General features: G+C 68.4%; 54 protein-coding genes and 1 pseudogene (2 of these 55 cut by a window edge). 38 read left to right on the top strand and 17 right to left on the bottom strand.

All coding sequences use genetic code 11. The features are described 5' to 3' along the window. Positions 1-97, top strand: the 3' end of a protein-coding gene (locus F0U63_RS24585) for a DUF5953 family protein (protein WP_395832939.1). The gene continues 662 nt to the left of window position 1, outside the view; only the last 97 of its 759 coding nucleotides appear in the window; its start codon lies beyond the left edge, outside the window; its stop codon occupies positions 95-97. 211 nt (positions 98-308) lie between these two features. After that, positions 309-1,382 (top strand): annotated as a pseudogene (gene istA / locus F0U63_RS24580) (IS21 family transposase); the annotation flags it as partial. Between the two features lie 135 nt (positions 1,383-1,517). Here the strand turns inward: istA (F0U63_RS24580) and F0U63_RS24575 are convergent. From F0U63_RS24575 to F0U63_RS24550, 6 genes are all read right to left on the bottom strand, one after another. Further along, positions 1,518-2,414: a hypothetical protein gene (locus F0U63_RS24575; protein ID WP_395832937.1), complete on the bottom strand. Its 897-nt coding sequence runs from the start codon at positions 2,412-2,414 to the stop codon at positions 1,518-1,520. Positions 2,415-2,863: 449 nt separating this feature from the next. Continuing rightward, the gene (gene istB / locus F0U63_RS24570) at positions 2,864-3,778 is read right to left on the bottom strand and encodes an IS21-like element helper ATPase IstB (RefSeq protein ID WP_395832935.1); all 915 of its coding nucleotides are present in this window, start codon (positions 3,776-3,778) and stop codon (positions 2,864-2,866) included. Continuing rightward, on the bottom strand, positions 3,775-5,019 hold the full coding sequence (gene istA / locus F0U63_RS24565) for an IS21 family transposase (RefSeq protein WP_395832933.1): 1,245 nt from the start codon (positions 5,017-5,019) through the stop codon (positions 3,775-3,777). The genes istB and istA (F0U63_RS24565) overlap by 4 nt, the downstream gene beginning before the upstream one ends. A 338-nt stretch (positions 5,020-5,357) precedes the next feature. Then, positions 5,358-6,107 carry an SDR family NAD(P)-dependent oxidoreductase gene (locus F0U63_RS24560; RefSeq protein WP_395832931.1) on the bottom strand — a complete coding sequence of 250 codons (750 nt, stop codon included), beginning with the start codon at positions 6,105-6,107 and terminating at the stop codon, positions 5,358-5,360. 129 nt (positions 6,108-6,236) lie between these two features. Next, entirely contained in the window at positions 6,237-7,142 is a 906-nt protein-coding gene (locus F0U63_RS24555; RefSeq protein WP_395832929.1) for a LysR family transcriptional regulator, read from the bottom strand. Positions 7,143-7,171: 29 nt separating this feature from the next. Then, complete coding sequence (locus F0U63_RS24550; protein ID WP_395832927.1) at positions 7,172-8,110, bottom strand: LysR substrate-binding domain-containing protein; 939 nt, start codon at positions 8,108-8,110, stop codon at positions 7,172-7,174. Between the two features lie 104 nt (positions 8,111-8,214). On the opposite strand from F0U63_RS24550, the gene F0U63_RS24545 reads away from it, so the two are divergent. From F0U63_RS24545 to F0U63_RS24535, 3 genes are all read left to right on the top strand, one after another. After that, positions 8,215-8,805: a malonic semialdehyde reductase gene (locus F0U63_RS24545; RefSeq protein WP_095987580.1), complete on the top strand. Its 591-nt coding sequence runs from the start codon at positions 8,215-8,217 to the stop codon at positions 8,803-8,805. 1,073 nt (positions 8,806-9,878) lie between these two features. Next, positions 9,879-11,162, top strand: coding sequence for a serine hydrolase domain-containing protein (locus tag F0U63_RS24540; protein ID WP_395832925.1), 1,284 nt, complete (start codon positions 9,879-9,881; stop codon positions 11,160-11,162). Positions 11,163-11,445: 283 nt separating this feature from the next. Then, entirely contained in the window at positions 11,446-12,309 is an 864-nt protein-coding gene (locus F0U63_RS24535) for an ATP-grasp domain-containing protein (protein ID WP_395832923.1), read from the top strand. A 47-nt stretch (positions 12,310-12,356) separates the two neighbouring features. On the opposite strand, the gene F0U63_RS24530 is transcribed toward F0U63_RS24535, so the two are convergent. From F0U63_RS24530 to F0U63_RS24510, 5 genes are all read right to left on the bottom strand, one after another. Then, positions 12,357-13,151 carry a DUSAM domain-containing protein gene (locus F0U63_RS24530; protein WP_395832921.1) on the bottom strand — a complete coding sequence of 265 codons (795 nt, stop codon included), beginning with the start codon at positions 13,149-13,151 and terminating at the stop codon, positions 12,357-12,359. 636 nt (positions 13,152-13,787) lie between these two features. Then, positions 13,788-14,477 (bottom strand): hypothetical protein, encoded by a 690-nt coding sequence (locus F0U63_RS24525; RefSeq protein ID WP_395832919.1) that lies wholly within the window; start codon positions 14,475-14,477, stop codon positions 13,788-13,790. A gap of 34 nt (positions 14,478-14,511) precedes the next feature. Beyond that, entirely contained in the window at positions 14,512-15,294 is a 783-nt protein-coding gene (locus F0U63_RS24520; protein WP_395832917.1) for a c-type cytochrome, read from the bottom strand. An 11-nt stretch (positions 15,295-15,305) separates the two neighbouring features. Next, positions 15,306-16,424 carry a metallophosphoesterase family protein gene (locus F0U63_RS24515; protein ID WP_395832915.1) on the bottom strand — a complete coding sequence of 373 codons (1,119 nt, stop codon included), beginning with the start codon at positions 16,422-16,424 and terminating at the stop codon, positions 15,306-15,308. A gap of 3 nt (positions 16,425-16,427) precedes the next feature. Next, a complete protein-coding gene (locus tag F0U63_RS24510; protein ID WP_395832913.1) occupies positions 16,428-17,699 on the bottom strand; it encodes a cytochrome-c peroxidase in 1,272 nt (423 codons plus the stop codon). A 368-nt stretch (positions 17,700-18,067) separates the two neighbouring features. Here F0U63_RS24510 and F0U63_RS24505 point away from each other — a divergent pair, with 368 nt between their 5' ends. From F0U63_RS24505 to F0U63_RS24495, 3 genes are all read left to right on the top strand, one after another. Then, complete coding sequence (locus tag F0U63_RS24505) at positions 18,068-18,214, top strand: hypothetical protein (RefSeq protein WP_002632388.1); 147 nt, start codon at positions 18,068-18,070, stop codon at positions 18,212-18,214. A gap of 70 nt (positions 18,215-18,284) precedes the next feature. Beyond that, entirely contained in the window at positions 18,285-19,541 is a 1,257-nt protein-coding gene (locus tag F0U63_RS24500) for a hypothetical protein (RefSeq protein WP_395832911.1), read from the top strand. Between the two features lie 11 nt (positions 19,542-19,552). Beyond that, entirely contained in the window at positions 19,553-20,332 is a 780-nt protein-coding gene (locus tag F0U63_RS24495; protein WP_395832909.1) for a hypothetical protein, read from the top strand. An 11-nt stretch (positions 20,333-20,343) separates the two neighbouring features. Here F0U63_RS24495 and F0U63_RS24490 read toward each other — a convergent pair whose 3' ends face one another. Continuing rightward, positions 20,344-20,796: a hypothetical protein gene (locus F0U63_RS24490; protein ID WP_395832907.1), complete on the bottom strand. Its 453-nt coding sequence runs from the start codon at positions 20,794-20,796 to the stop codon at positions 20,344-20,346. Positions 20,797-20,924: 128 nt separating this feature from the next. Between F0U63_RS24490 and F0U63_RS24485 the strand changes: the two genes are divergently transcribed. Together F0U63_RS24485 and F0U63_RS24480 are read left to right on the top strand one after the other, a co-directional pair. Next, entirely contained in the window at positions 20,925-21,632 is a 708-nt protein-coding gene (locus F0U63_RS24485) for a glutamine amidotransferase (protein WP_395832905.1), read from the top strand. Between the two features lie 100 nt (positions 21,633-21,732). After that, entirely contained in the window at positions 21,733-22,689 is a 957-nt protein-coding gene (locus F0U63_RS24480; protein ID WP_395832903.1) for an aldo/keto reductase, read from the top strand. 13 nt (positions 22,690-22,702) lie between these two features. Here the strand turns inward: F0U63_RS24480 and nth are convergent, their stop codons facing one another. Both nth and F0U63_RS24470 read right to left on the bottom strand, forming a co-directional pair. Beyond that, positions 22,703-23,365, bottom strand: coding sequence for an endonuclease III (gene nth / locus F0U63_RS24475; protein WP_395832901.1), 663 nt, complete (start codon positions 23,363-23,365; stop codon positions 22,703-22,705). 8 nt (positions 23,366-23,373) lie between these two features. Beyond that, a complete protein-coding gene (locus tag F0U63_RS24470) occupies positions 23,374-24,813 on the bottom strand; it encodes a GuaB1 family IMP dehydrogenase-related protein (RefSeq protein ID WP_395832899.1) in 1,440 nt (479 codons plus the stop codon). 90 nt (positions 24,814-24,903) lie between these two features. Between F0U63_RS24470 and F0U63_RS24465 the strand changes: the two genes are divergently transcribed. Next, the gene (locus tag F0U63_RS24465; protein WP_395832897.1) at positions 24,904-25,677 is read left to right on the top strand and encodes an ABC transporter ATP-binding protein; all 774 of its coding nucleotides are present in this window, start codon (positions 24,904-24,906) and stop codon (positions 25,675-25,677) included. Then, positions 25,674-27,404: a putative ABC exporter domain-containing protein gene (locus F0U63_RS24460; RefSeq protein WP_395832895.1), complete on the top strand. Its 1,731-nt coding sequence runs from the start codon at positions 25,674-25,676 to the stop codon at positions 27,402-27,404. The genes F0U63_RS24465 and F0U63_RS24460 overlap by 4 nt, the downstream gene beginning before the upstream one ends. Position 27,405: 1 nt before the next feature. On the opposite strand, the gene F0U63_RS24455 is transcribed toward F0U63_RS24460, so the two are convergent. After that, positions 27,406-27,714 (bottom strand): hypothetical protein, encoded by a 309-nt coding sequence (locus F0U63_RS24455; RefSeq protein WP_395832893.1) that lies wholly within the window; start codon positions 27,712-27,714, stop codon positions 27,406-27,408. A gap of 20 nt (positions 27,715-27,734) precedes the next feature. After that, positions 27,735-28,091 (bottom strand): hypothetical protein, encoded by a 357-nt coding sequence (locus tag F0U63_RS24450; RefSeq protein ID WP_395832891.1) that lies wholly within the window; start codon positions 28,089-28,091, stop codon positions 27,735-27,737. 81 nt (positions 28,092-28,172) lie between these two features. On the opposite strand from F0U63_RS24450, the gene sppA reads away from it, so the two are divergent. The 18 genes from sppA (at position 28,173) to F0U63_RS24360 (ending at position 45,481) form a co-directional block, all read left to right on the top strand. Next, positions 28,173-29,888 carry a signal peptide peptidase SppA gene (gene sppA, locus F0U63_RS24445; protein WP_395832889.1) on the top strand — a complete coding sequence of 572 codons (1,716 nt, stop codon included), beginning with the start codon at positions 28,173-28,175 and terminating at the stop codon, positions 29,886-29,888. 13 nt (positions 29,889-29,901) lie between these two features. Then, positions 29,902-30,432, top strand: a complete 531-nt coding sequence (locus F0U63_RS24440; RefSeq protein WP_395832887.1) for a zf-TFIIB domain-containing protein — start codon at positions 29,902-29,904, stop codon at positions 30,430-30,432. Between the two features lie 281 nt (positions 30,433-30,713). Beyond that, entirely contained in the window at positions 30,714-31,691 is a 978-nt protein-coding gene (locus tag F0U63_RS24435; protein ID WP_002632375.1) for an ABC transporter permease, read from the top strand. Positions 31,692-31,716: 25 nt separating this feature from the next. Beyond that, on the top strand, positions 31,717-32,706 hold the full coding sequence (locus tag F0U63_RS24430; protein ID WP_395832884.1) for an ABC transporter permease: 990 nt from the start codon (positions 31,717-31,719) through the stop codon (positions 32,704-32,706). Next, positions 32,696-33,685, top strand: a complete 990-nt coding sequence (locus F0U63_RS24425; RefSeq protein WP_395832882.1) for an ABC transporter ATP-binding protein — start codon at positions 32,696-32,698, stop codon at positions 33,683-33,685. Before F0U63_RS24430 ends, F0U63_RS24425 begins: the two co-directional genes overlap by 11 nt. Continuing rightward, complete coding sequence (locus tag F0U63_RS24420) at positions 33,682-34,707, top strand: ABC transporter ATP-binding protein (protein ID WP_395832881.1); 1,026 nt, start codon at positions 33,682-33,684, stop codon at positions 34,705-34,707. The genes F0U63_RS24425 and F0U63_RS24420 overlap by 4 nt, the downstream gene beginning before the upstream one ends. A gap of 103 nt (positions 34,708-34,810) precedes the next feature. After that, complete coding sequence (locus F0U63_RS24415; RefSeq protein WP_395832879.1) at positions 34,811-36,184, top strand: GH1 family beta-glucosidase; 1,374 nt, start codon at positions 34,811-34,813, stop codon at positions 36,182-36,184. A 122-nt stretch (positions 36,185-36,306) separates the two neighbouring features. After that, complete coding sequence (locus F0U63_RS24410; protein WP_395832877.1) at positions 36,307-36,879, top strand: hypothetical protein; 573 nt, start codon at positions 36,307-36,309, stop codon at positions 36,877-36,879. A 127-nt stretch (positions 36,880-37,006) separates the two neighbouring features. Further along, entirely contained in the window at positions 37,007-38,095 is a 1,089-nt protein-coding gene (locus tag F0U63_RS24405) for an Mrp/NBP35 family ATP-binding protein (protein ID WP_095987607.1), read from the top strand. Positions 38,096-38,125: 30 nt separating this feature from the next. Further along, positions 38,126-38,593, top strand: a complete 468-nt coding sequence (locus tag F0U63_RS24400; RefSeq protein WP_395832875.1) for a hypothetical protein — start codon at positions 38,126-38,128, stop codon at positions 38,591-38,593. A 5-nt stretch (positions 38,594-38,598) separates the two neighbouring features. Beyond that, the gene (locus F0U63_RS24395; protein WP_395832873.1) at positions 38,599-39,006 is read left to right on the top strand and encodes a hypothetical protein; all 408 of its coding nucleotides are present in this window, start codon (positions 38,599-38,601) and stop codon (positions 39,004-39,006) included. A gap of 65 nt (positions 39,007-39,071) precedes the next feature. After that, positions 39,072-39,920 carry a 3-hydroxyacyl-CoA dehydrogenase family protein gene (locus F0U63_RS24390; protein WP_395832871.1) on the top strand — a complete coding sequence of 283 codons (849 nt, stop codon included), beginning with the start codon at positions 39,072-39,074 and terminating at the stop codon, positions 39,918-39,920. A gap of 15 nt (positions 39,921-39,935) precedes the next feature. Next, entirely contained in the window at positions 39,936-40,712 is a 777-nt protein-coding gene (locus F0U63_RS24385) for an enoyl-CoA hydratase-related protein (protein ID WP_395832869.1), read from the top strand. Positions 40,713-40,813: 101 nt separating this feature from the next. Further along, entirely contained in the window at positions 40,814-41,956 is a 1,143-nt protein-coding gene (locus F0U63_RS24380; RefSeq protein ID WP_395832867.1) for an acyl-CoA dehydrogenase, read from the top strand. Between the two features lie 14 nt (positions 41,957-41,970). After that, the gene (locus F0U63_RS24375) at positions 41,971-42,462 is read left to right on the top strand and encodes an AgmX/PglI C-terminal domain-containing protein (protein ID WP_395832865.1); all 492 of its coding nucleotides are present in this window, start codon (positions 41,971-41,973) and stop codon (positions 42,460-42,462) included. A gap of 10 nt (positions 42,463-42,472) precedes the next feature. Continuing rightward, entirely contained in the window at positions 42,473-43,618 is a 1,146-nt protein-coding gene (locus F0U63_RS24370) for an acyl-CoA dehydrogenase family protein (protein WP_395832863.1), read from the top strand. 37 nt (positions 43,619-43,655) lie between these two features. Continuing rightward, positions 43,656-44,918, top strand: a complete 1,263-nt coding sequence (locus tag F0U63_RS24365) for an AAA family ATPase (protein WP_395832861.1) — start codon at positions 43,656-43,658, stop codon at positions 44,916-44,918. Beyond that, positions 44,915-45,481, top strand: coding sequence for a hypothetical protein (locus F0U63_RS24360; protein ID WP_395832858.1), 567 nt, complete (start codon positions 44,915-44,917; stop codon positions 45,479-45,481). Before F0U63_RS24365 ends, F0U63_RS24360 begins: the two co-directional genes overlap by 4 nt. 11 nt (positions 45,482-45,492) lie before the next feature. Here the strand turns inward: F0U63_RS24360 and F0U63_RS24355 are convergent, their stop codons facing one another. Continuing rightward, positions 45,493-46,179, bottom strand: coding sequence for a TetR/AcrR family transcriptional regulator (locus tag F0U63_RS24355; protein ID WP_395832856.1), 687 nt, complete (start codon positions 46,177-46,179; stop codon positions 45,493-45,495). Positions 46,180-46,613: 434 nt separating this feature from the next. On the opposite strand from F0U63_RS24355, the gene F0U63_RS24350 reads away from it, so the two are divergent. The 8 genes from F0U63_RS24350 to F0U63_RS24315 all read left to right on the top strand — a co-directional run. Continuing rightward, positions 46,614-48,323 carry a 30S ribosomal protein S1 gene (locus tag F0U63_RS24350; RefSeq protein WP_002621058.1) on the top strand — a complete coding sequence of 570 codons (1,710 nt, stop codon included), beginning with the start codon at positions 46,614-46,616 and terminating at the stop codon, positions 48,321-48,323. Positions 48,324-48,548: 225 nt separating this feature from the next. After that, positions 48,549-49,727 carry a thiolase family protein gene (locus F0U63_RS24345; protein ID WP_395832853.1) on the top strand — a complete coding sequence of 393 codons (1,179 nt, stop codon included), beginning with the start codon at positions 48,549-48,551 and terminating at the stop codon, positions 49,725-49,727. 94 nt (positions 49,728-49,821) lie between these two features. Further along, positions 49,822-50,520 carry a CoA transferase subunit A gene (locus tag F0U63_RS24340; protein WP_395848300.1) on the top strand — a complete coding sequence of 233 codons (699 nt, stop codon included), beginning with the start codon at positions 49,822-49,824 and terminating at the stop codon, positions 50,518-50,520. Positions 50,521-50,529: 9 nt separating this feature from the next. After that, positions 50,530-51,186 carry a CoA transferase subunit B gene (locus tag F0U63_RS24335; protein ID WP_395848299.1) on the top strand — a complete coding sequence of 219 codons (657 nt, stop codon included), beginning with the start codon at positions 50,530-50,532 and terminating at the stop codon, positions 51,184-51,186. 17 nt (positions 51,187-51,203) lie between these two features. Continuing rightward, positions 51,204-52,493: a class I SAM-dependent RNA methyltransferase gene (locus tag F0U63_RS24330; RefSeq protein ID WP_395848298.1), complete on the top strand. Its 1,290-nt coding sequence runs from the start codon at positions 51,204-51,206 to the stop codon at positions 52,491-52,493. Positions 52,494-52,548: 55 nt separating this feature from the next. Next, positions 52,549-53,637, top strand: coding sequence for a DUF2855 family protein (locus F0U63_RS24325; RefSeq protein ID WP_395848297.1), 1,089 nt, complete (start codon positions 52,549-52,551; stop codon positions 53,635-53,637). 105 nt (positions 53,638-53,742) lie between these two features. Beyond that, positions 53,743-54,537, top strand: a complete 795-nt coding sequence (locus tag F0U63_RS24320; RefSeq protein ID WP_395848296.1) for a DUF3050 domain-containing protein — start codon at positions 53,743-53,745, stop codon at positions 54,535-54,537. A gap of 56 nt (positions 54,538-54,593) precedes the next feature. Beyond that, a protein-coding gene (locus F0U63_RS24315) for a VWA domain-containing protein (RefSeq protein WP_395848295.1) crosses the window boundary here: on the top strand, positions 54,594-55,827 show its 5' portion. 164 nt of this gene lie beyond the right edge of the window; the window shows 1,234 of its 1,398 coding nt (coding positions 1-1,234); the start codon lies at positions 54,594-54,596; the stop codon falls past the right edge of the window.

The raw sequence follows: 55,827 nt of genomic DNA, 5'->3' as shown, positions 1-55,827 counted from the left end.
CGATACGCCGCTCGACCTGGACAACCCCGCCCACCTGGACGCGCTCAAGCGGGCCTACGAGCGCTTCCCGGAGATTGGCGGGCGCTCCACCCCTTGAGGCTCGGCACGGCTCGCAGTGGCCGTGCTCAAGGCTGCATGCGAGAGCGCGTGGTTCCGACATCTGTTCCCAGAGACAGATGTAGAGCGACAGCAAAATTGACCCCCTGGCGACACTAAAACTGACCCCCTCCCGGGGCCTCCAGACCAAGGAGGTCAGCTCGATGGGAGAGACGGCGGAAGTTGTGGCACCCCGCGCGGCGGAGGTGCCGATGGTGGAGCAGGAAGTGGTGCGGCGCATCCGCGTGCTGGCGGAGGCGGGCTGGGGCCACAAGCGGATAGCGGGTGAGGTGGGGGTGGCGCGCAACACGGTGCGGCGCTACCTGCGCGCTGGCAGCGCAGCCGACAAGCAGGTGAGGCCCAAGGCGAGGCGGCTCACCGAGGAAGAGCAGCAGCGCGCGGTGGAGTTGTGGAATGGAGCGGCGGAGGGCAACGCCGTCGTCGTCAAGAGGCTGCTGGCCCAAGAGGGAGTGGAGGCCAGCGTGCGCACCGTGCAGCGAGCGGTGGAGGAGAGGCGGCGGCAGGTGCATGCGGTGCAGGTGGCCACGGTGCGCTTCGAGACGAAGCCAGGGCAACAGATGCAAGTGGACTTCGGCGAGAAGAAGGTGCGGCTGGGCGGGCAGGTGGTGAAGGTGTTCCTGCTGGTGGCCGTGCTGAGCTTCTCGCGGCGGCTGTTCGTGCGAGCCTTCCTCAATCAGCGCGGAGAGGACTGGAGAGAGGGCGTGGCCGCAGCCTTCGTGCACTTCGGAGGAGTGCCATTGGAGGTGCTCGGAGACAATGCCCGGCCCCTGGTGGACGAGCACGACAGGAAGGCGGGCACCGTGCGCTTCCACCCGGCCTGGGTGGAGTTCTGCAAGGACTGGGACGTGACGCCCAAGGCGTGCGGGCCGTACCGCGCACGCACCAAGGGCAAGACGGAGTCAGGCGTCAAGTACGTCAAGCGCAACGCGCTGGCCGGCAGGGACTTCGAGTCCTTCGCCGCGCTGGAGAAGCATCTGGTGGAGTGGATGGCCGAGGCGGATGCACGCGTGCACGGCACTACGCACGAGCGGCCCCTGGACAGGTTCGCGCGAGAGGAGAAGGCCGCGCTGCGCCCGTTGCCCTCGCGTGCGCTGCCGCGCCGACAGCAACGGCTCAAGCGCAAGGTGGCCAACGACGCACTCGTGGACGTGGACACGGTGCGCTACAGCGTGCCGCACCGGCTGGTGCGCGAGAGCGTCGATGTGCAGGTGGCAGAGGCCCAGGTGCGCATCTTCCACGCGGGCAAGCTGGTGGCAACGCACGCGCTGCTCATCCAGGGCGACAGCTACCGGTTGAGGGATTGTCTCCCTCAGCATGGGCCGCGCGAGTGTCCGTGCCGCAGCAGTGTGGGCTCAAGTAGGCCGCGCGACTCTTGCCTGAAAACGGGCCGAGTTGAATACCTATTTTATGTTCATTGGACGTGGAACTACCGCGAACTCTCCACGGCGGGCCTTCGTCCTAAACTCACGTTCGGCCTTTTTAACGCGGGTTTGCATCCGCGCAAGAAGCTCCTTGGTGGGCCTGAACATGGTTGGCCGTCCGCCTGAGTGCACCCCTAGGTGATCAAGAATGAGAAAATATCCGCGTGTTCTGAAAAAGAGCGGGTTGAAGTGCTTACGGACAGCGTCGGAAAACTCGTTGAGTCGATAGGTGAAGCGGCAGAGGAGCCAGAACCCCTTTTTGGCCCACAAGTCTTCTTTCGAAGCGTCTTCATCGTAATTTGGATTCCAGCCACTGCTCTTCCACGAAGTGTCTGGCCCAAGGTAGCCATCAGGCCTTAACTGGCAGTGCAGCCCAAAGTGAGTCACATAGTCATCAAAGCCATTGATGACTTCCTTGATGGCGTTGCGGAGTTCCACCTTCCGCCTTGGCCACACAGCACTCAGCAGCTTTGCATTGAGTGTACCTCGAGCATCATAGATGCTGTGATGGATCAGTTCCCTCACTGCTCCATCGACAAACCAGTTCCAGCTACCAAGCTGCAGAGATGTTGATATTGTATCGATGAGATCCGAATAGACCAATGTATCGGGGTCAGGCTTGGATGAGGCAAGGGATTCTTCCACCCAGAGTTCATGGTCGGATTTTATTTTATGCAGAGTTTCCACCGAGTATTTTTTCACATCGGTGTCGATGATGTTGTGATGGTGATTGCAGAGAAGGATCAGGTTTGAATAGGAGTTTCTTTCTTGAAGGGTGAGATTGCTGTGTCCTCGCGGCCCCTTGGTGCTTTCGCCCACTATGTGACACATCGACCCAAGCGTCGCTGAGCCTCCAGCTGACTTGTCGAGCGTCAAGCGCGCTCGACATTCGCTCATGGAGCATCTGCCTACGCTACGAGACCAGAGGATCTTCTGGTCTCGCTCTGTAATGGTGGGAGTTGATGAGCTCTTGGATTTACGGGGGGCAGTTCGATGAATCCCGGATCTGGTTTGTGCCATGATGCAGAGTGTACTGGAGGCGACGTGCCGGGGCATCACTGTCTTTGGGTCGGAGCACAGCGATATTTCAGTCGAATCGGAGCAGGGGCACACCGTGTACGCCACCGCTATTGGGCGACGCCTGCTCTCGTACGCGAATGAGGGCACTGAACCCCTTCCGGGGGCACTGCACACGCCGCCTGCTCCGGCAGCCTCGATCAGGAACGCCGGTCCGTCATGGTCGGCGCTCGACCAGGACCTTCGCGCGCGGTTCCGGGACCCCCAACATGAGCAGGCTCGTCATCGTCGCCGCGGCGGCGCCGAGCTCACGGCTGGGCAGGTCGTTGTCTGCGATCGCGAACACGGCGGACCAGGCCACCTGGCTGAGCACGTCGGCGGGCAGGTGCCGCCCGAACACCCCACCGACCTGGCCGCGCTCGCTCGGGTTCAGCTGCGCTGCTGGTGGCCTGTGACACGCCCCGGCTCAGCAGCCCCGCCTTCTTCTTCTGCCGCAGCCGGTAGCTGTCGCCCTGAATGAGCAGCGTGTGGCTGTGGTGCAGCAGCCGGTCGAGGATGGCCGCGGCCAGCACGTCATCGCCGAAGACGCCGCCCCACTGGCCCACCATCTGGTTGGTGGTCAGCAGCATGCTGCCCTTCTCGTAGCGACGCGCCACCAGTTGGAAGAAGAGGTGAGCACTGCGCTTCTCGAAGGGCAGGTAGCCCAGCTCGTCCACCACCAGCAGCTTCGGCTTGGCGAAGTAGTTGAGCTTGTCCTTGAGGACGCCCTCGCTCTCGGCCTTGGCCAGTGCCGCCAGCAGCGCCGTGGCGCTGGTGAAGAGCACGGAGTGCCCGGTCTCCACCGCCGCACGGCCCAGCCCAATCGCCAGGTGCGTCTTGCCCACCCCCGGCGGGCCGAAGAGCAGCACGTTTTCCGCCTGGGCGATGAAGCGCCCCGTGGCCAGTTCCCGCACCAGCTTCTGGTCCACCGAGGACTGCGCCTTGAAGTCGAAGTCCTCCAGCGTCTTCACCGCGGGGAAGTGCGCGATGGTGATTCCCATGCTCACGCGCTTGCGCTGCTTGGCCCCCATCTCCTCGCGCAGCAGCGCGTCCAGGAAGTCCAGGTACGTGGGCTCGCCGCGCGCGGCCTCCGCCAGCAGCGCGTCCAACCGCTCGGCCAGGTGCCCCAGACGCAGCCGCTCCAGGTGCTCGAGCACGCGCGCGTGGACCAGTTCGTGGCTCATGCCGCACCTCGCTTCGCGTCCTGCTCCACCACGGCGGCGTAGTCCTCCAGCGAGCGCCCGTGCACGGCCAGCTTGGAGCCGTCCTCGACGGGCTCCACCGCGCGTGCTCGCCACAGCCCTTCCCAGTGCGCCGGGTCGACGACGCGCCCGTGCGGCTCCTTGCCGCGTGCGTGGGTGGCCACCAGCTTGCCCGCGTGGAAGATGCGCACCTGGGCCTCTGCCACCTGCACATCGACGCTCTCGCGCACCAGCCGGTGCGGCACGCTGTAGCGCACCGTGTCCACGTCCACGAGTGCGTCGTTGGCCACCTTGCGCTTGAGCCGTTGCTGTCGGCGCGGCAGCGCACGCGAGGGCAACGGGCGCAGCGCGGCCTTCTCCTCTCGCGCGAACCTGTCCAGGGGCCGCTCGTGCGTAGTGCCGTGCACGCGTGCATCCGCCTCGGCCATCCACTCCACCAGATGCTTCTCCAGCGCGGCGAAGGACTCGAAGTCCCTGCCGGCCAGCGCGTTGCGCTTGACGTACTTGACGCCTGACTCCGTCTTGCCCTTGGTGCGTGCGCGGTACGGCCCGCACGCCTTGGGCGTCACGTCCCAGTCCTTGCAGAACTCCACCCAGGCCGGGTGGAAGCGCACGGTGCCCGCCTTCCTGTCGTGCTCGTCCACCAGGGGCCGGGCATTGTCTCCGAGCACCTCCAATGGCACTCCTCCGAAGTGCACGAAGGCTGCGGCCACGCCCTCTCTCCAGTCCTCTCCGCGCTGATTGAGGAAGGCTCGCACGAACAGCCGCCGCGAGAAGCTCAGCACGGCCACCAGCAGGAACACCTTCACCACCTGCCCGCCCAGCCGCACCTTCTTCTCGCCGAAGTCCACTTGCATCTGTTGCCCTGGCTTCGTCTCGAAGCGCACCGTGGCCACCTGCACCGCATGCACCTGCCGCCGCCTCTCCTCCACCGCTCGCTGCACGGTGCGCACGCTGGCCTCCACTCCCTCTTGGGCCAGCAGCCTCTTGACGACGACGGCGTTGCCCTCCGCCGCTCCATTCCACAACTCCACCGCGCGCTGCTGCTCTTCCTCGGTGAGCCGCCTCGCCTTGGGCCTCACCTGCTTGTCGGCTGCGCTGCCAGCGCGCAGGTAGCGCCGCACCGTGTTGCGCGCCACCCCCACCTCACCCGCTATCCGCTTGTGGCCCCAGCCCGCCTCCGCCAGCACGCGGATGCGCCGCACCACTTCCTGCTCCACCATCGGCACCTCCGCCGCGCGGGTGCCACAACTTCCGCCGTCTCTCCCATCGAGCTGACCTCCTTGGTCTGGAGGCCCGGGAGGGGGTCAGTTTTAGTGTCGCCAGGGGGTCAATTTTGCTGTCGCTCTACACCCATACCGGTGACCTTCGCCTGCATGGGCAGATCGATGGTGAAGGTGGCCCCGAGCCCCGGCCCGTCGCTCTCGCGCGAGAGTGTGCCCGCCATCTCGATCGCCGCCAGGGGGCTGATGTGCAGCCCGAAGCCGTGCCTCTTTTTCTTCGTGGTGAATCACCGATACGGCTTCTGGACGCGCCCCTCAAGAGCGCCGTCCCCTGCCGTTCACAGTTCCGCGTGGCCGCCGTCGACGCGCAGTTCCATGCCCGTGCAGAAACTGCTCTCGTCGGAGGCGAGGAAGAGCGCGCCGGATGCGACCTCGTCGGGCCGCCCCATCCGCTTCATCGGGACCTCGTTCGCCGCGTACTCGCGGAACGCCGCGGCAGCCTCCGGCGTCGGCGAGTTGGTGTCGACGATGGGGGTGTCGACCGGGCCCGGGCTGAGGGTGTTGACGCGGATGCCGCGGGACAACAACTCGTTCGCGAAGGTCTTCACCAGGGAGCGCACGGCGGCCTTGGACGCGTTGTAGACGCTCATCCCCGAGTCGCTTCGGTTGTTGAGCGACGACGACACCATGATGACCGAACCCTGGGCGGTCATCAGGGGCAGCCCCTTCTGCACGGTGAAGAACGCGGCCCGGACGTTGAGATTGAAGATCTTGTCGAACAGGTCGGCATCCACCTCCCCGAGCTTCCCCGACTCCGCGCGGCCGGCATTCGCGACCACGACATCCAGCTTGCGGCCATCGGCGACGATCCGCGCATAGACCGCGTCGAGCTCCTCCATCTTCGTGATGTCGGCCCGGATCGCCGTGACGCTCGACCCGATTTCGGCGACGGTCTCCGCCAGGTCCACCTCGCGGCGGCCGACGATATAGACATGGGCCCCCTCCGCGACGAACCGTTTGGCGATGGCGCGACCGATCCCGCTGTTTCCGCCCGTGACGACCGCGACCTTGTCTTGCAGCTTTCCCATCTCATCCAACCTCTTGCTGACGGAGCGCACGGCGCGCACCGCATGGTTGGCAATATCGGTCAGCCCGAATGTCCCAGGAAGACAGCCAACGGCGATGGCACCCATTCCCGGGGGGAATAGGGCCGCCCCTCAGCGGATACGAAGCAGGGGCTCCGCCGCGCAGATGGCCGCGAGAAAGTCGATGAAGAGCGCGGTTCGCCGGGAGAGCGCACGGTCGCCGGACCAGACCGCGTGGATCGGAACCTGGAGGCACTCATGCGCGCTCAGCAGCTGGCGCACCGCTCCCGAGGCAAGCTCTTCCTTGAAGAGCCAGCTGGCCGCGTAACCGATGCCCAGTCCGGCCTTCACGGCGGCTCGGGTCAGTTCGGTGTTGTCGGACTGGATCGACCCCTTCGGATCGATCAGGACGCGCTCGGCCCCATGGTCGAACCGCCACGGCCGCGCCCTGCCGTCACGCATCGACGCGATGCAGTCATGGCGCTTGAGATCGGCGGGGCGGGTCGGCTCGCCATGCGCCCGCAGGTAACCCGGCGACGCGACGACGATCGCCGTGGTGGTGCCCACCTGGCGTGCACGCAGATCGCTGCTCTCGAGGTCTCCCACCCGGACGGCGACATCGACGCGCTCCTCGATCAGGTTGACGAGGCGTTGCGAGACGGCGAAGTCGATCGACAGCCCTGGGTAGCGCGCGAGGAAGGACCCCAGCGCGGGCAGCAGGTAGTCAGCGGCGAAGCCCGGGGGAGAGCTCACGCGCACCAGTCCGGCGGGAGCGTGCTCGCGCTCGCGCACCCCATCGTCGAGCGCCTCGAACTCGCCGATCAGCCGCAGTGCCTGGTCGTAATAGTGCTGTCCGGCATCGGTCAGGGTGAGACCGCGAGACGTGCGTCGCAGGAGCTGCGCGCCTAGCCGCTTTTCCAGGAGCGCGATCTGCTTGCTCGCGGTGGACTGCGCCATCCGCATCTGCCGGGCCGCCTTGGAGAAGCTTCCCGTCTCGACCACCCGAAGCAGGAGCTTCATCACGTCCAACTTGTCCATGATTCGAATCTAGTCCATGGCCACCCGCGTCACTCCGAGGGGAGCCTTCCCCTCCGCTCGGGCCGCGGGGTGAGCAGCGCTCGCAGCCGCCGCTCCAGGATGGGAAGCATCTGCTGGATCTTCGGCGACGCGAAGCGATGGCGGAGATAGACGAGGTGGACGGGCGCGCGCGCCGTGGACCATTCGGGAAGGACCCGGAGCAGCGCGCCCTCCTCGAGTTCGTCCTGTATCAAGTTCTCCGGAAGAAGCGCGATGCCCTCGCCGGCCTTTGCCAAAGCGATGAGCAGCGCGAACGACGTCGAGGTGTTCGTGAGCTCCGGCTTCACGCGGGCTGTCTTGCCCTCGGCGGTCTGGAGCACCCACAGCGGCTCCGCGCCATTCCTCGGACTCGGCAGGAAGCCGATGCGCGGGTGCCGGGAGAGCTCTCTCGGAGCGTCGAGCGCGGGAGCACCGCGCAGGTAGGCCGGACTCGCCACCAGCACCTGGCATCCCGCGCCGACTCGCTTCGCGATGAGGCTCGAGTCGTCGAGGTGGCCGCCGCGAATCGCGATGTCGAACCCCTCCGCGATCAAGTCGACAGCGCGATTGCTGAAATGGGTCTCGACCCGGACGCCCGGAAATCTCGCGCGGTATTCGGCGATCGACTCCGCAATCTCCCGGGTCGCGAAATCATTCGGTCCCGTCATTCTCAAGACGCCGGTCGGGCTCTTCTGCGCCTGGGAGGCCTCCTCGCCCGCGCGGAGAAGTGCATTCACCGCGGCTTCGGCCTTCGTGAAGAACTCGCGCCCCACGTCGGTCAACTTGAGGGTGCGCGTCGTCCGCGTGAGCAGGCTGCTGCCGAAGGAGGCCTCGAGCGCGGCGACTCGGTCGCTCACGGTGGAGACGGGAATGCCGAGCGCGCGCGCGGCGCCCGTGAAGCTGCCACTGTTCACGACGTGCACGAAGACAAGCGCCGCATTGAGGTCCATGCCCATTGTCCGCCCGGCCGGAGAATCTGTCCGGATTCACCGGCCTTATCAAGACCGGCGTCCCGAGGGCATCTTCGCGGTGAGCCTGTTCGAAGGAGCACGACATGCGCCCGCCCATCTCGCCCGAGTCCGTGAAACAACTCTTCACCCACGCCAGATCGTACCACCACTGGACGAACCAACCCGTCACCCAGGACACGCTGGAGGCCATCTACGAGCTGATGAAATGGGGACCGACCTCGGTCAACTCGATGCCTGCCCGGCTGCTGTTCGTGCGGAGCGAGGCGGAGAAGGAAAAACTCGTTCCGTGCGTCATGGGCTCCAACATCGAGCAGATCCGGACCGCCCCGGTGACCGTGATCGTCGCCTTCGACGAGCGCTTCTTCGATCACTCGAAGAGGCTCTTCCCCGCCTACGACGCCACGGCGCTCTTCGCCAATGACGCTCGCTTGAGCGAGGCGACGGCCTTCCGGAACAGCTCGCTGCAAGGGGCGTACATGATGTTCGCGGCCCGCGCGCTGGGGCTCGACGTGTGCCCCATGTCGGGCTTCGACAACACCTTGGTGGACCAGCGCTTCTTCCAGGGGACGACCTGGAAGTCGAACTTCATCTGCACGCTGGGGTATGGCGATGAGTCGAAGCTCCACCCGCGCGGACCGCGGCTGAGCTTCGAGGAGTCCTGCCGGATCATCTGACTCGACTTTCGCCATTTTGGACCTCGGCTCAGGCCGCAATAGTTCACGGACAGGAGATCCAACTGGAGGAAGTGGGTGCTCTTGCCCGGGGGCTGCACGACCCCAGGGCCCGTCGAGATGAGGGCCTTCGCCAGGCTGGGTGTCCTCTGGGGTTGCCACGAGCCATACGCCTTCGACTCCACCCACGTCACCTTGTTGGTGGTGCTCACCTTGAATTGCCAGTTCTGGGGTGAGACCTGCGCGAGCACGGGTCCAGCGGCAAGGCAGCTGGCGATGAGCAGCAACATGGGTCCCCGCGTCGCGGCCCGCGTCCAATCGTTCTTCATGGGTCCTCTTCTTGTCGGAGGTCAGCGCCCCTGGGTGCCCCGGACGGGGTGCAGGTGGACGCCGACCCTGTTCTCGGGGAGGGTGGTAACACACCTTCGGAGCCACCCCAGCGGGCGTGGTGCTGAACCTGGCGCAGCCGCTGTCCACACGCCCCAACTTCCCTGCCTCTCTCCTCAAGCGAGGGCGGCCTGGGCAGGGGTGTGCCCCACGGGGTTGCACCGTCCCGTGTACTGGCGCGGCGCGCGGCCTTGCTAGCCCCGGCAGCGGCCCTTCTCGGCCTCTCCGCTCCAGCCCTCACCCTCCACATGGCTTCTCTCCCGCCTATACGCCCCCCCACGGCATCGACGAAGCCATCGACCTTCTTTCTCGCGGAGGATGGCTCAACGGGTGGGAGTAGCACCGGCCCCTCCGGGCGATCAGGCACGGGACCGTGCCGAGCAGGAGAAGAGCAGGGTGGGGTCGTGGTTCGCGAAGGGAAACACCCACGCGGACCGTCCCGCCTCGGGTACAGGCTGGGCGCGGTGATGCCCATCGCCTCCGTGAGGTCCGCGATGGACGTGCCCTCGTCCCCCCGCGTCCAGAACACTGTCATCGCCCGATCCAGGGCCTCGCTTCTGTCGAACTCGCGGGGCCGACCCAGCCCCGACTCTCGCTGGGATTAGCCTTTTTCATATCGATCGCTCTGTAATTCCCGTCGCGTCTCCGGTATTTCCATATCGGTCGCTACGAAAAAACGGAGGACGTCGATGCGCACGAGAATGGGACATGGGCTGAGTGCGGTCATGCTGGGACTGTTGCTGGGGGGACAGGCCCTGGCGGACACGCCGGTGAAGGCACCGGTGGAAGCGCCGGCAAAGACGCCGGAGAAGGCGCCGAAGGTGGCCGCGCGGCTGGACGCGGTCATCGACAAGGCCCTGGCCGACAAGCGCCTGGTGGGCATGGTGGTGCTGGTGGCGCGGGACGGGAAGGTAATCTACCACCGGGCCGCCGGAGACGCCGACCGCGAGGCGCACGTGCCCATGCGCGAGGACGCCGTGTTCCGGCTGGCGTCGGTGAGCAAGCCCCTGGTCACCGCGGCGGCGATGGCGCTCGTGGACCAGGGCAAGCTGGGGCTCGAGGATCCGGTGACGAAGTGGCTGCCCACGTTCCGGCCGAAGCTCGCCGACGGCCGCGAGCCCGTCATCACCGTGCGGCAGCTCATCACCCACACGGCGGGACTCGACTATGGCTTCTTCCAGCCGGCGGACGGCCCCTACGCGCGCGCCCGGGTGTCGGACGGGATCGATGAGGTGCCCGGGCTGAGCCTGGAGGAGAACCTGCGCCGCCTCGCCTCGGTGCCGCTCGGGTTCGAGCCGGGGACGCGCTGGAACTACTCCCTGTCCATCGACGTGCTGGGCGCGGTGGTGGCGAGCGCGGGTGGCGCGCCCTTGCCCCAGGTCTTCGAGCGGCTCATCGCCCGGCCCCTGGGCCTGCGTGACACGGGCTTCGTGGCCAAGGCGCCCAAGCGGCTCGCCACGCCCTACGCGGACGGCAAGCCCGAGCCGGTGCGCATGGGGGCTCAGTATGTGATGAACCTGGGCACCAATCGGATGTTCTTCGCCCCGGGCCGGGCGCTCGACGCCCACGCGTACCCCTCCGGGGGCGCCGGCATGGTGGGCAGCGCGGGCGACTTCCTGAAGTTCCTGGAGGCGGTGCGCACCGGCGGCGCGCCCCTCTTCCAGCAGCCCGCGACGGCCACCTCGATGCTCACGCCCCAGACCGGCGCGCTGGAGATCACCAACGAGCCGGGATGGGCCTTTGGCTTCGGCGGCGCCGTGCTCCAGGACGCCGCGAAGGCCGCCACGCCCCAGACCCCGGGAACCTGGAAGTGGGCCGGCGCGTACGGACACTCCTGGTTCGTCGATCCGAGCCGCCGCCTGAGCGTGGTGGCGTTCACGAACACGACCATTGAGGGCATGTGGGGCGCGTTCCCGCGCGAGCTCCGCGACGCCCTCTACGCCGCGCTCCCGGACGAGGCCCCCGCGCGGTAGGGGCGCCCGGCTCAGCCACACGCGCTCGGGCGGGAGGATGGAGACGGGCGCTTCCGCTCCTCGATGTGACGGCCCCCGCTGGGGTGCGCTCGATATTGGAGCACCTGGGCGGCGCGCGGCCTTGCTAGCCCCGGCAGCGGCCCTTCTCGGCCTCTCCGCTCCAGCCCTCACCCTCCACATGGCTTCTCTCCCGCCTATACGCAGGGCACAGCAGGGGAGGCTTCGGGTCGTGAGCACGGCCCGGCAGCCTGGCGCCAACCAGAGCGGATAGACTCGTGCGCCCATGCCCCGCCCCGACGAAGACCTGTTGCTCCTGGAGGACACGCTCTGGCTGCTGGTCACCCCGACCGGCCAGGGCATCTACGACTTCCCCTTCGACCGGCTCTTCGCCTGCCGGCGGCCCTACCAGCTGCCGGAGCGGCTGGTGGCGGTGGCGCGCGCGGGCGCCTGGAGCGACTACGACGCGCGCTACCAGGAGCTGGCGGCCGAGGGCATCCACCTGGTGCACTCGCCCGAGCAGCACCGGCTGGCCACGGAGCTGCCGCACTGGTACCCGCGGCTGGAGGGGCTCACGCCGCGCAGCCTCTGGTTCGACACGCCCCCGGACGCGGACAGCGTGGGACGGGAGCTGGGCTGGCCGGTGTTCGCCAAGGGCGAGCGGCAGACGAGCCGTCACCGCAAGTCGTTGTCCATCCTCGAGAGCCCCGACGACTTCCGCCGGGCGATGGCGGAGTACGCGAATGATCCCATCCTGCGCTGGCAGCGGGTGGTGTGCCGGGAGTTCCGCCCCCTGCGCCGGGTGGAGGAGGGCGCCCCGGACCGCATCCCCAGCTCGTTCGAGTTCCGCACCTTCTGGTGGCGCGGAGAGCTGGTGGGGTGGGGGCCCTACTGGTGGCAGGGCTCGGGCTATGCCGCGAGCGAGGAGGAGCAGCGGGCGGCGCTCGTTCCGGCGCGCGAGGTGGTGGAGCGGCTCGGCGTGCCCTTCCTGGTGGTCGACGTGGCGCAGGAGACGTCGGGCCGCTGGATCGTGATCGAGTGCAACGACGGACAGGAGAGTGGCTACGCGGGCATCTCGCCCTTCACCCTGTGGCGCAATGTCCTGGACGTGGAGCGGGAGAAGGGGCCGCTCACGGGTTCAGGCGGGTGAAGACCTTCCACTGCCCTCGGGCCGCGGGGAGAGCAGGGCTCGCAAGGTCACGACGCCGAGGGCAGTTCGTCCAGGCTCCTCAGGTTCTCCTCGGCCATGCGGCGGTACTGCGGGACAATCTCCACGGCCAGCACCGCTCGCAGTTGATGACGTGCCCCTTCGAGATCTCCTGCTTCCTGACAACGGATCATCCGGTGAAGAGCTTGTGAAAGCCGCTGCTTTCCGTCGTCCATGCGCTTCAACATCATCGCCAGGAGTGCCTCGGTGCCCCCCACGGTCCTGAGAGACTCTTCGGTTTCGGTTTCACTGATGGCCACGGTAGGCGCGGTTCGCCGCAGGAAGTCGCGCAGGTCATCGCGGAGTTCCAGCGATTGGCCCTGTTGAACCCGGAGAGCCAGGGCTCGGATTTGCCCCCATGGGTGAAAGTCCTGTTCGACCTGCCCGGTCAGGAAGATCGTCTCGAATGTCGCCAGATAGTCGAGTCGGATCTCGAGCTGCTCCCGGTAGTGAGAAACGACCTCGGCTGCGAGGGCATCTTCGATCACCTTCCGCGCGTCAGCGAAGTCGCCCTTGTCGCGCAGGGCATCGACTTGGGAATCCACCTTCCCCAAGCGTAGGGAGCCGTCCCGGATACGACGACCGATCTCCCGCAGGAGGGTGGTCGCTGTCGAGACACCGCGCAGGGCGTCTTCGATGTCCCCGGTGCTGATCGTCACGAGTCGGGCGCCTCCACTCAGCAGGGCGCGGGTTTCGTCACTCAGCTCGAGCGCCTCTCCCTGCGCCAGTACTCGCTGCTCCAGTTGCTCGAATCGTCGCCAGACAAGCCGTTCCTCGTCGGTCATGGCTTCTTCTACCGCCTACGCGTAGGTTTGGGCGCGCTGCACAAATCTTGAGGCCATTTTCCTCGTTGCCCCTTGCAACGGTCGAGACAGTTGGAACAATTGCCTGTCCAACTGAGGTCGACGCATCGGGTGTATTGCTCCACGCAGTACTCCCTCCAATCTGGACGTTCTTCTCCGTCGTCGCGCTCCTCCCCACGCTCGGGTACATCAACCCCCTTCAAGGTAGTGGCCTTCGAGGCTTCCTGGAGCACTTCAGCCGCGGTGAGGACCTTCGCGATATCCGCCGCCGATGCCCCACAGCTTTGCTCTGCGGTCGTAGGGAACTTCTTGATGCAGCACTCCATGGAGTTCTTGCAGTCCACGAAGACGGTTTGAGACGGATGCGGTGGCGGGCTCGACTCACACGGAATGCTCGCGAGGAGCGAACACAACCAGAAAACAAACACACCGTCAGCCGATTTCATGGATTCCATGGTACAGCCGTTGGTGGAGATGAGAAGCCACGTCGACCGTGCCCGTCACCCCGCGAACGGACAGATCGGTCGCAAGTACGAGATTCTCTCCGGAACGGCGTCGAACATTGAGCAGTTCGACTGCATCGTCCACTGACTGGGCTATGAGGATCTTGGTTTCCTCTCACGATGCAATTGATTGCAACAGAGCCCGGGCGCGGACGACATCCTCGGCCCGGCGCAGTGGCGCCCCGTGCGAGGGCACGAGGATGGGCTCGCCCTCCAAGGCCTCCAGCAGGGTCCGCGCGATCCGTCCGGGCTCGGTGCACAACACCGTCTTGAAGATGCGATTGATGCGCAACCCCGGAGCGCTGCCGCTCACCCAGAAGGCGAACTTCCAGAAGGGGTGGGGTGGAGGCGCGGCCTGGTTGCCCAACAACTCGTCGATATAGAGCACGGGCCGCGCCCCCCGCAGCACGCGCACCAGGGTGCCACCGTTCTTGGAGCCGAGCAGCTCGCGGAAGACGACCTCGGGAGGGGTGAGCAGCCCGGACAGGTCCGTGAAGGACTTCAGGCCGGGCCGGGTCAGGGCGGCGAGCGCCGCCGAGGGCGCGTAGGAGCGGGCCTCGGGGTAACGGGCCTGCCACGCCGGCAGGCCCAGGTCATGTCCGGAGTGGGGGGCGACGATCGCCGTGACCCGGCCGTGGGCCCCGAGCGCGGCATGGTCCGCGTCCGACAGAACCGGCGGCGGGCTGACCACCGCGAGTTCTCCCGGGTGGAGCTGGACGGCGAACGCGTTGGTGGGCCCGAAGTGACGGACCTCATACGCGTGCACCCACACCCCCGAGCCTTCCAGCACCTCGTTCCAAGCCATGGTCACCCCCCGATGCGGCGGCACTCCCCGCCGCTCAGTGCTTGCCGTACTCCAGCTTCACACCCTTGCGCTGGGCGAAGATATAGGCCTCCATGGCCTTCATCCTCGGGTCATCCTCGGCGAGCGGCTTGCCGCGCACGGGGTTCTCGATGCACCAGTTCACCATGTCGCGCAGCAGCGCCACGCGGCCGAGCTGCACCTGGTACTTCGGATAGGTCTCCGGGTGCGTGTTCGCCCCGTCCGGGTGGCACATGTCACAGGAGATGGCCACGGTGCTGCCCAGCTCCTTGGAGTCATGGAACACCCGGTGGCCTTCCTTCACCATCTGCTCGGCCGAGGCCTTCCACAGCGCTTCGTCCCGGGCGCTGAAGGCTCCATACGTATGGCCCGTCTGCTCGCCGCCTTTCTGCTTCGCGACCCCGGCCGCGTCCGAGGAGGCACTCTCCCCCTGCTTCTTCACGTCCGCTTTGGCGGCCGGGGGAGGCGTGGGCGGCTGGGCCAGCGCCACGCGAGGGGGCACCGGATCCCAGTTCGCCTGGGGGTTCTTGCGATACCACTCCGCCATGAGCTGGTCGGAGATGGCCTGGGCCTGCTTCTTGTCGATTTGCGCGGGGTCCTTCACGCCCTTGACCTCGAGCGTCGTCTCGCCGTCGCACAAGGCGATCACCACGTTGCCCTCCGCCGAGCGGGGAACCTGATGCGTCGCGGGAGCGGGGGAGGTGCCCGGAGTGGACGCGTCCTTCGCGGACGCGGCCCCGAGCGACAGCAGACCGAGGGCGCCGAGCGCCGCGATGCCGGATGTCTTGCGTGCGTTCATGGTGTGGGCTCCTAGTAGGACGGCAGTTTCGTCGCGGCCGGGCGGTCCTTCTTGCCCTTGGACGCGAGGTAGCTGGAGCGGACCGTGACGGGATCCCGGTCCCAGAGGTTGTAGAGCTTGTCCGCCAGCCCCTCGGCGGTCACGTCGAAGCGGCCGTCGCCGCAGCCGTCGAAGTTGCTGAAGGGATCCGCGCGGTTCATCTGCACCGTGAGCGAGGGCAGCCCCTCGGGGGCGTAGGGCCACGGCCACGCGGTGGACAGCATCCCGTGGAACTGGATGTTGCCGATCTGGTTGCTGAGCATCTGGTGCGTGTGGCCGTGGATGACCGTCACGTTCTCGAAGGGCTTGAGCAGTGCCTGGATCTCGTCCGCGTCCTCGGTCCAGAAGTTCCACGGCCGGTAGTATTTGTAGAGCGGCGAGTGGCTGAAGATGATGAGCGGCGTCTTCTTGTCGACCTTGGCCAGATCCTGCTTGAGCCACTCGCGGCCCGCCGCGCCCACCTCGAAGCGCGACTGCACGCCGTTGTCGAGCCCCGCCACCGTCTGCATGCGCTCCTCGGGCGTCATGCCACGCTCGGTCCAGAAGTCCTTCTCGTTCACGCTCATGAGCGTGACGAAGTGCACGCCCTTGTGATCGAACGAGTACTGGGGCTCGCCGAAGTTGGTGCGCCAGTGCTCGCCCATGTCGAGGAACCAGTCGTGCTCGCCCACCATCATGCGCACGGGCGCTTTGACGGCCTTGAGGATCTCCCGGCCCAGGTCGAGCTCCTCCTTCTTGCCCAGCTGCGCCAGGTCACCGCCGAAGAGGACGAAGTCCGGCTGGGGATCCAACCGGTTCACGTCATCCACCGCGCGCAGGATGGAGCGCACGAAGCGATCGTTGAGCTCCTTCTTGTACAGGTGCGTGTCGGAGATGTACGCGAAGGTGAAGCGGGGGCGGGCCGAGGGAGCGGCATCGGCCACGCTGACGAGCTGGAAGCTGTGCGGGGTGATGAGGCTCTTGGCGGCCACGATGCCCGCGGACAGACCGGCCAGCTTCATGAAGCCGCGGCGATCCAACCGGCGCAGGCCCTCGAAGAAGGCGTCGCGCTCCTCGTGGTGTTTCGTCTCGATGCTCTTGATGTGCTTCATGGGTCACTTCTCCGAGGACGGGCCCACGGGCCCATAGAAGCCGCGATCGGCGGGGTTGGAGATGGAGAGATCCGGGCTGACCCCGATGTCGCCGAGGTTGCCCTTCTTGCCCAGGGCGACGGCGGTATCGCGCTCGGGGCGTTTGTTCTTCCGGGCGCGCTGGCTCGCCAGCTCCTTCTTCTCCAGCGCCGCCAGGTCCTCCGACGTGAGCGCGAAGAGGAAGGCCACCAGGTCGTCGATCTCCGGCTCGGTGAGGCCCAGCCGCTGCATGCCCCCGTCGAGGAAGGGGTTGGGGATGCCGCCCTTGTTGTAGTGGTCCATCACGTCCCACAGGGTGGCGAGCGAGCCGTCGTGCATGTAGGGGCCGGTGACGCCCACGTTGCGCAGGGTGGGCGTCTTGAAGCTACCGATGTCGTTCTCGTTCTTGGTGACGAGGAAGCGGCCCATCTCCGACAGGTTGGTCTGGATGGCCAGCTCGTCGATCTGCTTGGCGTCGCCGGTGCGCACCACGCGCAGGGCCTCGGCGGCCAGCTTGGTGAAGTCGTTCTGGTGCGCGGCGATGCCGATGTTGTGGAACTTCTGATCGGAGAACAGGGGGGACACGGCGTTGCCCGCGTGGCAGCTGTTGCAGCGTGCCTTGCCGTTGAAGAGCGCCCACCCGCGCTTCTCCGCCGCGCTGAGCGCCTTGGAGTCACCCGAGAGGAAGCGATCGAAGCGGGCGTTGCCGGAGAACTGCGTGCGCTCGAACGCGGCGATGGCCGTGGCGAGATCCTCGGCGGTGGGCTCGCGGCCGAACACCTTCTGGAACTCGGGGGGGTACTCGGGCAGCCCCTTCACCTTGGCCACCACGGCCTCCACGTCGGGCATGCCCATCTCGATGGGGTTGATGATGGGCAGCAGCGCCTGCTCCTCGAGCGTCCCCGCGCGCCCGTCCCAGAACTGGGTGGCGTTGAAGAGGGCGTTGAGCACCGTGGGGCTGTTGCGCTGGCCCCGCTGCTTCTTGATTCCCTCGGACCGGGGGAGCCCATCCGTGAAGGCGCGCTTGGGATCATGACACGTCGCGCAACTCACCGAATCATCCGCCGACAGGCGTTTGTCATTGAAGAGTTTTTCGCCCAGGGCGATCTGCGCCGCGGTGGGCCGCCGCTCCGGGGGCACGGAGAGCTCGTACAGCACCGGGGAGACCCCCGGGGGAAAGGGTTTCTGGGGCGGCGCGGGCTGCGCCAGGACGGTGCCGCCCAGCGCGAGCACCGCCACACACGTGAGTGCTTTCATGAACACCTCGCTCGGAATGAATCGGATCGCGTGCGTCGTTCGGAGAGGGGAGGGGGCACCCCTCGTTTCAGGGTCCGTGTCACTAACGGGCGCTTTTATTTCCGCATGAACTCGAATCCGGCCTCGGCCTCACGGACAATTGATTGTCTTCAAGAGGTCAGTTCACCCGGCCCGGGTTTTCGCCAGACAACAGAGCCAGGGGGCCGCGAGGAGGGGGCGCCATCGGTCCCCGCGCGGTGCACGCGATGTCGCAGCCCGCCGGGACTTCGCGTGACGCCGCGCCCGTACTGGCATTTTTCCGACAGCCCACCGGTTTGCCTGGGTAGAGTGGGAAAAGCAGTGAAACCCTCCACTCCAGGAGCTTCCACATGAAGCGCATCATCGCTCTCGCCGCCGCCGTGCTCGCCTTGGGAATGGGACTTGCCTCCACGTCCGTGCAGGCCGTGGATTGTCAGCCGCCGTGCTGGAAGGATCCGATCACCGGGAAGATCATCTGCGGAACGCCCTGCCCGTAGGGCGGGCATAGGGCTTCGTTTCCCCGACAAGAGGGGTGACGAAGCCCTCGCGGCAGGGCACGCTTCCTTCATGGCGAGTCCCCTGCCGGAGATCTCCCCCGCCGCTCATCCCGTCGCCTACCTCACGGATGTGGAGGGGCTCTGGGAGAAGCTGGCCAGTTTCTGCCGGGACAACCCCCACGTGTCGCTCGAGCACGGAGGGCGGCTCGTCGTCCGGCCGGGCGCCACCTTCGTCTATGGCGGGGACGCGCTCGACCGGGGCCCCGACGGGCGCCGGGTGGTGCGCACGCTGCTCAACGCCTGGCGCGAGTTCCCCACGCAGGTGGTGCTGCTGGCGGGCAACCGGGACATCAACAAGCTGCGTCTGGTGCGCGAGTTGAACGGGCACCCCCTGGCGCGCACGCCCGAGGAGATGCGCCGCGCGCCCCGGCCCGTGCTCCTGCGGTGGATCTTCGCCAACACCATGGGGGCGCGCGGGGCCTTCGAGTTCCGCCACGCCGAGCTGGCTCGAGAAGACAGCGCCGTGAGCGAGGAGGACGTGGTGGACAGCTTCCTCGAGGACCTGGCTCCCGGGGGCGTGCTGCGCGACTACCTCACCGCGTGCCAGTTGGCCCACCGCATCGGCAACACCCTGTTCGTGCACGGCGGCGTGCGCGAGGAGAGTCTCGGCTTCGTGCCCTCGCGGGGCCGGGTGGAGGGGGTGGATGCGTGGCGGGAGGCGCTCAATGGCTGGTATGCCGGGCAGCTCGCGGCGTTCGCCGAGGGCCGGCTGGAGGGCGGTGTTCCGGACTGGGAGCCACTCATCGCCTACCAGGCCCCCATTCCGGGCCAGCGCGTCAACCCCGCGAGCGTGGTGTACGGGCGCATGGCCGACGCGAACAACCATCCCGGGCTGCCGTCCGCCGGCCTCATCGCGGCGCTCGCCGACGCGGGCATCCACCGGCTCGTGGTGGGGCATACCCCGAGCGGGGATTGTCCCTCGGTGCTGCGCGAGGGGCGGTTCGAGCTCATCCTCGCGGACAACTCCTATGGCCGGGTGGAGGGGGCCTCGCGGGTGTTCCTGCGCGACGACAGCGTGTGCGTGGAGGGCGGCGTGGTGCTGGAGGATGGGCGGCACGAGCAGGTGCGCTTCCAGCTCTCGCTCGAGGACTCCTCCACGCCCATTGGCCGGCAGGTGCTCGACACCGGGCACCTGGTGAAGGGGCCGCTCGCGGGCAGCGGGGACTGGTTGCTGTTCCGCGCCCTGCCCGGGTTCCAGGTCGAGCAGCTCTCCCTGCCCCCGAGCGCGCTCGCGGGCCGTCCCCTGGGGCCCGCTCGGGCCGTATGATGCCCGGCCGCATGCGCCTCCTGATCCTCGTCGTCGTGTGGCTGTTGTCCCCGCTCGCGGCGGCCCAGCCCGAGCTCCCGCCCATCGGTTCGCTCGGGGAGCGCACGCTGCTGGTGTGGGGTGGGGGCCGCACACGCGAGGAGGCGGAGTCCGTCCTGTCGTCCTACCAGGAGCGCGCGGAGAACTGGGCGCGCGTGGTGGAGCTCGGGCCCGGCTTCCCCCGGATCATCGAGGGCACGGAAGTCCCCGGCTTGCGGCCCGGCACCTATGTCGTGGCGCTGGGCGTGTGTGACCGGGCGTCGGGCGCGGAGATGGCGAAGGTGTTCAAGGCACTGGAGCCGCTGGCGACCACGCGCTGGGTGATGTGGGAGGAGGGGGAGCCGCGCGCGTGTCCATCGATGGCGCCGGGCTGGTCGCTGGGCGGGAACGCCCGGGTGTGGGCCAAGGGTGGCAGCCTCGCGGCGACCCTCTTCCGCTCCATCGAAGGGGAGGGCGCGGGGGCACGGCACGGCTGGCTGCTGGTGCTCGGGCTGCTGGGCAAGGAGGACGTCACGACGACGGTCGTCGAGCCCCCGGAAGAGGGCGTCTCGTCGGAGGCGAAGCACCTGAAGGGCGGCCGCAACGCGGTGGTGCTGGAGGAGTGGCTGAAGGATCCGACGTGCGACACGGGGCCGCGCGAGGAGGTGCACGCCCGCACCTGGACCTTCTCCGCGCCCAAGGGCGAGCTGGTGACGAAGCAGGTGAAGAAGCCGCTGCGTCACGAGGACTGCACGCGGGAGCCGGGCGACTGAAGCCGGGGCGGTCAGCCCACGTGGGCGTTGGACTCGGCGAAGTGCCGCTGGATGCGCTCGGCGTCGGCGGCGCGCCCCGCCTCCCGGAGCTTGTCGAGCGCGTACCCGAGGGCCGACTCCATGTCGGACATGGCCCGGTGGGGCATCGGCTGGGGCTTGAGGTGGAAGACGAGGCTCATCGACAGGCGCATGGCCGCGGAGGTGACGATGATGGCGTTGCAGAGCACCCGCTCGCGCAGCAGCTCCTCGTTCGTGTCGAGCCACTCCGACAGCCGGCGGAGCTGATCGCGCGGGGGCATCCCCGCCTGGCGCGCGTCGGTGATGCTGACGTACGGCTCGCCCCGCTCCAGGTAGGACGCGGAGCGGGCGAGGAACTCCTCGAACTGGACGTGCGTCATCACGCCCGCGGGGCGGAAGATGACCAGGGGCCAGAGCGAATCATCGAAGGTGAGGCGGGCACTCATGACAGCTCCGGCGGGGGACGGATCTCGTGAGGGGACTCGGTTGGTTCGGGGGGAAACCAGCCCCCCACTGTAGCGCCGAATGGGTAGATTGCACGGGCGACCTTGCCCATTCTCATTCGGAGAGAATCATGCGCGCGGTGGTGATGCAGCACGAGGAGCACGAGGGACCGGGGATGCTCGGTCCCGCGCTGGAGGCGGCGGGGTTCACGCTCGTCAAGCGCTTCCGGAGCGTCAAGCGCGAGGACGTGGACGCCGAGCTGGTGGTGGTGCTCGGGGGCCCCATGGGCGTCTACGAGGCCGATCGTCACCCCTTCCTCGCGGAGGAGCTCGCGCTGCTCACCGAGCGGCTCGCGTTCTCGCGGCCCGTGCTGGGCCTGTGCCTGGGGGCGCAACTGCTGGCGGCCGCGGCGGGCTCCGAGGTCTTCGTGGGAAAGAACGGCCTGGAGGTGGGCGTGGGCCCGGTGCGCTGGACGAAGGAAGGCCTGGCGGATCCGGTCCTTGGTGGCGTGCGCCCGCGAGCCACCGTGGCGCACTGGCACCAGGACACGTTCAAGCCGGTGCCGGGCGCCACGCTCCTGGCCTCGACGGACCGCTATACCCAGCAGGCCTTCCGGCTCGGTGACTCGTACGGACTCCAGTTCCACCTGGAGCTCACCGCGGACGAGCTCGAGCGCTGGTTCACGCAGGGCGCGGAGGAGCTGACGGAGTTGTACGGGAAGAACGTGGACGAGCTGCGCGCCCAGTTGCCGAAGCTGCATGCGGCGGAGGGCGAGAACCGGGAGTTGCTCGAGCGGCTCGCCCACCACTTCGCCCGGGTGGCCCGCGCCGCCCGCTGAGGCGCCACCTCCCTGGGAGATGGTCCACACTCCGGTGCTTCTGGCTTGCGCGCGCGGGGCCGGAGTGGAAATCAAGGGCCCCCTTTCGCGGAGGTAGTCCATGGAGAAGCGGCGGTTCGGCAATTCCGATCTTCACATCACGCCCATCGGCTTTGGCGCCTGGGCGATTGGTGGTGCGGGCTGGACGTTCGCCTGGGGTTCCCAGGATGATCAGCAGTCCATCCGCGCCATCCAGCACGCCCTGGACCGGGGCATCAACTGGATCGACACCGCGGCGGTGTACGGGCTCGGCCACTCCGAGGAGGTGGTCGCCCGGGCGCTCGAGGGCCGGACGAACCGGCCCTACGTCTTCACCAAGTGCGGACTCGTCTGGGACGACAACCGCCAGGAGCGCAAGGACATCCACCCGGACTCCATCCGCCGCGAGTGCGAGGCGAGCCTGCGCCGGCTCAAGGTGGACACCATCGATCTGTACCAAATCCACTGGCCGCTCGCGGCGGGCTCCCTCGAGGGAATCGAGGCGGGATGGAAGGCGATGGCGGAGCTGCAGCGTCAGGGCAAGGTGCGGTGGATTGGCGTGTCCAACTTCGACGCGAAGCAGATGGAGCTCGCGCAGTCCATCGCGCCCATCACCTCGTTGCAGCCGCCGTACTCGGCCATCCACCGGGACATCGAGAAGGACATCCTGCCGTTCTGCGAGAAGAACAACATCGGCGTCATCGCCTACTCGCCCATGGCGTCGGGGTTGCTGACGGGCGCGATGACGCGCGAGCGCGCGGCGAAGCTGCCCAGGGACGACTGGCGCAGCCGCAGCCCGGACTTCCAGGAGCCCCGGCTGTCGCGCAACCTCGCGCTGGTGGAGCGCTTCAAGGCCATTGGCGCGAAGCATGGGCGCTCGCCCGCGGAGGTGGCCATCGCCTGGACGCTGCGCAAGCCCGTGGTCACCGCCGCCATCGTGGGCGCGCGCAGCGCCGAGCAGGTGGATGGCTTCATCGGCGCCATGGAGTTCCGTCTCTCCGCGGACGAGGTGCGGGAGCTCGAGGGCGTCCTCCCGTAGCCGCAGGCCCGTGCTATCCGGGCGGCGCCTCCACTCCGAGCTTCGGACAGAAGTCGGCCAGGGGGCAGGCGTCGCACTTGGGTTTGCGCGCCATGCAGGTATAGCGGCCGTGCAGGACGGTGGCGGGCCCGAGGAAGGTCCACTCCTCCTTGGGCACGAGCTTCATCAGCTCCTGTTCGATCTCCTCGGGCTTCTTCTTCTTGGTGAGCCCGAGCCGCTGGCTCACGCGCACCACGTGGGTGTCGACGATGATGCCCGAGGGCAGGTTGAAGGCGGTGTTGAGCACGACGTTGGCCGTCTTGCGCGCCACGCCCGGCAGGGTGGTGAGCTGCTCGACGGTGCGGGGCACCTCGCCGCCGAAGTCCATGAGCAGCGCGCGGCTGAGCGCCTGCACCGCCTTCGTCTTCTGCTTGTAGAAGCCCGTGGGGCGCAGGTCCTCCTCGAGCTCGGCGGGCTCCGCGTCGGCGAGCGCCTTGGGGCCTCCGGGGTATTTCTCGAAGAGGGTGGCCGTCACGCGGTTGACGCGCTCGTCCGTGCACTGCGCGGCGAGCACGGTGGCCACCAGCAGCTCATACGGCGTCTTCCAGTTCAGCTCGTAGCGGGCCTCCGGGTAGGCGGTGTGGAGGCGGGTGAGCAGCGTCTTCACGGTCTTCGCGGGCGTCGTCATGGCGGTCATGGAAAGGCTCACCAGCTCGTGCGCACCGGGCGGCCTTCCTCGTAGCCCGCCTGGCTCTGCACGCCCACCACGGCGTTGTGGTGGAACTCCTCCATCGTGCGGGCTCCCGCGTAGGTGCACGCGCTGCGCACGCCCGCGACGATGTGATCGATGATGTCCTCGACGCCCGGGCGCTTGGGATCCAGGTACATGCGCGAGGTGCTGATGCCCTCCTCGAACAGCTCCTTGCGGGCGCGCTCGAACAGGGACTCGCCGCGGGTGCGGGCCTTGACGGCGCGCTGGGAGGCCATACCGAAGTTCTCCTTGTAGAGCCGGCCATCGCTGTCGCGCAGGGCATCCGCGGGGCTCTCGTAGGTGCCGGCGAACCACGAGCCGATCATCACGTTGGCCGCGCCCGCCGCGAGCGCGAGCGCCACGTCGCGCGGGTGCCGCACGCCGCCGTCCGCGCAGATGTGCCGGCCGAGCTTGCGCGCCTCTTCCGCGCAGTCGAGCACCGCGGAGAACTGGGGCCGGCCCACGCCAGTCATCATCCGCGTGGTGCACATGGCGCCGGGGCCCACGCCCACCTTCACGAGGTCGGCGCCGGCGGAGATGAGATCGCGCGTGCCCTCGCGCGTGACGACGTTGCCCGCCATGAGGGGCACGTTGGGGGAGAGCGCGCGCACCAGCTCCACCGCCTCCAGCATCTTGCGCTGGTGGCCATGGGCCACGTCGAGCACGAGCAGATCCGTGCCCGCGCGCAGCAGGGCCTCGGCCTTGGCCTTCACGTCGCCGTTGATGCCGAGCGCGGTGGCGACGAGGAAGCGACCCTGGGCATCCACGGCGGGCCGGTAGAGCGTGGAGCGCAAGGCGCCCTGGCGCGTCACCACGCCGACGAGCTTGCGCCCCTTGAGCAGGGGAGCGCACGAGAGCCGCTTGGTGGCGAGCTGCTCGAACATGGGCTCCAGGGGCGTGCCCTCCTCGAAGGTGAGCAGCTCGGTGGACATCACGCGGTGCAGCTGGGTGAAGCGGTCCACGCCCGAGGCATCGTTCTCGGTGAAGATGCCCACGGGCTCGTCGTGCTCGTTGACGACGATGACGGCGCCATGAGCGCGCTTGTGGATGAGGTTGAGCGCCTCCTGGACGGTGTCGCCGGGACGCAAGGTGATGGGCGTCTCGTACACGGGGTGGCGCGACTTCACGTAGGCGATGTTGCTCGCGACGATGTCGAGCGGGATGTCCTGGGGCAGCACGGCGATGGCGCCGCGGCGCGCCACGGTCTCGGCCATGCGCTTGCCGGACACGGCCGTCATGTTGGACACGATGAGGGGCAGGGTGGTGCCCACGCGATCCGCGGGAGTCAGGTCCACGTCCAGGCGCGAGCCCACTTCCGAGCGGCCCGGCACGAGGAAGAGATCGTTGTAGGTCAGATCGTAGGTGGGCTTCTGGTCATCGAGGAACCGCATCATGACCTCCGGCGAAGGGGCATGTACCCTAACGGTTCGGGCCCGCCGACCGCAGTGGAATCCCCCAGGGGGGGCGCGTATTTTGTCACCCCTATGAGCGAGGCGACGGCGCCGGTGCTGCGGGTCGGCGGGCTGGAGAAGACCTACGGCGAGGTGAAGGCGGTACAGGGCGTGACGTTCCAGCTCGCTCCGGGTGAGGTGCTCGGCCTGGTGGGGCCCAATGGCGCGGGGAAGACAACCACGCTGCGCTGCCTGGCGGGCATCCTGCCTCCGTCGGCCGGACGCATCACGGTGGCGGGGTATGACCTGGGGCAGCATCCCGTGGAGGCCAAGCGCTCCCTGGCGTTCCTGCCGGACGAGCCGCGCCTCTTCGAGTACCTCACCGTCTGGGAGCACCTGAACTTCGTGGCCCGGTTGTATGGCGTGGAGGACTGGGAGCCGCGCGCACGGGGGCTGCTGGACGAGATGGAGCTCGCGGGCAAGGAGAAGGCCCTGCCGGGGGAGCTGTCGCGCGGGATGAAGCAGAAGCTGTCCATCGCGTGCGGCTTCCTGCACACGCCGCGGCTCATCATCCTGGACGAGCCGCTCACGGGGTTGGATCCCCTGGCCATCCGCCGCATGAAGGCCTCGCTGCGCCGGCGCGCGGAAGAGGGCACGGCGCTGGTGCTCTCCTCGCACCTGTTGCCGCTGGTGGAGGAGCTGTGCCACCGCCTGCTCATCATCGCCGGGGGGAGGGTGGTGGCGCTGGGCACGCTGCCGGAGATCCGCGCGCGGCTGAGCGGGCCCGAGGCCGAGGGCGCGTCCCTGGAGGAGCTCTTCATCCGCATCACCAGCGCGGCGCCCGGGCTGGAGCGCGAGGCGACATGAGCTTCGCGCGCGCGGTGGTGTTCCTCTGGGCGGCCTCGGCGCGCAACCGCGTGCTGCACCAGGTGCGGCGGTTGCGCCAGCCGAAGTACCTCGTGGGGGCCCTGGTCGGCGCGCTGTATGTCTACTCGCTGTTCCTGCGGCGCCTGGGCTACCAGCAGGAGTGGGCGGTGGTGTCTCCCATGGCCCGGCTCTTCAGCGAGTTCATGCTCGGCACGGCCATGCTGGGCACGCTGCTGTCGGCCTGGGCGCTGGGGCCCGACCGGCCCGCGCTGTCCTTCAGTGAGACGGAAGTCCAGCACCTCTTCCCCGCGCCCGTGTCGAGGCGGGAGCTGCTGCACTTCAAGCTCGCGCGGGGGCTCGGGGGCTCGGCCGTGGGAGCGCTCGCCGCCACCGTGTTCGTCGGCCGCGTGCTCACGCCGCACCCCGTGCTCTTCTTGCTGGGTACCACGGTGACACTCACCACGGTGAGCCTGCACGTGACGGCGGCCTCCTTCATGCGCACGCGGCTCGCCCGGCGCGGCACGTCCGGCACGGTGGTGCGCTGGGTGCTGCTCACGGCCGTGTGCGCCCTGTTGATCGGCTCGGCCATGGAGGCGTTGAGCCACCATCCCTTTCCGGAGGAGGGGTGGAATCCCCTGATGCTGCGGCAGTGGGTGCTCGCGTTGAGCGCATCACCAGCGCTGTGGCCGGGGCGCGCGCTGGTGGCCCTGCCGCTCGCACAGGACGTGGGCGCCTTCCTGCGGCGCCTGCCGCTCGGACTCGGCCTGCTCGCCGTGCACTACGCGTGGGTGATGAAGGCGGCGGTGCCCTTCGAGGAGTCGGCGGTGGGGCGCGCCGAGGAGCGGGCCCGGATCCGGGAGCAGCTGGCCCAGCGCGGGGGCCGGGGCATGCCCCCGCGGACGAGCGCGCCGCCCTTCCGGCTCGCGTCCGTGGGCCGGCCAGAGGTGGCGATCCTCTGGAAGAACCTCATCGCCGGCAGACGGATGGGGAGCGTGGGACGGCTCGTCGTCGCGGCGCTGCTGGGCGGGGTGGTGGCCGTGGCGGCCTCGGGCGAGAGCCCCGGCGAGGCGCTCGACCAGCTCAGCGGCTTCCTGTCGCCCTTGTGTGGAGGCTTCGCGGTGCTGCTGTGCTTCTTTGGCCCATCGGCCGTGCGGATGGATCTGCGCATGGATCTCCCCCGGTTGGAGCAGCTGCGCGCGCTGCCGCTCACGGGCCGGCAGGTGGTGGCCGCGGAGCTGGCCGCGCCCGCGCTGGTGCTCGGAGTCGCGCAGGTGGGGCTGCTGGGGGTGGCGGTGGGCGGCTCGGTGTGGCGCGCGGAGGGGTGGAACGAGCTGTGGGTGGCGCTGGGGCTGGGGGCGGTGTGGCTCCTGCCCGCGGTGACGCTGGGCGGGCTCTTCGTGCAGAACGCGGCGGTGGTGCTCTTTCCGGCCTGGCTGCCGCCCGAGGGCGAGCGGGCGCGGGGGCTGGAGGCCATCGGCCAGCGGCTGTTGACGCTGGTGGGCACGATGGTGGTGTTGCTCGTGGGGATGCTGCCCGCGGCGTTCCTGGCGGCGGTGGTGGGCTTCGGGCTGTACCAGTTGCTGGACGCCGGGGTGTGGGCACTGCCCTTCGCGGGCTTCACCGCGGCGCTGGTGCTGGTGACCGAGGTGGCCCTGGGCATCGTGGCCCTGGGCCATGCCTTCGATCAGCTCGATGTGTCGGTGGAAGGCACGGGCGTGACGTCCTGAGTCAGTGGGGCTCGGCCACGTCCGGGGGCGCGGACAACGTGCGCACCAGCACCGCGCGGCAGGTCCCGCACACGCTGCCGCCCCGTTCCCAGTGCACCTGCGCCTCCAGCTCCTCGGAGGACTCGGAGCCGTCCTCGAGCCGCTTGAGCAGCCTGGCGAGTTCATCCTCCGCGTCCGGGGTGCCCGGCCGCGCGGCGGTGCCGATCACGTCCTGCTCCCCCTCGAGCACGAGGGTGAAGCGGTAGTACAGCTCGACCGGGGCGATGGCGCGCCCACAGGCGGCGCACGTCTTGGGCCGGGGGCCAGACATGTGAGGAGGAACCAACGGGACTACTGCTCGCTGGCGTCCTCGCCCCCGCGGGAGCTGGAGACGCCGAAGGTGTTGGCCGCGGCGATGTCCCGGGTGGTGCCCTTGTAGGCGCGCCAGGCGAAGGGCGCGGTGACGGCGAAGGCGATGACGGCCAGCCCGATGGCCTTCCAGGGAATGGGCTCTTCCTTGACCTTGATGTCCTTGGTGTAGGCGTTGATGTTGGACTTGGGCCGGGCGCGCGCGGCGTTGCGCTCCTCCAGGGTCATCTCCGAGTCCTGGTAGGAGTTGAGCTGCCGGCGCTGGGGCTGGGCGAGGGCGGCGCCTCCCGAGACGAGCACGAGAACGGCCAACAGACGCGAGAAGCGGGACAAGTGCATGGGCGGGCAGCCTATCACGACCCGACAGCAGCCAAGAACAGGGCTTGCTTCGCTTGCCGGGCTCCACTAGGCGCGGCTGCCGTGCGCCTGCTCTTCGTTCCCCTGGTCAACCTGCTGTTGTCGCTCCGTGCCCTGCTGGGCCTGCCGCTGCGCCTGTTGGGGGCCCGCAACCGCCCCGCCTACGTGCGCTTCCGGCTGTCGGGAGAGCCCTCCTACCGCGAGCCGGGGCGCGCGCCCCGCCTGGGTCTGCTCGGGAGCCAGGGGCGTCCGGAGCCCGCCACGGTGACGTCTCTGGAGCGGCTGCGCGAGGAGCTCACCCTCCTGGCGAGGGACCCGGCCATCAAGGGCATCCTCCTGGAGATAGGGGAGCTGGCGGTGCCGCCGGCCAAGCGGGACGTGTTGGTGAAGCTGCTCGGGGACTTCCGGGCGGCGGGCAAGCGGGTGGTGGCCTGGGCGGTGAGCACGGACAGCCTGGGCTACCAGGTGATGTGCTCGGCGGACGAGGTGTTGCTCAGCCCCGCGGGGCGGCTGGAGCTGGTGGGCTACGCGGCGGAGGCCACCGCGCTGGGCGAGGGCCTGGGCCGGCTGGGCATCCAGGCGCACTTCTTCCGGCGCGGGGAGTACAAGACGGCGCCTGAGCTCTTCACGCACCCCCAGGTGTCGGACATCCAGCGGCGCACGCTGGAGGCCTTCCTGGACGAGCGCTACGGGGAGCTGGTGGACATCGTGGCCAGGGGCCGGCGCCGCACGCCCGAGGAGGTGCGGCGGTGGATCGACGTGGGGCCCTACAGTGCCCGGCGCGCGGCGGCCGAGGGGCTCGTCGACGGGCTGTGTGACGAGATGGATCTGCCGAAACGGCTGGGCCTGAGCTCCGACGAGGACGAGGCGGGGGAGGGCGAGGGGGTGGAGTCCATGGAGCTGTACCGGGCGCGGCTGCCGTGGCCGCCGGTGCGGTGGAGGAAGCTGAGGCGCAAGCCCCGGCTCGCGGTGGTGCCGGTGTCGGGGATGATCGTCACGGGCAAGGGCGGCACGGGCGTGGGCCCGGAGCTGTCGGGCTCGGAGACGGTGGTGAAGGCGCTGCGCGCGGCGGGGAGGGATCGGCGCTCGCGCGCGGTGGTGCTGTACGTGGCGAGCTCGGGGGGCTCGGCGGTGGCCTCGGAGATCATCCTGGAGGCGGTGCAGCGGGTGGCCCGGAAGAAGCCCGTCATCGCCTTCGTGGACCGGGTGGCGGCCAGCGGCGGCTACATGGCGGCGCTGGGCGCGCGGGAGATCTGGGCCACGCCGCACGCCATCGTGGGCTCCATTGGCGTGTTCGGGGGGAAGTTCGACGTCTCCGGGCTGCTGGCGAAGCTGGGGGTGCACCGCACGCTCATCACCCGGGGCGAGAGCGCGGGCATGTTCTCCTCGTCGCGGGGTTTCACCGAGCGCGAGCGCGAGCTGATGGAGGCGGAGATGGAGGAGACCTACCAGGCCTTCCTGGAGCGGGTGGCCCGGGCGCGGGGGCGGACGAAGGAGGAGATCCACGCGCTGGCGGAGGGGCGGGTGTACAGCGGGCAGCGGGCGCTCGCGGCGGGGCTGGTGGACCGGACGGAGGGCGGCTTCGAGGAGGCGTGCGCGCGGGCCATGGAGCTGGCGAAGGTGCCGGGGCCCTTCGAGCTGAAGATGTTCGGAGGCGGCAACCGGCGCTTCTCGCTGCTGCGGCTGTTGTTGGGGGGCGGCGCGCAGACGGGCACGTATGCCTTCTGCCCGACGGCGTGGCGCCTGGAGGGCTTCGGAAGAGGGGAGCGCTTCGAGTAGCCTCGTGCCTCGCATGGCGCGACCCTGTCCCCTGTGCGAGAACGAGCAGCTTCGGCCCCTGCGTGTCTCCCACGTGGAGGTGGGCACGTGCGCCCGGTGCCACGGGCTGTGGTTCGGCCGGGGGACGTGGGCGCGCGTACCGGATCGTCCTCCCCTGCGGGCCTTCCTGGGGGCGGCGCGCCGGGCCCCCTCCCGGTGCCGGAAGAGGGGCCACCTGATTCCCCCGGAGCGCGGCACGTGCGCCACCTGTGGCAGCGCGCCCCTGGCGTGTCCGGACTGTGGCCGGCGGCTCGCCCGGGTGGTGACACGTGCCAGCCCGGTGGAGGTCTGCTCGCATTGCGAGGGCCTCTGGCTGGACGCGGGGGGCTACGCGCGGCTGGAGGGGGTGACGGACCTCCAGGCGGCTCCCGCCACCGCGGGGAAGACTTCCACCCAGACATGCTCGGCATGCGCTGACACGATTCAGTCAGACATGTTCGTGTATGAGGGAGATGTCTATTGTTCCCGCTGCCGGCCTCCGGGCGCCGTTCCCCAGCGGCCGTAGAAGGCGCCTCGGAACGCGTCGCCGTTCAAATGCAGACATTCGGCTCGACGCATCGCGGCAATTGACGCGCCGCAACACCCTCTGAGGGAATCGAAACGTTTGCGGAAATCGATTGAAGGGCTTCTTCTCCTGGAGATTCGTGGTAATCAACGATGTGTGAAGGAGGTCCGAACGGGCACTCCCTCGCGCAGCCGATCCCCCACAGCCCCTGCGGACCCACCCGCTCCGTCCCCGGAGCGGGCTCAAGCCCAAGACATCTTCATCGCGGAGAATCAAGCGCCGTGCGTCATCTATTGAAGAACCTGGGGCTCTATGCCCTCGCCGCGTGGGCGTCGCTCACGCTCAATTTCATCATCCCCCGGATGATGCCGGGAGACCCCGCGTCGGCGATGTTCGCGCGCTTCGCGGGTCAACTCCAGCCCGAGGCCATCGAGGCCCTGCGCGCGGCGTTTGGTTTCACCAACGAGCCGCTGCTGCAGCAATACTTCACATATCTGTCCCATATGTTCCAGGGGGATCTGGGCATCTCCGTGGCGTATTTTCCGTCGTCGGTGACGGAGGTCATCGGCACGGGGTTGGGGTGGACGCTGCTGTTGTCGGGCACCGCGGTGCTGATCAGCTTCGGGCTGGGCTCGCTGCTCGGGGTGGTCGCCACCTGGCGGCGCGGCGGCTGGCTGGACTCCACGCTGCCCCCGCTGTTGAGCTTCCTGGGCGCCTTTCCCTACTTCTGGCTGGCGATGGTGCTGCTCTACGGGCTGGGCTACACGCTGGGTGCCTTCCCGCTGCGCCATGCCTACAGCGACATGCTCGCGCCGGAGCTGAGTGGCGAGTTCATCGGGAGCGTCGCCGAGCACATGGTGCTGCCCGCCCTGTCGATCGTGATCGCCTCGCTGGGTGGCTGGATGCTCGGCATGCGCAGCTCGATGGTGGGGGTGCTGGCCGAGGACTACATCTCGCTGGCCAACGCCAAGGGCCTGTCGCAGGGGCGCATCATGTTCCACTACGCCGCGCGCAACGCCCTGCTGCCCAACATCACCGGGTTCGGCATGGCCATTGGCTTCGTGCTGTCCGGCTCGTTGCTCACCGAGATCGTGTTCTCGTATCCCGGTCAGGGCTACCTGCTCATCCAGGCGGTGCGCAACCAGGACTACCCGCTCATGCAGGGCATCTTCCTGACGATCACCCTGGCGGTGCTGGGCGCCAATCTGCTCGTGGACATCCTCTATGTATGGCTCGATCCCCGGACGCGTGCGCGCTGACGGGAGTCGAGGGCGGGAGCCTACAATGCAAGTCGCGAATCAAAGTGTGAGTGCGCAGATTGGCGAGGCGGGCGTGAAGCCGGCTGCCCGGAGGAGTCCGCGCACGGGACTGTTCTGGCAGTTGCTGAGCAATCGCAAGGCGTCGGTGGGGGTGGGCCTGGTGCTCTTCTTCATCGCGATGGCGCTCGTCGGTCCGCTGCTCGTGTCGAATGATCCAGGGGCGTTCGTGGGAGCCCCGAACGAGGCGCCCTCGGCCGAGTTCCCCTTCGGCACGACGGGGCAGGGCCAGGACGTGCTCGCGCAGACGGTGGCGGGCGCGCGCACGTCGCTCGCGGTGGGCTTCATCGTGGGCTTGGCCGTCATGGTGATTGGCGCCATCATCGGCATGACGGCGGGCTACTTCGGGGGCTGGGTGGACAGCGTCCTGTCGCTGCTCACCAACGTGTTCCTCATCATCCCCGGTCTGCCCATGACGGTGGTCATCGCGGCCTACCTGCGGCCCGGGCCCGTCACCATCGGCGTGGTGCTGGTGGTCACCGGTTGGGCCTGGAACGCGCGCGTGCTGCGCTCGCAGATGCTCGCGCTGCGCGAGAAGGACTTCGTGTCCGCCGCGCTCGTGAGCGGCGAAGGCCACCTGCGCATCATCTTCCGGGAGATCCTCCCCAACATGACGTCGCTCTTGATGAGCGGCTTCATCTCCGCGACCGTCTACGCCATTGGCGCCCAGGTGGGCCTGGAGTTCCTGGGCATCGGCGACGTGGGCGTGGTCACCTGGGGCACCAACCTGTACTGGGCGAGCAACAACGCGGCGATGCTGACGGGCGCGTGGTGGACGGTGGTTCCCACGGGTCTGTGTGTCGCGCTCATCGCGTTCGCGCTCGTGCTCATCAACTTCGCGATCGACGAGATGACCAACCCCCGGCTGCGCACAGATCGCGGCTGGACGCGCATGCTCAAGCTCAACAAACTGGAAGAGGGTCTGTCGACCCCGGTGGTGAAGCGCCATGTCCGCTAACGCAATCGCGACCGCCCCCGCGCAGCCGCTGCTCTCGGTGAGGGACTTGCGGGTGGAGTACATGACGCCCTCCGGGCCCGTGTGCGCCGTGGATGGGGTGTCCTTCGAGATCGGCCGCGGCGAGGTGCTCGGGCTCGCGGGCGAGTCGGGCAGTGGCAAGTCCACCGCGGCCCAGGCGCTGCTGCGGCTGTTGCGCCCGCCCGCGATGATCACCGGCGGCGAGGTGCTCTTCGACGGCCAGGACGTGCTCGCGATGAACAACGAGCAGCTGCGCCAGTTCCGCTGGAGCAAGATGTCGTTCGTGTTCCAGAGCGCGATGAACGCCCTCAACCCGATCCTCTCGATCGGCGAGCAGATCGCGGACGCCATCCAGGCGCACGTGCCGATGAAGCAGGCCCAGGCGATGGAGAAGGCCGCCTCGCTGCTCAAGCTCGTGGGCATCGACAGCTCGCGCCTGTCGAGCTACCCACACCAGCTGTCGGGCGGCATGCGCCAGCGCGTGGTGATCGCCATCGCGCTCGCGTTGGATCCGCCGCTGATGATCATGGACGAGCCCACGACGGCGCTCGACGTGGTGGTGCAGAAGGAGATCCTCCAGCAGATCACCGAGCTGAAGAACAAGCTGGGCTTCTCCATCCTGTTCATCACGCACGACCTGTCGCTGCTGCTCGAGTTCTCCACGCGCATCGCCATCCTCTACGCGGGGCGGGTGGTGGAGACGGCCACCGCGAGCGAGCTGTTCCACACGCCCAAGCACCCGTACACCAAGGGGCTGTTGAACTCGGCGCCCTCGCTGCGCGGGCCGCGGGGCAAGCTCATGGGCATTCCGGGCTCGCCGCCGGACATGCGCGTTCCGCCTCCGGGCTGCCGCTTCAACCCCCGCTGCCCGCAGGTGATGGCTCACTGCCGGACCGAAGAGCCCAAGGTGAGCACGTTCGGATCCCACCACCTCAGCGTCTGCCACCTCCACGCCCCATGACGACCCCCGCTCCCGAGCGTCAGCCGCTCCTCGAGGTCAAGAACCTCACCAAGTACTTCAACGTGGGCGGTGGCTTCAAACCGAAGCGCCTGCGCGCCCTCAACGACATCTCCTTCTCGCTCCACGAGCGCGAGGTCATCGCGCTGGTGGGGGAGTCGGGCAGTGGCAAGAGCACCATCGCGCGGCTGATCGCGCGGCTCATGCCCGTGTCCGGGGGGGAGATCCGCTTCAAGGGCCGCAACGTCCTCGCCGACGAGCCGAAGCACGCGTCGCGTGACTACCGCTCGCTCGTGCAGATGATCTTCCAGGATCCGTTCGGCTCGCTGAACCCGGTGCACACGCTCGGCTACCACCTCGAGCGGCCGTTGCTTCTGCACAACAAGGCCCGGAGCGACGAGGAGCTGCGGGCGCGCGTGCACGAGCTGCTCACCACGGTCGATCTCAACCCGGCCGCGGAGGTCGCGGAGAAGCACCCGCACCAGCTCTCGGGTGGACAGCGCCAGCGCGTGGCGATCGCGCGTGCCCTGGCGCCCGAGCCCTCCGTCATCCTGGCCGACGAGCCCATCTCCATGCTGGACGTCTCCATCCGGGTGGGCGTGCTCAACCTGATGGAGCGCCTCAAGGAGGAGCGGGGCATCTCCTACCTGTACATCACGCACGACCTGGCGAGCGCGCGCTACTTCGCGGACCGCACCATGGTGCTGTACGCGGGCAACCTGGTGGAGAGCGCGCCGAGCGAGGAGCTGATGCAGCGCCCGGCGCACCCCTACACCCAGCTGCTGCTGTCGGCGGTGCCGGATCCGACCAGCCCCATGACGGGTGAGATCAAGGCCAGGCCGGGCGCGCCCGTGCTCATCGATCCGCCTCCGGGCTGCCCGTTCGCCGCGCGCTGCCCCCACGTCATGCCCGTCTGCCGCGAGCAGATGCCGGGCAGGACGCAACTCGATGCGAACCGTTGGGTGAGCTGCCACCTGCACGGGCAGGGCACCGCGGCCGCGCCGCAGAAGGCCGCTGAAGCCTAGCGTCCTTCCTTCTTCCCTCCATCATCAGGGCGCCGCTCCGGAGAAGTCCGCCGAGGCCTGGCGCCCTTGTTTCTTCCCTCGTTCAAGAGGCTTCAGCACACGCATGGCACTCATCAGCTTCCCGAAGGATTTCCTCTGGGGTACCGCCACCTCGTCGTACCAGATCGAAGGCGCCGCGATGGAGGACGGGCGGGGCGAGTCGATCTGGGATCGCTTCTCCAAGACGCCCGGCAAGGTGGGCGACGGGACGAACGGCGACGTGGCGTGTGATCACTATCACCGCTACCGCGAGGACATCGCCCTGATGAAGAGCCTGGGGATGCAGGCCTACCGCTTCTCGGTGGCGTGGCCCCGCATCCTGCCCACGGGCCGGGGCAAGGTGAACCCGAAGGGGCTCGACTTCTACAACCGCCTGGTGGACGGGCTGCTCGAGGCGGGCATCACCCCGTTCGTGACGCTCTACCACTGGGATCTCCCCCAGACGCTGCAGGATCAGGGCGGCTGGCCCCGGCGCTCCACCGCCGAGGCGTTCGTCGAGTACACGGAAGTCGTCGCGCGCGCGCTCGGGGATCGGGTGAAGAACTGGATCACCCACAACGAGCCCTGGTGCATCAGCCTGCTCAGCCACGAGAAGGGCCTGCACGCGCCGGGCCTCAAGGACTTCCGGCAGGCGCTCGCGGCGAGCCACCACGTGCTGCTGTCGCACGGCTGGGCGGTGCCCGTCATCCGCGCCGCGAGCCCGGGCGCCCAGGTGGGCATCACGCTGAACCTGTCGCCCGCGGAGCCCGCCTCGCCGAGCGCCGCGGACTACGACGCGTTCCGCCACCATGACGGCTACTTCAACCGCTGGTTCCTGGATCCGCTGTACGGGCGCCACTACCCGGCGGACATGATCGCGGACTACATCAAGGCCGGGCACCTGCCGTCCGAGGGCTTCACGGTGGTGCAGCCGGGGGACCTCGAGGCAATCGCGGTCGACACCGACTTCCTGGGCGTCAACTACTACAACCGCGCGGTGCTGCGCAGCGACAAGGTGCCCGAGGAGAAGAACCACCCGCGCACGGTGCACCTCGCGCCCCAGTCGGAGTGGACCGAGATGGGCTGGGAGGTCCACCCGGACAGCCTGCGCAAGCTGCTCACGCGGCTGCACGTCGACTACGGGCCGCGCAAGCTGTACGTGACGGAGAACGGGGCGAGCTTCTCGACTCCGCCGGATGCCCAGGGCCGGGTGCCCGACGAGAAGCGGACCAACTTCCTGCGCGACCACTTCCTCGCGGCCCGCAAGGCCATGGACGCGGGCGCGCCGCTGGCCGGCTACTTCGTCTGGTCCTTCATGGACAACTTCGAGTGGGATCGCGGCTATTTGCAGCGCTTCGGCATCGTCTGGGTGGACTACAAGACCCAGCAGCGCATCCCCAAGGACAGCGCGCTCTGGTACCGGGACGTCATCAAGGCCAACGGCGTGCAGGTGCCCTGAGTCCCCGCGTCGTCTCTCCAGCGGCGCGGCACGGGGGTTTCCGCTAATCTCGCGGGCCCCTCGTGCCCATGCCCTGCTTGCTGCCTCCCCGTTCTTCACCGTTCACCGTTGGCCTCGCGCTGGTGTCGTCCCTCGTGGGTTGTGCCCACGCTCCGGGCCCCCGCGAGGTGGCCACGGCCTATGTCCGGGCCCTGGAGGAGAACCGGCTGGAGGCGGCCTCCGCCCTGACGAGCCTGCCCCCCGAGGCGCGCGCCCCGTTCCTCACGCACTACGCGGACGCGGAGGCGCGGCGTGCCCGGATCGCCCAGGTGCGCGCGGCCCTTCCCGAGCTCTGGGCCCAGGGCCCCTCGTTGAGCCTGATCGAGTCGAAGGAGGGCTGGCGGGTCGTCGAGGAATCCCCCCAGGACGCGCCCCGGGCCCTCCTGACGCGGTTCCTCGACGCCACGGAGGCCGCTGACTGGGAGACCGCCTGGTCGCTCCTGTCCTCTTCCTTGCGGGCCCGGTACACCCCGGAAAGACTGCGCGAGGACTTCCAGCGCGAGCCCCTGGCGGCCGAGCGGGTGCGCCGGGCGCGACTCGCGGTGAAGGGCCCGGTGGAGGTGACGGAGGGGGGGGCGGCGTTCCCCCTGGGGGAACAACGGGCGGTGCGGCTCACGCGGGAAGCGGGCGAGTACCGGGTGGAGGCGCTCGAATGAGGCGGCGTGCATCCGGGCGGGTGGGAGATTAGAGGAGGTTGACACCACCGGGGCCGCTGGCTATTGCGCGCCCCATCCGAGGGCCGTCCCCCGCCCTCGGGGTTCCACAAGGATTCAGGTACTCCAGATGAGCGTTTCCGAGCGCGACATCCTCGCGGCGATGTCGAAGGTGATGGATCCCGAGCTGCACATCGACCTCGTGAAGGCCGGGATGGTGAAGGACGTCCGCGTGGAGGGCGACAAGGCGAAGCTGAAGATCGAGCTGACCACGCCCGCCTGCCCGATGAAGGGGAAGATCCAGGCGGACGCGGAAGCGGCGCTCAAGCAGGTGCCGGGCCTCAAGACGTTCGACATCGAGTGGGGCGCGCAGGTGCGCTCGGCGCCCGCGGGCATGGGAGGCCCCCAGGGCCAGGCGCTGCTGCCCCAGGTGAAGAACGTGATTCTGGTGGGCGCGGGCAAGGGCGGGGTGGGCAAGAGCACCGTGTCGGTGAACCTGGCCACGGCCCTGGCGCGAGATGGCGCCACGGTGGGCCTGCTCGACGCGGACTTCTACGGCCCGTCGGTGCCCCTGATGACGGGCATCACCGAGAAGCCCACGAGCCCGGACGGCAAGACGCTGCTGCCCATGGAGAAGCACGGCCTCAAGGTGATGTCCATCGGCTTCCTCGTGGAAGCGGAGCAGGCGCTCATCTGGCGCGGGCCCATGCTGCACGGGGCGCTGATGCAGCTCATCCGCGACGTGCGCTGGGGCGAGCTGGACTACCTCATCCTGGACCTGCCCCCGGGCACGGGCGACGTGGCGCTGACGCTGTCCCAGTCGGTGCGGGCCGCGGGCGCGGTGCTGGTGACCACGCCGCAGGACGTGGCGCTCGCGGACGTGGTGCGCGCCAAGCAGATGTTCGACAAGGTTCACATTCCCGTGCTGGGCATCGTGGAGAACATGAGCCAGTTCATCTGCCCGAACTGCTCGCACGCCACGCACATCTTCAACCGGGGGGGCGGCCAGAAGGCGGCGCAGATGTTCAGCATCCCCTTCCTGGGGGAGATCCCGCTCGACTTGAAGATCCGCGAGTCGGGCGACGCGGGCGTGCCCGTGGTGCTCAGCGCGCCGGACAGCCCCGAGGCCCTGGCCTTCCGGACGATGGCGCGCAACATCGCCGGCCGCGTCTCCACCGAGAACATGCGCGTGGCGGTGAAGCTGCCGGTGGTACGCTAGCCGCATCCCCGTCCCCCCACGAGGCCCCCGATGACGACCGGCAAGGAACCCGACAAGGACTTCGATCCGCTGCTCGATGAAGGGCAGGAGCGGGGCGAGGGGTCTCGCGCGGGTTTCGTGCCCGAGTTCATGCGCAAGGTGGCCGTGGCGGGACTGGGCGCCCTCTTCATGACGGAAGAGGGCCTGCGCGCGATGGCCGGCCAGCTCAAGCTGCCCAAGGAGGTGCTCGGCTACGTGCTCGGGCAGGCGGAGAAGACGAAGGACGAGGTGGGCCGGGTCGTCTCCGAGGAGCTGCGGCGCTTCCTCCAGTCGGAGAAGCTGCGCGACGAGGTGCTCAAGCTCCTGTCGGGGATGACCATCGAGGTGAAGGCGCAGATCCGCCTGGTGCCCGCGGACAAGGACGACAAGGAGCAGGCCGAGCCCCTGCGCACCAAGATCGCCATCTCCGAGCTGGGCACGCGCCGGGGCGGCAAGAAGGCCGCCGCGAAGAAGGAGTAGGGCGGGTGGAGGACGAGGCGGGAAAGCGGGACTGGCGCCGCCATCCGCTGGTGCGGCGGCTGCCGTTGCTGGTGCTCCTGGCGCTGGGCCTGTGGTGGTGGAAGGGCTCGGACGTGCCCGAGCGCGAGCTGGTGTGGCGGCTGGAGGGCCCGGGCTGGAGCGACATCCGCTCGCTCGACGTGCAGGTGAAGGACGCGGAGGGCGAGCTGCTCAAGCGCGTGTCTCTCACCTTCCCGAGCGGCCCCCCGGCGTCACTCACCGTGAAAGCGGAACTGGCCGCCGGGACGTACGAGATCTGGGTGTTCCCCCGGGGACAGCACGGACCGTCCCTGCCACCCCGAGTGGAGCATCTGACACTTGGACCGGAGGATCTCCGGGTGGAGCGGAACCTGAGGATGGCCGGGAGTCGTTGACCGGTGGGGGGGCGGGGGCTATAGCCCGCCCGGTTCCAAACCGCTCGAAAGAGGTCGCGAACGCCATGGCAACGGAGCACGTCGTCGTCGTCGGGGCAGGACAGATGGGGTCGGGCATCGCCCAGGTGGCGTTGCAGGCGGGCCTGCGCGTCACGCTGGTGGATGTGTCGAAGGACGGGCTCGCCAAGGGGGCCGATCGCATCCGCGCGGGCCTCAAGAAGCTCGCGGACAAGGGCAAGCTGGACGAGGCCCGGCTCCAGGCGGCGTACGCGAACCTGGCCACCGCCGAGCGCGCCACCGAGGTGCAGGGCGTGGACTTCGCCGTCGAGGCGGTGACGGAGAACGAGGAGCTCAAGCGCCGCATCTTCGTGGAGCTGGACGGCGTGGTGAAGCCGGGGGGCATCATCGCCACCAACACCTCGTCCATCTCCATCACCCGCATCGCCGCGGCGACGAAGCGTCCGGAAAACGTCATCGGCATGCACTTCATGAACCCGGTGCCGATCATGCAGCTCGTGGAGATCATCCGGGGCGCGGCTACCTCCGAGTCGACGTACCAGACGACGCGGGCGCTCGCGGAGAAGATGGGCAAGACGACGGTAGTGTCCAAGGACTTCCCGGGCTTCATCGTCAACCGCATCCTCATCCCCATGCTCAACGAGGCGTGCTTCGCGCTGATGGAGGGGGTGGGCTCGGTGGAGGACATCGACACGGCGATGAAGCTGGGCACCAACCAGCCCATGGGCCCGCTGCAGCTCGCGGACTTCATCGGCCTGGACACCGTGCTCTACATCGCCGAGGTGCTCCACAAGGGCCTGGGCGACGACAAGTACCGCCCGAGCCCCCTGCTGCGCCAGTACGTGGACGCGGGTTGGTATGGCAAGAAGAGCGGCCGCGGTTTCTACACGTACTAGGACGAGGACACACCCATGGCCTACGAGAACATCCGGCTGGACACCGAGGGCGCCGTCGCCGTCCTCACCATCGACCGCCCCAAGGCGCTCAACGCCCTCAACACCCAGACGTTCCTCGAGATGGAGTCGGCGCTGCTGCTGCTGCCCTCGCAGGTGCGCGCGCTCATCGTCACCGGCGGGGGCGACAAGGCCTTCGTGGCGGGGGCGGACATCGCGGAGATGGCCACCATCGGCTCGGCGCAGGCGCGGGAGTTCTCCGCGCTCGGCCACCGCGTCATGCACCTGCTCGAGCGGCTCACCATCCCGACGATCGCCGCGGTGAACGGCTTCGCGCTCGGCGGCGGGTGTGAGCTCGCGCTCGCGTGCGACCTCATCTACGCGTCGGACAAGGCGAAGCTCGGGCTGCCCGAGGCCACCCTCGGCGTCATCCCGGGCTTTGGCGGCACCCAGCGCCTGGCGCGCGCGGTGGGCAAGATGCGCGCGAAGGAGCTCATCTTCACCGCCGAGCGGCTGGACGCGGCCAAGGCCAAGGAGATCGGCCTCGTGCTCGAGGTGCTCCCGGCCGACCAGCTCCTCGCGCACTGCAAGGCGGTGGCGGGCAAGCTCATCAAGAACGGCCCGATGGCCCTGTCCCAGGCCAAGCGCGTCATCGAGCTGGGCGCCGATCAGGATCTCCGCACGGCCAACGAGCTGGAGAGCCAGGCGTTTGGCGTGCTGTTCGGCTCCGAGGATCAGAAGGAAGGCATGAAGGCCTTCCTGGAGAAGCGCCCGGCGGTCTTCTCCGGCCGGTAGACGGCCCGGCGGGTGCTCGGGTGCCCCGCCTTTCAGCCAACCCTGTTTCCGGGGCCCATGGCCCGTACTATGTACCCCGCGTCTTTCCCCCCAGGAGTGTCATGAACTTCGAGCCGAGCGACATCCAGCGTGAGATCCAGCGGGTATGCCGCGAGTTCGCCGCGCGCGAGCTGACCCCCAACGCCCGCAAGTGGGACGAGCACCACCAGTGGCCCACCGAGGCGGTGAAGAAGCTCGCGGAGCTGTCGCTGATGGGCGTGGCGGTGCCCGAGGAGTACGGCGGCGCGGGCCTGGACAACGTCTGCTACGCCATGGCCATGGAGGAGATCAGCCGCGGCTGTGCCTCCACGGGCGTCATCATGAGCGTGAACAACTCGCTCTACTGCGATCCGGTCAAGCGCTATGGCACCGAGGAGCAGAAGAAGGAGTTCCTCACGCCCTTCGCCCGGGGCGAGAAGCTCGGCTGCTTCGGCCTCACCGAGCCCGAGGCGGGCAGTGACGCGGCCGCCCAGAAGACCACGGCGGTGCGCAAGGGCGACGAGTACGTCATCAACGGCTCGAAGAACTGGATCACCAACGGTCCCAAGGCCGACGCCATCGTGTTGTTCACGATGACGAACAAGGAAGCGGGCAACCGGGGCATCAGCGCCTTCCTCGTGCCCACCAACACCCCGGGCTTCATCCGGGCCGAGCCCGACAAGAAGATGGGCATCAGCGCGGCGCACTCGTGCAGCATGTTCTTCGAGGACATGCGCGTGCCGGCGCGCAACATGCTGGGCAAGGAGGGCGATGGCTTCAAGGTGGCGATGAGCACGCTGGACGGCGGGCGCATCGGCATCGCGGCGCAGGCGCTGGGCATCGCGCGCGCGGCCTTCGAGGAGGCGGTGCGCTACTCGGGCGAGCGCAAGAGCTTCGGCAAGGCCATCCGCGAGCACCAGGCCATCCAGTTCATGATCGCCGACATGGCCACGGAGATCGACGCGGCGCGGCTGCTGGTGCTGCGCGCGGCGCTGCTGAAGGATCAGGGCGTGCGCCACTCCGCCGAGAGCGCCATGGCCAAGCTCTACGCGAGCGAGATGGCCAGCCGCGTGGCGAACAAGGCCCTGCAGGTGCACGGCGGCATGGGCTACTCGAAGGAGATGGACGTGGAGCGCCACGTGCGTGACGCGCGCATCACCGAAATCTACGAGGGGACGAGCGAGATCCAGCGCATCGTCATCTCGGCCAATCTGCTCAAGGACTAGGGAGTCGACAGCTCATGAAGCGACCGTTGATCACGATGGCGGTGGTGTTGTCGGCGGGCCTGGCGCTGGCGCAGGGCGCGGCGGGCAAGAAGGGCGCGGCCTCGGCCTCGGACGCGGGCACCCCGGCCGCCGAGCCGGGTGGCTCGGGGAAGAAGACCGCGCCGCCGGCCCGGCCGCAGCCGCCGGACGTCACCAAGCTGCCCTTCACCCCGGACTCCATCCGCATGGTGATGAACTACTACTCGCGGGACATCCAGGATTGTTACGAGGAGATCCTCGCGAGGAAGGGCAGCAATGTGGAGGAGGGCCGCATCCTGACGACCTTCACCATCTCGCCCGACGGCTTCGTGCGTAACGCCCAGGTGGCCAAGGCGGGCACGACGATCAAGAACCAGCGGCTCAACGAGTGCGTGGTGAACGTGCTCACCAGCATCACGTTCCCCGAGCCCTCGGACAAGAAAGAGCACCCGATCGAGTACCCGTTCAACCTCAAGGCCATCAAGTAGGAAGCCCCCCGTGAACCACGAACTCACCGAGACCCAGACGCTCATCCGGGACACCGCGCGCAAGTTCGCGCGCGAGCGGGTGGCGCCCCAGGCGCGCACCTTTGATCGGGAAGAGACCTTCGCCACGGAGCTGTACCGGGAGCTGGCCTCGCTCGGGCTCATGGGGGTGAACATCTCCGCGAAGTACGGCGGCGCCGAGGCGGGTGTCGTGGCGTACTCGCTGGCGATGATGGAGATGTCGGCGGCGTGCGCGTCGACGTCGGTGACGATGGCCGTCACCAACATGTGCGCCGAGCTCATCCACACGTACGGCACCGACGCGCAGCGCGAGAAGTTCGTGACGCGGCTGACGTCGGGCGAGGCCGTGGCGGGCTCGTTCGCGCTCTCCGAGCCGCATGCGGGCTCGGATCCGCGCGCCATGCGCACCACGGCGGTGCGGCGCGGGGACACGTGGGTGCTCAACGGCAGCAAGCAGTGGATCACCTCGGGCGAGTACGCGGGGGTGATGGTGGTGTGGGCGCAGACGGGAGGGCAGGGCGGCAAGGGCATCTCCGCCTTCATCGTGGAGGGCGGCACGCCGGGGCTGCACGTGGGCAAGCACGAGGACAAGATGGGCCTGCGCGCGTCCAACACGGTGAGCCTCACCTTCGAGGACTGCGCCATTCCCGCGGACAACCTCCTGGGCAAGGAGGGGGACGGCTTCAAGCTGGCGATGATCGCCCTGGACGGTGGGCGCATCGGGATTGCCTCGCAGGCGTGTGGCGTGGCCCGGGCGGCGCTGGACGCGAGCGTGCGCTACGCGAAGGACCGCAAGGCGTTCGGCCAGGCCATTGGTGATTTCCAGGGCGTGCGCTTCATGATGGCGAACATGGCCACGGAGCTCGAGGCGGCGGAGCTGCTCACGCTGCGCGCGGCGACCCTCAAGGAGGAGGGCAAGCTCTTCACCCGCGAGGCGTCCATGGCGAAGCTGTTCGCCAGCGAGATGTCCAACCGCGTGGTGGACAAGGCGGTGCAGATCCACGGCGGCTACGGCTACATCGACGAGTTCCCCGTGGAGCGCTACTTCCGCGACGCGCGCGTGCAGACCATCTACGAGGGCACCAGCGAGGTGCAGCGCCTGGTGATCGCCCGCGAGACGTTCAAGCTGCTCGGCTGAGTGGAGAGGCGGACTCGTTGTTCAATGGGGTGGCACCGTGCTCAAGAGGCTGCGCCTCAACGACTTCAAGAGCTTCGTCGATGAGGACGTCCCGCTCGCCCCGTTGACGTTGCTCCTCGGGGCTAATGCCTCCGGCAAGAGCAACTTCCTGGACGCGTTGCAGTTCCTGCACGCCAACTCGTTCGACCTCGATCTCGAACAGATCCTCAATGGAGAGCAGCGCGTCTCTCCTGATGCGTGGCGCGGATTGCGAGGAGGTGCCTCCGAAGCCGCGCGGTTGGGGACTGCGCGGTTCACGATCGAGAGCGATTGGTCTGCGTTACTTGTGGAACTCGACGCCCAAGCCATCGCCTCTGGCCGACTGCCCATCGAAAAGGCGCAACGAGAGCTCGCCCTTGACATCACCCATCGAATGACCTGTCGGACAACTCCTCAGCCGCTATTAGAGGAGGAGAGCCTTATTCATGAAGGGGGAGGAACGGCGAGGACAGGAGCCCTTCGAGGTGATCGCATTGAGATGATCGTGCTCCCTCCGGAGACATCAGATTCTGCGAAGTCCGCGACGAGGCTCTTCAGTGCGCACCGGAGCGTGTTTCTGTTGCATCAACAAGTGCCACGTTCTGACGGGATGATGCTCCCCTCGGTTGCACTCGCTGAAGCGTTTTCTCAAATCGAGTTCCTGAACATCCAGCCCTCGGCGATGCGCGGCTACGGTCGCAGGAATGCACCTCTTGGGGGAGAAGGGCGGAATATCTCCGGTGTTCTTGCTCGGCTCTGCGATGAAGCCGAGACCAAGCGAGCGATCACGGACTGGCTGGCCGAGTTTTGTGCTCCTGAGATCGCCGACATCGATTTCGTGGAGGTCAAGGAACTGGGCGATGTCATGGCCATGCTCGTTGAGAAAAGCGGACGACGAGTGTCCGTGAGGAGCGCTTCAGATGGAACGCTTCGTTTTCTCGGAACCCTCCTCGCACTCCGACTCGCGCCCAGAAACTCAGTCATCCTCTTGGAGGAACTCGATTCGGGTTTGCACCCGACCCGCATCAAGTTGCTGGTGGAGTACCTGGAAACGGTGACCCGCGAGCGCGGCATCCAGGTCATCGCGACCACCCATTCTCCCGTCATCCTCCAGTGGTTGAGTCAGCAGACCCTGCGCGACAGCCTCGTCTTCGGTCGGGTCCCCGACCACGAGGGCACGCTCGTGCGTCGCCTGGGAGATCTGCCGCACTTCGACGAAGTGGTCCGTCGCAAGGGGATTGACGAGCTGTTCACCACTGGCTGGATGGAGATGGCCCTGTGAAGGTGCTCGTGATCCCAGAGGATCCGACGCTCGATCAGTACATCCTCAAGCCCATTGTCGAGCGGCTCCTGGCGGATCTCGGGAAGCAGGCGCGGGTTCAGGTTCTCTCCAAGCCTCGACTGCGTGGCATCGCCCAGGCCTTGGACGCCACCATCATCGCGGACATCATCCAGACCTACCCAATGGTCGACCTGTTCCTGATCATGGTGGACCGCGACGGCGATCCCAAGAGACCGGAACGAGCCACCGCGCTGGAGAGCACCCAGCAGCGGCTCTTCGTCTGCCTCGCCATCGAGGAGATCGAGGTCTGGATGCTCGCGGCCCATCGGGACACCCTGTCCGAGACATGGAGCGAGATTCGCCGGGAACACCACCCCAAGGAGCGCTACGCCCATCCGTTTCTCGCCGAGCGGGCGCCCAAACTCGACCCCGGTCAAGGTCGCTCCTGGGCCATGCGCGAACTCCCGGGGAAGTGGAAGGGCGTCTTGAGCGCGTGTGCGGAACTCGAGGGGCTAAGGCACCGGCTCCACGAGTGGATGCAACAAGGGGCGGGACGCGCGTAGCTTCGCGGCGCTCATCGCCCCCGGGGCGGTTCCAATCCCAGGGCGGCGTCGAGGAGCGCGGAGAGCACGGCGCGAAAGCGCGCATCCGCCTGGGCGTCCTCGCTTCGCCCAAGCCCGGGCAACAGCACGTGCCGGGCGAGCGTGTACCCCTGCGCGGCGCACAGTCCCACGAGCAGCGTCATCTCCAGGGCCTCGCGCGACGGGGGCGGCAGCCCCTGCACCGTGGCGACCCGGCCCACCTGCGATTCCAGCACATCCATCACCCGGCGCAGTCCCTGGCCCAGGGACAGGTGCTCACCGCGCCCGGTGAGCAGCGCCCACGCCATCAGCCGGACGTTCCCCTCGTCCTGGAGTATGGGTGAGAAGAGTTCCAGCCACTGGGCGGTGTCGGGGGGCTCCCGCGACTGGAGCATCCGTTGCCAGAAGCCGTCCCCCAGGCGCTGGGCCCGGCGCTGGATCACCTCGCGCACCAACGCCTCGTAGGTGCCGAAGTAGTGGGTGACGAGCCCATGGCTCACTCCCGCGGCGCGCGCCACCGCCTGCAATCCCACCCCATCCGGGCCCCGGGCGATCAGCAACGGTTCGGCCGCCTTGAGGATGGCCTCTCGCGCCTCCTCAGGGGAGCGGCGCCGGGAAGGGGCAGGGGAGCGGGGTGCGCGCGGGGTCTTCTCACGACGGGCGGGGCGCCGGGTGGCCATCGCGCGCCAACCTACCTTCCGCCCCCTCCCGCCACGTGTCCCTCATTGGCGGGGATGACAACGAGACGACGCTTGTTGGCAGTGGTGACAGCGGATGAGCGCGGAAAACCCGGGGTCCGAGCCGCTCGGCTGATCGCCCTGGGACCGGGAGTCAATGGCCTTCATGCATCGGGACCCACCAGGACCTACAGTCCCGCAAACGACGCGAAGCCTCCCTGGAGGTCACGAAGGATGCTTGGCGCCTCGACGGTATTGACAGATCCAGAAGCCTGGCCGCGTGCTCCCTTGACTGCCGGTCCAACCGGTGTCTAGGGTGCGCGGCTTCGAGTCAGCTCCACTGTGGTGCTGATCGCGGGCCACTCGTAGCTCCCCGCGAGTGGCCGACGTCCAACAACCGGGGGCAGTAGCACCGTTTCCCAAGGATTCCCTACCAAATGCAGCAGAATGTGAACCAGCAGATCGGAGAGGTCGGCGACGAGGATTTTGCCGCGATGTTCGAGGCCTCGCTCAAGGAGCGAGGGGGCGAAGGCATCCTCAAGGAAGGCGAGATCGTCAAGGGCACCGTCGTTCAGGTGACCAAGGACTATGCCATCGTCGACATCGGCTACAAGTCCGAGGGCCAGGTTCCGATCTCCGAGTTCACCAGCCCTCGTGGCGAGGTCTCCGTCAAGGCGGGCGACCCGGTCGAGGTCCTCCTGGAGAGCCGCGAGAACGACACCGGCATGGTCGTCCTCTCCAAGGAGAAGGCCGACAAGATGCGTATCTGGGACGAGATCAGCGCCGCGTGCGAGCGCGATGAGATCGTCAAGGGCACCATCGTGGGCCGCGTCAAGGGTGGCCTCTCGGTCGACATCGGCGTCAAGGCGTTCCTGCCCGGCAGCCAGGTCGATATCCGCCCCGTGCGCAACCTCGACCAGTACATCTCGAAGGAATTCGAGTTCAAGGTCATCAAGTTCAACAAGAAGCGCGGCAACATCGTGCTCTCCCGCCGCGTGCTGCTCGAGAAGCAGCGCGAGGAGATGAAGAAGGAGACCCTCAAGAACCTCAAGGAGGGTGCGGTCCTCAAGGGCGTGGTCAAGAACCTCACCGACTACGGCGCCTTCATCGACCTGGGCGGCATCGACGGCCTGCTCCACATCACCGACATGTCGTGGGGCCGCATCGGTCACCCCTCCGAGATGTTCAACGTGGGTGACGAGGTCCGCGTCGTCGTCCTCAAGTTCGACCCCGCGCAGGAGCGCGTCAGCCTGGGCCTCAAGCAGATCCAGGAGGATCCGTGGCACCGCGCCGACGAGAAGTACCCGGTCGGCACGCGCGTCAAGGGCAAGGTCGTCTCCATCACCGACTACGGCGCGTTCATCGAGATCGAGCAGGGCGTCGAGGGTCTGGTGCACGTGTCCGAGATGTCCTGGACCAAGCGCCTCAAGCACCCCAGCAAGATGCTGGAGGTCGGCCAGGAGGTCGAGGCCGTCGTCCTCGACATCGATCCCAAGGCCAAGCGCATCGCGCTGGGCATGAAGCAGATCGAGCAGAACCCCTGGACGCTGCTCGAGGACAAGTACCCGATCGGCTCGGTCATCAAGGGTCAGATCCGCAACGTCACCGACTTCGGCGTGTTCGTCGGCGTCGAGGAGGGCGTGGACGGCCTGGTGCACGTGTCCGACATCTCCTGGACCCAGCGCATCAAGCACCCGGGCGAGATGTTCAAGAAGGGCGACGAGGTCGAGGCGGTGGTGCTCAACATCGACGTCGAGAACGAGCGCTTCAGCCTGGGCATCAAGCAGCTCCAGCCGGACCCCTGGGACACGCTCAGCGAGCGCACCCCGGTGGGCAGCCGCGTGAAGGGCAAGGTCACCAAGGTGACGGACTTCGGCGCCTTCGTGGAGATCGAGCCCGGCATCGAGGGCCTCGTGCACGTCTCCGAGCTGAAGGAGGAGCGTGTCGAGAACCCGCGTGACGTGGTGCAGGAGGCCCAGGATGTCGAGGTGAAGATCATCGACATCAACACCCAGGACCGGAAGGTCGCCCTGTCGATGAAGGCCCTCATCGGCGAGGGTGAGGACTACCGCGAGTACCTCCGCCGCCAGGCCGAGGGCTCCAAGGCGCGCCTCGGCGACGTCATGGCGAGCAAGCTCAAGAAGTAGTCTGGCTCATCCCTCGCACGAGGGGTGGCACCGCGGCCGGGTTCCCCAACGGGAGCCCGGCCGTTTGTTTTCACGCACTCACACGAGGCTGACCTCGTGCGTCATGACGGACAGGGGGGAAGCGGGCTTGACCCCCTCGGGAGGCACGGTGATAAGGGCCGTGCCCGAGGTTATTGAACCTCGTCCTTTTTCAGCTTTTCTCAGCACTCTCCCCGGAGGCGGATCATGGCACGTGAAGTGGTCATCGTGGGCGCGGCGCGGACTCCCATCGGGACGTTTCAGGGCTCGCTCGCCAAGTTGACGGCGCCGCAGCTCGGCGCGATCGCGATCAAGGCCGCCCTGGAGCGCTCGGGCGTGTCGCCCGACCAGGTGAGCGAGACCATCATGGGCTGCGTGCTCCAGGCGGGCGTGGGCCAGGCTCCCGCGCGTCAGGCCGCCATCTTCGCGGGCATCCCGGAGAGCGTCCCTGCGGTCACCCTCAACAAGGTGTGCGGCTCGGGCCTCAAGGCGGTGATCGCCGGCGCCCAGGCGATTGCCCTCGGCGACGCCGAGGTGGTGGTGGCTGGCGGCATGGAGTCCATGAGCAACGCGCCCTACCTGAGCCACACCATGCGCGGCGGCGCCCGCATGGGGAACGTGGAGTTCAAGGACGCGCTCATCCATGACGGCCTGTGGGACGTGTACGGCAACGTGCACATGGGCAACTGCGCCGAGGAGTGCTCGCTCAGCCAGGGCATTCCCCGCTCGGCCCAGGACGAGTACGCGCTCGAGTCCACCCGGCGCGCCGTCGAGGCCCAGAAGGCCGGCCTGTTCACCCGGGAGATCGTCCCCGTCACCGTGCCCGGCGGCAAGGGCGGCGACGTGGTGGTGAGCGAGGACGACGGCCCGAAGAGCGCCCGGCCGGAGAAGATCCCCACGCTCAAGCCCGTGTTCAAGAAGGACGGCACGGTGACGGCCGCCAACGCCTCGTCCATCAACGACGGCGCCGCGGCGCTGGTGCTCATGAGCGCCGAGCGCGCCAAGGCCGAGGGCCGCACGGTGCTCGGCCGCATCACCGGCTATGCCGGGGCCGCGCGCAAGCCGGTGGAGTTCACCATCGCCCCCGCGGACGCCATCAACTCCCTGCTCAAGCGCACCCAGCTCAAGGCCAGCGACGTGGACCTGTGGGAGATCAACGAGGCCTTCGCCGTGGTGGCCATCGCCAACAACAAGCTGCTCGGCCTGGATCCCTCCAAGGTCAATCCCCGCGGCGGCGCGGTGGTGCTCGGCCACCCGATTGGCGCCTCGGGCGCGCGCGTGCTGGTGACGCTGCTGCACGAGATGAAGGACCTGGACAAGAAGCGGGGCGTGGCGTCGCTGTGTATCGGCGGCGGCGAGGGCATCGCGCTGATGGTGGAGCGCTAATCCATACGGACTCGCTCTCCCACGGGGAGAGGAGGGCGGGGCGGGGGCCCTGTGTGAGCAAGGCCCCGGCCCCGTTCTCGAGAAGGAGGGGTTCATGAACAAGATCATCCCGAGCGCGGACGAGGCCGTTCGCGACATCCCGGATGGCTGCACGCTGATGAGCGGCGGCTTCGGCCTGTGTGGCAATCCCGAGAACCTGATCGCGGCCATCCACCGCAAGGGCACCAAGGGGTTGACCATCATCTCCAACAACTGCGGCACCACCGAGCTGGGCCTGGGCATTCTGCTCAACGCCAAGCAGGTGAAGAAGATCGTCGCCAGCTACGTGGGGGAGAACAAGGAGTTCGAGCGGCAGTTCATCTCCAAGGAGCTGGAGGTGGAGCTCAATCCCCAGGGCACGCTCGCCGAGCGCATCCGCGCCGGAGGCTGCGGCATCGGCGGCTTCTTCACGCCGTCGGGCGCGGGCACCGAGCTGTCCAAGGGCAAGGAGACCCGGATGATCGACGGGCGCCTGCACGTGCTGGAGACGCCGCTCAAGGCGGACTTCACCATCGTGCGCGCGTGGAAGGCGGACACCTGGGGCAACCTGGTGTTCAACAAGACCGCCCGCAACTTCTCGCCGATGATGTGCATGGCGGGAAGGACGACGATCGTCGAGGCCGAGCACATCGTGCCGGCCGGAGAGATCGGCCCGGATGAGGTGCACGTGCCCGGCATCTTCGTGCACCGCATCGTCCAGGCCAAGGGCCTGCAGAAGTGGATCGAGCGCCGTACCGTGCAGAAGAAGGCTTGAGAGGACGCCATGCCCCTGACCCGTGAGCAGATCGCCCAGCGCATCGCCCAGGAGCTGCGCGATGGCTATTACGTGAACCTGGGAATCGGCATGCCGACCCTGGTGGCCAACTACGTCCCGAAGGGCATGGACATCATGCTCCACTCGGAGAACGGCCTTCTCGGCATGGGCCCCTGGCCCCTGGAGGGCGAGGAGGATCCGGACCTCATCAACGCCGGCAAGGAGACGGTGACCGTGGTCAAGGGCGCCGCCTTCTTCGACTCGGCGCTGTCCTTCGGGATGATCCGCGGAGGCCACATCGACATGGCCGTGCTCGGCGCCATGGAGGTGAGCGAGCAGGGTGACCTGGCCAACTGGATGATCCCCGGCAAGATGGTGAAGGGCCCGGGCGGCGCCATGGATCTGGCGGTGGGCGCCAAGCGCGTCTTCGTGGCCATGGAGCACGCCAACAAGGAGGGCAAGTCGAAGATCCTCAAGCAGTGCACGCTGCCGCTCACCGGCCTCAAGTGCGTGAACCACATCGTCACCGAGTACGCCTTCCTGGACGTCACCTCCGAGGGGCTCGTGCTGCGCGAGGTGGCCCCCGGCGTGACGGTGGATCAGGTGCGCTCGCTCACCGAGGCCACGCTCAAGGTCGCTCCGGACCTTCGCGAGATGAAGGTCTGAAAACGCTCCCCGCTCCCGTGCTGCCGGACTCTCCCATCGAGTTGACGATCGAGCGCCTCGGGCAACTGGGCGAGGGTGTGGCCTCCTACGAGGGCCGCACCGTCTTCGTGCCCGGGGCGTTTCCGGGAGACCGGGTGCGCGTGCGCCTGGAGCAGGAGGGGAAGGTGATGCGCGGGCACCTCGTGGGCGAGGTGCTGGCGCCATCCCCCGACCGCAAGCCCTCGCCCTGCGCGATCAGCGCGCGGTGCGGAGGCTGTGACTGGCTGGAGCTGAACGAGTCCGCCCAGCGCGCCGCGAAGCAGGAGATCGTCCTCTCCGCGCTCGAGCACCTGGGCCACCTGAAGCGGGACTCCTTCGCCGTGCGGCCGCTGCTCGTGGCGCCGTGGGACTTTGGTTACCGGCGGCGCGCGGTGCTGCACCCGCTCAAGGACGAGCTGACGTATTTCGGGCGGCGCAGCCATGACCGGGTGCCGGTGGAGGTGTGTCCCGCGCTGATGCCGGCGCTCGCCGAGCTGCCCGGCAAGCTCGGGCCGCTGCTCAAGCCCCTGTCCCGCGAGGCCGAGGAGGTGCACCTGCTGGCCGAGGGGAAGAAGGCGGCCTTCGCGGTGATGCTCAAGGGGCAGGTGGCGCCCCGGTATGTCGAGGCGTGCGAGGCGGCGGTGCGCGCGCTGCGGCTGGAGGGCGCGGTGCTGGTGCCGAAGGAGGGCTCGCCGCGGCTCATCGGCAAGCCCGTGCTGCGCTCGCTCTCGCCGCTGGTGCCCGAGGTGCCGCTGTTCCTGCGTCCGGACGCGTTCTCCCAGGCGCATGGCGAGGCCAACGTGGGGCTGGTGACCGCGGCCGTGCACGAGCTGGCCCCGCGCGAGACGGACTCGGTGCTGGAGTTGTACTCGGGCAATGGCAACTTCACCTTCCCGCTCGCGGCGAGCGCGGCGAGTGTGCTCGGGGTGGAGTCGTCCTCGGTGTCGGTGGACCTGGCCCAGCGCAGCGCGCGCGAGGGCAGGGTGACCAACGTGCGCTTCGTCCAGGGCGACTCCCGCAAGGTGTGCGAGGGGCTCATCCGCGAGGGCAAGCGCTTCGACCTGGCCCTGGTGGATCCTCCCCGTACCGGTGCGCCGGGACTCGCGAAGTGGCTCACGGCACTGGGCGTGAAGCGGGTGGTGTACGTGGCGTGTGATCCCGGCGCGCTGGCGCGGGACGCGGCGGCCCTGGCTCAGGCGGGCTATGCGCCCCGGGCGCTCCAGGTCGTGGACATGTTCCCCCAGACGCACCACGTGGAATCCGTGATGTCTTTCGAGCGGGCGGCGTAGAGTCCCCCTCCGGACTTCGCGCGCCCCACGCGCAAGCCGAGAAGGGTGTGTCTTCATGTCGATGGGTTGGGACTTCCTGGTCGCGCGAGACAATCTGGAGCGGGTCTTCCTCGAGCCCACGCCGGATCCGGCGGAACTGCGCCTCGCGCCAGGGGAAGCCGTGCTCACGGTCGAGCGCTTCGCACTGACGGCCAACAACATCACCTACGGGGTGATGGGCGAGGCACTGGGCTACTGGCGCTGCTTTCCCGCCACTCCCGACTGGCGGGGCCGGATTCCCGCATGGGGCTATGCGCGGGTCTCGCGCTCCGCCTCCCCGGAGGCCCCCGTGGGACTGAGGTTCTTCGGCCTCGTCCCCATGTCGACGCACTTCGTGGCCCGGCTTCAGCGCACGGGCGGTGGCTATCTGGATGCGGCGACGCACCGGGCGGGCTTGTCACCGTTCTACAATCGCTACACGCGCGTCGAGGTGGATGAGTCCTTCGACAATCATCGCGCGCTGCTGCGGCCGCTGTTCGCGACCGCGTTCCTGCTGGATGACATGCTGTACGAGGCGGAGCATGCCGGAACGCGGACCGTCATCCTGTCGAGCGCCTCGAGCAAGACCGCCATGGCTCTGGCGTGGTTGCTGTCGCGGCACGGAATGAAGGTGGTGGGCCTCACGTCGCGCAAGAACCTCGCGCTGCTCGGGGGCCTGGGCCTGTACCAGCAGCTCGTGCCCTATGACGCGATGGCGGGGCTGTGGGTCGAGACGCCCGCGGTCTTCGTCGACTTCGCCGGGGAGCCGTCCGTGGTGCGGGGCATCCATCGTCAGCTCAAGGACGGACTGCGCCAGAGCACCCTCGTGGGGGGCACGCACCAGCGGACGCCGCCCCCAGCGAAGAGCGAGCCCCTGCCGGGGCCCACGCCCACCTTCTTCTTCGCACCGGATCGGATGCGCAAGCGGGTGACGGACTGGGGACCGGAGGCTTTCGAGTCCCGGCTGGGCGAGGCCCTGAAGGCCTTCGTGGCCGCCAGCTCCTGGCTGCGGATGGAACACCATCGGGGCCCCGAGGCATTGACGGCTGTCTATCGCGACGTCGTGTTGGGCCAGTCCCGTCCCGAGGCCGGGCACATCGTCTGGCCCGACCCCGCCTCCCGGTGAAACGCCCGCGCGAGAAGGAAACCTTCTCCGCGTCAGCACACCCGGGGAGACCTCCGGCCCGGGGTGGGTAGCGCTCCCATGCCTGGGGGTCTACACGCCCCACGCATGAACCCAGCTCCTCTCTCCAGGCTCCTGTCCGCCACGGACGCGCCGCGCCAGGCGCTCCTGCGGCATCCCGTGTACGAGCGGCTCTCGGACTTGAACGCCCTGCACACCTTCATGGGCGCCCACGTGTTCGCCGTGTGGGACTTCATGAGCCTGCTCAAGACGCTCCAGCGGCAGCTCACGTGTGTGGAGGTGCCCTGGGCCCCCCCGGCGGACATCGAGTGCGCGCGGATGATCAACGAGATCGTCCTGGGCGAGGAGACGGACGAAGTGCGGCCCGGGGTGTACCAGAGCCACTTCGACCTGTACCGGGAGGCCATGCGCGAGGTGGGCGCGGACGATGGCGCGGTGCTGCGCTTCGTCGAGTCCCTGCGTTCCGGTCACTCGCTGGAGCGGGCGTTGGAGCACGCGCCCGTGGCGGCGCGGGCCTTCGTGAGCCACACCCTGGCGACGACCCGGCTGCGCCCCCATCAGGTGGCGGCGGCGTTCCTCCTCGGCCGCGAGTCCCTGCTCCCCGCGGTCTTCGAGCGCATCCTCACGGCCGTGAAGCCGCTGGGCACCGGGTGCTCCGCGCTGCGGCTGTATCTCGAGCGGCACATCCAGCTCGATGGCGAGGAGCACGGAATCCGGGCGGAACAGCTCCTGTGCCGGCTGTGCGGAGAGGATCCCGAGCGGTGGCGGGAAGCCCGGGAGGCGGCCCTGTCCGCCCTGGGCGCCCGGGCGGCGCTGTGGGACGGCGTGCTGGGGTCCCTGGACGCCCTGGCGCCCTGGCGAGGCCGGATGAACGTGGGGTGAGCCCCGAGCCCCGCGGGTCTCTGGAAGTGGGGCGGGGTGGAGGTTACAAAGCCTCGATGGACGCCCGCATCGTCGAGTTCGCCGAGGTCCTCCGCCAGAACGGCGTGCGGGTGAGCACGTCCGAGGTGGCGGATGCGACCCGGGCCGCCGCGGAGGTGGGGCTTCAGGACAAGGCCGTCTTCCGCGCCGTCTTGCGCACCACGTTGATCAAGCGGGAGCAGGACGGGGACGTGTTCCAGCGCGCCTTCGACTTCTTCTTCTCGGGGATCTCCAGGCCCTTCGAGGCGCTCGAGCCGTCGCTCGCCGGGCGGCTCCAGGAGCAGGGGCTGCTCGAGGGCGAGTCGTTGAGGACGGTGCTCGACGAGTTGCACCGGCGCCTTCCCGGGATGTCCCCGCTCGCCCAGGCGGCGCTCGAGGGGAATCAGGGGGCAGTGGCGCGGCTGTTCCGCACGGCCCAGCTCCAGTTGGACTTCTCCCGGATGAGGGGCCCGCTGCAGATGGGCTTCTTCTCGCGGCGGTTGATGGTGGCGGCGGGGCTGGAGCGGACCCGCGCGGAGCTTCAGGCCTTCGAGGACGCGCTGCGCGAGCAGGGCCTGGGACAGGACGGAGTGGAGATCGTCTCGCGCCATATGGACGGGGCCCTGCGCCAGGTGGAGGACGCGGCGCGGCGCGAGGTGAAGCGCCAGGCGGACGCGCGCATCGGCAAACCCTCGGGCGGAGTGGAGGACAAGCCGTTGCACCGGCTCAGCCAGGCCGAGGTGAAGCAGATGCAGTCGGCGGTGCGCGCCCTGGCGGAGAAGCTCAAGGCGCGGCTCGTGCGCAAGCGGCGCTCGCGGCGCGAGGGCACGCTCCACGTGAGCCGCACCCTGCGTCACAACCTGCCGTGGGGTGGAGTGCCCATGGTGCCCTGGTTCCGCACCCGCCGCCCCGAGCGCCCCGAGCTCGTCGTCCTCTGTGACGTCTCAGACTCGGTGCGCAACGCCTCTCGGATGATGTTGCTCTTCACCCACACGCTCCAGTCGCTCTTCGCACGCGTGCGCTCGTTCGTCTTCGTGGCGGACGTGGGCGAGGTGACGCAACACTTCAAGGAGCGGGACGTGGACCGGGCGATCGATCTGGCCACGTTGGGTGGAGCCGTCTCACTCACCGCCAACTCCGACTATGGCCGGGCACTGGCCACCTTCACGCGCCACCAGCTCGGGAGCATCACGCGCCGCACCACGGTGCTGGTCATCGGGGACGGCCGCAACAACCACAACGCCGCCAATGCCTGGGCGCTCGAGGAGCTCA

The organism is Cystobacter fuscus (assembly GCF_044360685.1).
Taxonomy (GTDB): Bacteria; Myxococcota; Myxococcia; order Myxococcales; family Myxococcaceae; genus Cystobacter; species Cystobacter fuscus_C.
The sequence above is the reverse complement of the archived record's forward strand: the minus strand, read 5'-3'. Positions and strand labels throughout refer to the sequence as shown.

Coding starts and splice junctions, on each gene's coding strand:
- istB (WP_395832935.1), bottom strand. CDS start 3,778: ATGAGCCACGAACTGGTCCACGCGCGCGTGCTCGAGCACCTGGAGCGG.
- F0U63_RS24560 (WP_395832931.1), bottom strand. CDS start 6,107: ATGGGAAAGCTGCAAGACAAGGTCGCGGTCGTCACGGGCGGAAACAGC.
- F0U63_RS24470 (WP_395832899.1), bottom strand. CDS start 24,813: ATGATGCGGTTCCTCGATGACCAGAAGCCCACCTACGATCTGACCTAC.
- F0U63_RS24320 (WP_395848296.1), top strand. CDS start 53,743: ATGAACCCAGCTCCTCTCTCCAGGCTCCTGTCCGCCACGGACGCGCCG.
- F0U63_RS24350 (WP_002621058.1), top strand. CDS start 46,614: ATGCAGCAGAATGTGAACCAGCAGATCGGAGAGGTCGGCGACGAGGAT.
- F0U63_RS24530 (WP_395832921.1), bottom strand. CDS start 13,151: ATGACCGACGAGGAACGGCTTGTCTGGCGACGATTCGAGCAACTGGAG.
- F0U63_RS24325 (WP_395848297.1), top strand. CDS start 52,549: ATGTCGATGGGTTGGGACTTCCTGGTCGCGCGAGACAATCTGGAGCGG.
- F0U63_RS24535 (WP_395832923.1), top strand. CDS start 11,446: ATGCCCCGCCCCGACGAAGACCTGTTGCTCCTGGAGGACACGCTCTGG.
- F0U63_RS24385 (WP_395832869.1), top strand. CDS start 39,936: ATGGCCTACGAGAACATCCGGCTGGACACCGAGGGCGCCGTCGCCGTC.
- F0U63_RS24440 (WP_395832887.1), top strand. CDS start 29,902: ATGGCGCGACCCTGTCCCCTGTGCGAGAACGAGCAGCTTCGGCCCCTG.
- F0U63_RS24355 (WP_395832856.1), bottom strand. CDS start 46,179: ATGGCCACCCGGCGCCCCGCCCGTCGTGAGAAGACCCCGCGCGCACCC.
- F0U63_RS24540 (WP_395832925.1), top strand. CDS start 9,879: ATGCGCACGAGAATGGGACATGGGCTGAGTGCGGTCATGCTGGGACTG.
- F0U63_RS24550 (WP_395832927.1), bottom strand. CDS start 8,110: ATGGACCTCAATGCGGCGCTTGTCTTCGTGCACGTCGTGAACAGTGGC.
- F0U63_RS24555 (WP_395832929.1), bottom strand. CDS start 7,142: ATGGACAAGTTGGACGTGATGAAGCTCCTGCTTCGGGTGGTCGAGACG.
- F0U63_RS24400 (WP_395832875.1), top strand. CDS start 38,126: ATGACGACCGGCAAGGAACCCGACAAGGACTTCGATCCGCTGCTCGAT.
- F0U63_RS24425 (WP_395832882.1), top strand. CDS start 32,696: ATGTCCGCTAACGCAATCGCGACCGCCCCCGCGCAGCCGCTGCTCTCG.
- F0U63_RS24490 (WP_395832907.1), bottom strand. CDS start 20,796: ATGAGTGCCCGCCTCACCTTCGATGATTCGCTCTGGCCCCTGGTCATC.
- F0U63_RS24450 (WP_395832891.1), bottom strand. CDS start 28,091: ATGCACTTGTCCCGCTTCTCGCGTCTGTTGGCCGTTCTCGTGCTCGTC.
- F0U63_RS24465 (WP_395832897.1), top strand. CDS start 24,904: ATGAGCGAGGCGACGGCGCCGGTGCTGCGGGTCGGCGGGCTGGAGAAG.
- F0U63_RS24430 (WP_395832884.1), top strand. CDS start 31,717: ATGCAAGTCGCGAATCAAAGTGTGAGTGCGCAGATTGGCGAGGCGGGC.
- F0U63_RS24505 (WP_002632388.1), top strand. CDS start 18,068: ATGAAGCGCATCATCGCTCTCGCCGCCGCCGTGCTCGCCTTGGGAATG.
- F0U63_RS24485 (WP_395832905.1), top strand. CDS start 20,925: ATGCGCGCGGTGGTGATGCAGCACGAGGAGCACGAGGGACCGGGGATG.
- F0U63_RS24390 (WP_395832871.1), top strand. CDS start 39,072: ATGGCAACGGAGCACGTCGTCGTCGTCGGGGCAGGACAGATGGGGTCG.
- F0U63_RS24525 (WP_395832919.1), bottom strand. CDS start 14,477: ATGGCTTGGAACGAGGTGCTGGAAGGCTCGGGGGTGTGGGTGCACGCG.
- F0U63_RS24380 (WP_395832867.1), top strand. CDS start 40,814: ATGAACTTCGAGCCGAGCGACATCCAGCGTGAGATCCAGCGGGTATGC.
- F0U63_RS24345 (WP_395832853.1), top strand. CDS start 48,549: ATGGCACGTGAAGTGGTCATCGTGGGCGCGGCGCGGACTCCCATCGGG.
- F0U63_RS24515 (WP_395832915.1), bottom strand. CDS start 16,424: ATGAAGCACATCAAGAGCATCGAGACGAAACACCACGAGGAGCGCGAC.
- F0U63_RS24455 (WP_395832893.1), bottom strand. CDS start 27,714: ATGTCTGGCCCCCGGCCCAAGACGTGCGCCGCCTGTGGGCGCGCCATC.
- F0U63_RS24480 (WP_395832903.1), top strand. CDS start 21,733: ATGGAGAAGCGGCGGTTCGGCAATTCCGATCTTCACATCACGCCCATC.
- F0U63_RS24510 (WP_395832913.1), bottom strand. CDS start 17,699: ATGAAAGCACTCACGTGTGTGGCGGTGCTCGCGCTGGGCGGCACCGTC.
- F0U63_RS24335 (WP_395848299.1), top strand. CDS start 50,530: ATGCCCCTGACCCGTGAGCAGATCGCCCAGCGCATCGCCCAGGAGCTG.
- F0U63_RS24415 (WP_395832879.1), top strand. CDS start 34,811: ATGGCACTCATCAGCTTCCCGAAGGATTTCCTCTGGGGTACCGCCACC.
- F0U63_RS24420 (WP_395832881.1), top strand. CDS start 33,682: ATGACGACCCCCGCTCCCGAGCGTCAGCCGCTCCTCGAGGTCAAGAAC.
- F0U63_RS24460 (WP_395832895.1), top strand. CDS start 25,674: ATGAGCTTCGCGCGCGCGGTGGTGTTCCTCTGGGCGGCCTCGGCGCGC.
- F0U63_RS24340 (WP_395848300.1), top strand. CDS start 49,822: ATGAACAAGATCATCCCGAGCGCGGACGAGGCCGTTCGCGACATCCCG.
- F0U63_RS24375 (WP_395832865.1), top strand. CDS start 41,971: ATGAAGCGACCGTTGATCACGATGGCGGTGGTGTTGTCGGCGGGCCTG.
- F0U63_RS24495 (WP_395832909.1), top strand. CDS start 19,553: ATGCGCCTCCTGATCCTCGTCGTCGTGTGGCTGTTGTCCCCGCTCGCG.
- F0U63_RS24545 (WP_095987580.1), top strand. CDS start 8,215: ATGCGCCCGCCCATCTCGCCCGAGTCCGTGAAACAACTCTTCACCCAC.
- F0U63_RS24405 (WP_095987607.1), top strand. CDS start 37,007: ATGAGCGTTTCCGAGCGCGACATCCTCGCGGCGATGTCGAAGGTGATG.
- F0U63_RS24520 (WP_395832917.1), bottom strand. CDS start 15,294: ATGAACGCACGCAAGACATCCGGCATCGCGGCGCTCGGCGCCCTCGGT.
- F0U63_RS24500 (WP_395832911.1), top strand. CDS start 18,285: ATGGCGAGTCCCCTGCCGGAGATCTCCCCCGCCGCTCATCCCGTCGCC.
- istA (WP_395832933.1), bottom strand. CDS start 5,019: ATGGTGGAGCAGGAAGTGGTGCGGCGCATCCGCGTGCTGGCGGAGGCG.
- nth (WP_395832901.1), bottom strand. CDS start 23,365: ATGACCGCCATGACGACGCCCGCGAAGACCGTGAAGACGCTGCTCACC.